At 64.0% G+C, this 57,671-nt stretch carries 48 protein-coding genes and 2 tRNA genes (2 of these 50 running past the window's edge); 38 read left to right on the forward strand and 12 right to left on the reverse strand.

Features of this window, described 5'->3' with window-relative positions; all coding sequences use genetic code 11:
* Together H6955_12265 and H6955_12270 are read left to right on the forward strand one after the other, a co-directional pair.
* On the forward strand, positions 1-186 hold the final stretch of the coding sequence (locus H6955_12265; GenBank protein ID MCP5314332.1) for an FIST C-terminal domain-containing protein. 921 nt of this gene lie to the left of the window's left edge; 186 of the gene's 1,107 nt are visible here — the last part of the coding sequence; its start codon lies beyond the left edge, outside the window; the stop codon is at positions 184-186.
* A gap of 4 nt (positions 187-190) precedes the next feature.
* Positions 191-3,490, forward strand: a complete 3,300-nt coding sequence (locus H6955_12270; protein ID MCP5314333.1) for a PAS domain-containing protein — start codon at positions 191-193, stop codon at positions 3,488-3,490.
* A gap of 62 nt (positions 3,491-3,552) precedes the next feature.
* On the opposite strand, the gene H6955_12275 is transcribed toward H6955_12270, so the two are convergent.
* On the reverse strand, positions 3,553-3,888 hold the full coding sequence (locus H6955_12275; protein MCP5314334.1) for an EscU/YscU/HrcU family type III secretion system export apparatus switch protein: 336 nt from the start codon (positions 3,886-3,888) through the stop codon (positions 3,553-3,555).
* On the reverse strand, positions 3,881-5,047 hold the full coding sequence (locus H6955_12280) for a flagellar hook-length control protein FliK (protein MCP5314335.1): 1,167 nt from the start codon (positions 5,045-5,047) through the stop codon (positions 3,881-3,883). The genes H6955_12275 and H6955_12280 overlap by 8 nt, the downstream gene beginning before the upstream one ends.
* A gap of 86 nt (positions 5,048-5,133) precedes the next feature.
* On the opposite strand from H6955_12280, the gene H6955_12285 reads away from it, so the two are divergent.
* From H6955_12285 to H6955_12300, 4 genes are all read left to right on the forward strand, one after another.
* On the forward strand, positions 5,134-5,874 hold the full coding sequence (locus H6955_12285; protein MCP5314336.1) for a pentapeptide repeat-containing protein: 741 nt from the start codon (positions 5,134-5,136) through the stop codon (positions 5,872-5,874).
* Positions 5,875-5,961: 87 nt separating this feature from the next.
* Positions 5,962-6,228, forward strand: coding sequence for a hypothetical protein (locus H6955_12290; protein ID MCP5314337.1), 267 nt, complete (start codon positions 5,962-5,964; stop codon positions 6,226-6,228).
* A 107-nt stretch (positions 6,229-6,335) separates the two neighbouring features.
* Positions 6,336-7,505, forward strand: a complete 1,170-nt coding sequence (locus H6955_12295) for a cation:proton antiporter (protein MCP5314338.1) — start codon at positions 6,336-6,338, stop codon at positions 7,503-7,505.
* Between the two features lie 66 nt (positions 7,506-7,571).
* Complete coding sequence (locus H6955_12300; protein ID MCP5314339.1) at positions 7,572-7,769, forward strand: hypothetical protein; 198 nt, start codon at positions 7,572-7,574, stop codon at positions 7,767-7,769.
* Here H6955_12300 and H6955_12305 read toward each other — a convergent pair.
* Positions 7,766-9,835 carry an EAL domain-containing protein gene (locus H6955_12305; GenBank protein ID MCP5314340.1) on the reverse strand — a complete coding sequence of 690 codons (2,070 nt, stop codon included), beginning with the start codon at positions 9,833-9,835 and terminating at the stop codon, positions 7,766-7,768. The genes H6955_12300 and H6955_12305 overlap by 4 nt on opposite strands.
* 196 nt (positions 9,836-10,031) lie before the next feature.
* On the opposite strand from H6955_12305, the gene tsaA reads away from it, so the two are divergent.
* On the forward strand, positions 10,032-10,757 hold the full coding sequence (gene tsaA, locus H6955_12310) for a tRNA (N6-threonylcarbamoyladenosine(37)-N6)-methyltransferase TrmO (GenBank protein MCP5314341.1): 726 nt from the start codon (positions 10,032-10,034) through the stop codon (positions 10,755-10,757).
* Positions 10,758-10,772: 15 nt separating this feature from the next.
* Here tsaA and H6955_12315 read toward each other — a convergent pair whose 3' ends face one another.
* Together H6955_12315 and trxA are read right to left on the reverse strand one after the other, a co-directional pair.
* Positions 10,773-11,078, reverse strand: a complete 306-nt coding sequence (locus H6955_12315) for a DUF1244 domain-containing protein (GenBank protein MCP5314342.1) — start codon at positions 11,076-11,078, stop codon at positions 10,773-10,775.
* 52 nt (positions 11,079-11,130) lie between these two features.
* The gene (trxA, locus tag H6955_12320; GenBank protein MCP5314343.1) at positions 11,131-11,991 is read right to left on the reverse strand and encodes a thioredoxin; all 861 of its coding nucleotides are present in this window, start codon (positions 11,989-11,991) and stop codon (positions 11,131-11,133) included.
* Positions 11,992-12,134: 143 nt separating this feature from the next.
* Here trxA and trxC point away from each other — a divergent pair, with 143 nt between their 5' ends.
* The 4 genes from trxC (at position 12,135) to greA (ending at position 17,704) form a co-directional block, all read left to right on the forward strand.
* Positions 12,135-12,569 (forward strand): thioredoxin TrxC, encoded by a 435-nt coding sequence (gene trxC, locus H6955_12325; GenBank protein ID MCP5314344.1) that lies wholly within the window; start codon positions 12,135-12,137, stop codon positions 12,567-12,569.
* 217 nt (positions 12,570-12,786) lie between these two features.
* Entirely contained in the window at positions 12,787-13,914 is a 1,128-nt protein-coding gene (carA, locus tag H6955_12330) for a glutamine-hydrolyzing carbamoyl-phosphate synthase small subunit (protein ID MCP5314345.1), read from the forward strand.
* A 79-nt stretch (positions 13,915-13,993) separates the two neighbouring features.
* Positions 13,994-17,203, forward strand: coding sequence for a carbamoyl-phosphate synthase large subunit (gene carB / locus H6955_12335; protein ID MCP5314346.1), 3,210 nt, complete (start codon positions 13,994-13,996; stop codon positions 17,201-17,203).
* A 24-nt stretch (positions 17,204-17,227) separates the two neighbouring features.
* Complete coding sequence (gene greA / locus H6955_12340; GenBank protein MCP5314347.1) at positions 17,228-17,704, forward strand: transcription elongation factor GreA; 477 nt, start codon at positions 17,228-17,230, stop codon at positions 17,702-17,704.
* A gap of 24 nt (positions 17,705-17,728) precedes the next feature.
* Here greA and yhbY read toward each other — a convergent pair whose 3' ends face one another.
* Positions 17,729-18,025 carry a ribosome assembly RNA-binding protein YhbY gene (gene yhbY, locus H6955_12345; protein ID MCP5314348.1) on the reverse strand — a complete coding sequence of 99 codons (297 nt, stop codon included), beginning with the start codon at positions 18,023-18,025 and terminating at the stop codon, positions 17,729-17,731.
* A 135-nt stretch (positions 18,026-18,160) separates the two neighbouring features.
* On the opposite strand from yhbY, the gene rlmE reads away from it, so the two are divergent.
* The 23 genes from rlmE (at position 18,161) to H6955_12460 (ending at position 41,754) form a co-directional block, all read left to right on the forward strand.
* Positions 18,161-18,781 carry a 23S rRNA (uridine(2552)-2'-O)-methyltransferase RlmE gene (gene rlmE, locus H6955_12350; protein MCP5314349.1) on the forward strand — a complete coding sequence of 207 codons (621 nt, stop codon included), beginning with the start codon at positions 18,161-18,163 and terminating at the stop codon, positions 18,779-18,781.
* A gap of 118 nt (positions 18,782-18,899) precedes the next feature.
* Entirely contained in the window at positions 18,900-20,816 is a 1,917-nt protein-coding gene (gene ftsH, locus H6955_12355; protein MCP5314350.1) for an ATP-dependent zinc metalloprotease FtsH, read from the forward strand.
* A 187-nt stretch (positions 20,817-21,003) separates the two neighbouring features.
* Positions 21,004-21,786: a dihydropteroate synthase gene (folP, locus tag H6955_12360; protein ID MCP5314351.1), complete on the forward strand. Its 783-nt coding sequence runs from the start codon at positions 21,004-21,006 to the stop codon at positions 21,784-21,786.
* A gap of 71 nt (positions 21,787-21,857) precedes the next feature.
* Positions 21,858-23,204 (forward strand): phosphoglucosamine mutase, encoded by a 1,347-nt coding sequence (gene glmM, locus H6955_12365; protein ID MCP5314352.1) that lies wholly within the window; start codon positions 21,858-21,860, stop codon positions 23,202-23,204.
* Positions 23,205-23,300: 96 nt separating this feature from the next.
* Positions 23,301-24,056, forward strand: coding sequence for a triose-phosphate isomerase (locus tag H6955_12370; GenBank protein MCP5314353.1), 756 nt, complete (start codon positions 23,301-23,303; stop codon positions 24,054-24,056).
* Between the two features lie 16 nt (positions 24,057-24,072).
* Positions 24,073-24,456, forward strand: a complete 384-nt coding sequence (gene secG, locus H6955_12375; protein MCP5314354.1) for a preprotein translocase subunit SecG — start codon at positions 24,073-24,075, stop codon at positions 24,454-24,456.
* Between the two features lie 23 nt (positions 24,457-24,479).
* A tRNA-Leu gene (locus H6955_12380) sits at positions 24,480-24,564 on the forward strand.
* A gap of 207 nt (positions 24,565-24,771) precedes the next feature.
* Positions 24,772-25,128 carry an NADH-quinone oxidoreductase subunit A gene (locus H6955_12385; GenBank protein MCP5314355.1) on the forward strand — a complete coding sequence of 119 codons (357 nt, stop codon included), beginning with the start codon at positions 24,772-24,774 and terminating at the stop codon, positions 25,126-25,128.
* Positions 25,119-25,595, forward strand: coding sequence for an NADH-quinone oxidoreductase subunit B (locus H6955_12390; GenBank protein MCP5314356.1), 477 nt, complete (start codon positions 25,119-25,121; stop codon positions 25,593-25,595). Before H6955_12385 ends, H6955_12390 begins: the two co-directional genes overlap by 10 nt.
* 21 nt (positions 25,596-25,616) lie before the next feature.
* On the forward strand, positions 25,617-26,321 hold the full coding sequence (locus H6955_12395) for an NADH-quinone oxidoreductase subunit C (protein ID MCP5314357.1): 705 nt from the start codon (positions 25,617-25,619) through the stop codon (positions 26,319-26,321).
* A 4-nt stretch (positions 26,322-26,325) separates the two neighbouring features.
* On the forward strand, positions 26,326-27,579 hold the full coding sequence (locus tag H6955_12400; GenBank protein ID MCP5314358.1) for an NADH-quinone oxidoreductase subunit D: 1,254 nt from the start codon (positions 26,326-26,328) through the stop codon (positions 27,577-27,579).
* The gene (locus H6955_12405; GenBank protein ID MCP5314359.1) at positions 27,576-28,106 is read left to right on the forward strand and encodes an NAD(P)H-dependent oxidoreductase subunit E; all 531 of its coding nucleotides are present in this window, start codon (positions 27,576-27,578) and stop codon (positions 28,104-28,106) included. The genes H6955_12400 and H6955_12405 overlap by 4 nt, the downstream gene beginning before the upstream one ends.
* A gap of 4 nt (positions 28,107-28,110) precedes the next feature.
* Positions 28,111-29,376, forward strand: coding sequence for an NADH-quinone oxidoreductase subunit NuoF (gene nuoF / locus H6955_12410; GenBank protein ID MCP5314360.1), 1,266 nt, complete (start codon positions 28,111-28,113; stop codon positions 29,374-29,376).
* A gap of 63 nt (positions 29,377-29,439) precedes the next feature.
* Positions 29,440-31,779: an NADH-quinone oxidoreductase subunit G gene (locus tag H6955_12415; protein ID MCP5314361.1), complete on the forward strand. Its 2,340-nt coding sequence runs from the start codon at positions 29,440-29,442 to the stop codon at positions 31,777-31,779.
* A 12-nt stretch (positions 31,780-31,791) separates the two neighbouring features.
* Positions 31,792-32,838, forward strand: coding sequence for an NADH-quinone oxidoreductase subunit NuoH (gene nuoH / locus H6955_12420; protein MCP5314362.1), 1,047 nt, complete (start codon positions 31,792-31,794; stop codon positions 32,836-32,838).
* Positions 32,839-32,848: 10 nt separating this feature from the next.
* A complete protein-coding gene (gene nuoI, locus H6955_12425) occupies positions 32,849-33,337 on the forward strand; it encodes an NADH-quinone oxidoreductase subunit NuoI (protein ID MCP5314363.1) in 489 nt (162 codons plus the stop codon).
* Between the two features lie 17 nt (positions 33,338-33,354).
* A complete protein-coding gene (locus tag H6955_12430) occupies positions 33,355-33,960 on the forward strand; it encodes an NADH-quinone oxidoreductase subunit J (GenBank protein ID MCP5314364.1) in 606 nt (201 codons plus the stop codon).
* On the forward strand, positions 33,960-34,265 hold the full coding sequence (gene nuoK / locus H6955_12435; GenBank protein MCP5314365.1) for an NADH-quinone oxidoreductase subunit NuoK: 306 nt from the start codon (positions 33,960-33,962) through the stop codon (positions 34,263-34,265). Before H6955_12430 ends, nuoK begins: the two co-directional genes overlap by 1 nt.
* 2 nt (positions 34,266-34,267) lie before the next feature.
* Positions 34,268-36,280 (forward strand): NADH-quinone oxidoreductase subunit L, encoded by a 2,013-nt coding sequence (gene nuoL, locus H6955_12440; GenBank protein MCP5314366.1) that lies wholly within the window; start codon positions 34,268-34,270, stop codon positions 36,278-36,280.
* A 50-nt stretch (positions 36,281-36,330) separates the two neighbouring features.
* On the forward strand, positions 36,331-37,845 hold the full coding sequence (locus H6955_12445; protein ID MCP5314367.1) for an NADH-quinone oxidoreductase subunit M: 1,515 nt from the start codon (positions 36,331-36,333) through the stop codon (positions 37,843-37,845).
* 28 nt (positions 37,846-37,873) lie between these two features.
* The gene (nuoN, locus tag H6955_12450; protein ID MCP5314368.1) at positions 37,874-39,313 is read left to right on the forward strand and encodes an NADH-quinone oxidoreductase subunit NuoN; all 1,440 of its coding nucleotides are present in this window, start codon (positions 37,874-37,876) and stop codon (positions 39,311-39,313) included.
* 80 nt (positions 39,314-39,393) lie between these two features.
* A tRNA-Met gene (locus H6955_12455) sits at positions 39,394-39,470 on the forward strand.
* A 640-nt stretch (positions 39,471-40,110) separates the two neighbouring features.
* Entirely contained in the window at positions 40,111-41,754 is a 1,644-nt protein-coding gene (locus H6955_12460; GenBank protein MCP5314369.1) for a CRTAC1 family protein, read from the forward strand.
* Between the two features lie 12 nt (positions 41,755-41,766).
* Here the strand turns inward: H6955_12460 and H6955_12465 are convergent, their stop codons facing one another.
* Positions 41,767-43,248, reverse strand: a complete 1,482-nt coding sequence (locus H6955_12465) for a tetratricopeptide repeat protein (protein MCP5314370.1) — start codon at positions 43,246-43,248, stop codon at positions 41,767-41,769.
* Positions 43,249-43,688: 440 nt separating this feature from the next.
* Between H6955_12465 and H6955_12470 the strand changes: the two genes are divergently transcribed.
* Complete coding sequence (locus H6955_12470) at positions 43,689-45,197, forward strand: hypothetical protein (protein ID MCP5314371.1); 1,509 nt, start codon at positions 43,689-43,691, stop codon at positions 45,195-45,197.
* A 112-nt stretch (positions 45,198-45,309) separates the two neighbouring features.
* Here the strand turns inward: H6955_12470 and H6955_12475 are convergent, their stop codons facing one another.
* A complete protein-coding gene (locus tag H6955_12475; GenBank protein MCP5314372.1) occupies positions 45,310-48,012 on the reverse strand; it encodes a hypothetical protein in 2,703 nt (900 codons plus the stop codon).
* Between the two features lie 182 nt (positions 48,013-48,194).
* Between H6955_12475 and H6955_12480 the strand changes: the two genes are divergently transcribed.
* The gene (locus H6955_12480) at positions 48,195-49,994 is read left to right on the forward strand and encodes a CRTAC1 family protein (GenBank protein ID MCP5314373.1); all 1,800 of its coding nucleotides are present in this window, start codon (positions 48,195-48,197) and stop codon (positions 49,992-49,994) included.
* Positions 49,994-53,293, forward strand: coding sequence for a VCBS repeat-containing protein (locus H6955_12485; GenBank protein ID MCP5314374.1), 3,300 nt, complete (start codon positions 49,994-49,996; stop codon positions 53,291-53,293). The genes H6955_12480 and H6955_12485 overlap by 1 nt, the downstream gene beginning before the upstream one ends.
* A 164-nt stretch (positions 53,294-53,457) precedes the next feature.
* On the opposite strand, the gene H6955_12490 is transcribed toward H6955_12485, so the two are convergent.
* Both H6955_12490 and H6955_12495 read right to left on the reverse strand, forming a co-directional pair.
* A complete protein-coding gene (locus H6955_12490) occupies positions 53,458-54,450 on the reverse strand; it encodes a nitrilase (protein ID MCP5314375.1) in 993 nt (330 codons plus the stop codon).
* A gap of 211 nt (positions 54,451-54,661) precedes the next feature.
* A complete protein-coding gene (locus H6955_12495; GenBank protein MCP5314376.1) occupies positions 54,662-55,765 on the reverse strand; it encodes a DUF3592 domain-containing protein in 1,104 nt (367 codons plus the stop codon).
* A 319-nt stretch (positions 55,766-56,084) separates the two neighbouring features.
* Here H6955_12495 and H6955_12500 point away from each other — a divergent pair, with 319 nt between their 5' ends.
* Positions 56,085-56,681, forward strand: a complete 597-nt coding sequence (locus H6955_12500; GenBank protein MCP5314377.1) for a TMEM165/GDT1 family protein — start codon at positions 56,085-56,087, stop codon at positions 56,679-56,681.
* Here the strand turns inward: H6955_12500 and H6955_12505 are convergent.
* Both H6955_12505 and H6955_12510 read right to left on the reverse strand, forming a co-directional pair.
* Positions 56,663-56,857, reverse strand: a complete 195-nt coding sequence (locus tag H6955_12505; protein MCP5314378.1) for a hypothetical protein — start codon at positions 56,855-56,857, stop codon at positions 56,663-56,665. The two genes, H6955_12500 and H6955_12505, sit on opposite strands and share 19 nt — an antisense overlap.
* A 180-nt stretch (positions 56,858-57,037) precedes the next feature.
* On the reverse strand, positions 57,038-57,671 hold the 3' portion of the coding sequence (locus H6955_12510) for an MFS transporter (GenBank protein MCP5314379.1). The gene runs 497 nt beyond the window's last position; the window shows 634 of its 1,131 coding nt (coding positions 498-1,131); its start codon lies off the right edge, out of view — the gene reads right to left on this strand; its stop codon occupies positions 57,038-57,040.

Genomic DNA, 57,671 nt, shown 5'->3' on the forward strand with positions numbered 1-57,671 from the left:
TATTCGCGCGTGTTGATGATGGGTGACGCATTCGAAGACGAGCTCAGGGCGGTATCCCGGCAGTTGCGAGGTTTTACCGATGTCACGCCGGAAGGGGTCCTGGCGCTGGGTGAGGTAGCCAATCACGGTGACCAGTACCTGGAGCTTTTCAACAAGACCTTCGTGGTCGCGTTGACCCACCGCTGAGACGATGGTCGATTCGTCTTCAAGCGTCCGTGAAGACCTGCTGCTGCTTTACGAGCTTTCGCTGAGCATCGGCCAATCGCTTGATCCCTACGCGACGTGTAAGGGCTTCCTGCGTTCATTGATGGCCAGGCGCAACCTGACCGGCGCGTCCGTGTGGTGGAGGGCGGGCGCATTCGACGACGATGGCGGCGATGGAATGACGCTGTTGGAGAGTATCCCACGCGGCGAGACGTGTCGTGACGCCTTGCCCGAAGAACATCCTCTTTGTCGGCTCGCCCGGGAGGGAAGGGCGCGAGCCTTTGCGACCGGGGATCCCGAGTTCTCCGTCTACGACATCAATATTGCACCACCGGCAGGCAGCTGGGCTTTATACCCTATGGCAGAATGCGGCCTGCTGCTCATGAGCTCGGCTGCGGATGACTTGTTCACACCGCGCATGCTGGGACAGCTCCGCGCGGTCGTCGGCAAACTGGCGACCGCGATACAGGGCGGCATCGCTCATCAGAGGCTGCAACGTTCCGAGGCGGCGCTGCGCGACAGTGCCCGCGAACTCGACGAGTCTCGCAATCTGTTGCAGACCATCATCGACGCGGTGCCGATCCGGGTGTTCTGGAAAGACCTGGAGTCACGCTATCTCGGGTGCAATCCGGCGTTTGCACGCGATGCAGGCATGCAGCGACCCGAAGACCTGATCGGCAAGGACGATTTCCACATGGGATGGGCGGAACAGGCCGAGCTGTACCGCGCCGATGACGCCAAGGTGATCCACTCGGGTCTCGAGATGATCGCCTACGAGGAACCGCAATCCACGCCGGACGGGCGAACCATCTGGCTCAGCACCTCGAAGGTACCGCTGCGCAAGCGCGATGGCAGCATTTTCGGGCTGCTGGGCATCTATGAGGACATCACGGATCGCAAGACCGCCGAGTTTGCGCTGCGTGCCAGCGAGCAGAAACTGCTGACCATCCTCGACAGTGTCGATGCGTTCATCTACCTGAAGGACAACGACGGGCGCTACCTGTTCGCGAACCGCCGTCTGCGCGAATACTGGCAGGTGGAGATGGACGAGGTCGTCGGGTTCAGCGATGAGAAGTTCCTCGGTACCGCGGGTATCGAGCGCGTGCAAGAAGACGACAGGCGCGTACTGCTGTACGGCGAGACCATCCGTGTCGAAGAATCGTTGACGAATCGCCTTACGGGTGACGCAAGGGTATATCTGACCACAAAGCTGGCGCTGCGCCGCGAGAACGGCGAGATCTATGGATTGTGTGGAATTTCAACCGACATCACGCAGCGCAAACAGGCGGAAATCGCGCTCGCCGAGAGCGAACAGCGACTGCGCACACTGGTGGAAGCGGTGCCGGATGCCATCCAGTTCAAAGACGGCGAAGGGCGTTGGTTGATCGCCAACTCGGTGTTCCTGCGACTGCTGGGTCTGCTGGGCGAGGAATGGCGCGGGTTCAACGACAACGATCTGGCCGTACGGCACCCGCGTATCGCGGGCATGCTTCAAAGACTGCAGGGCAGTGACGAACGGGCATGGGAGTCGTCTGACCCGATTCGTGCCGAAGAGTGGTTGGAACTGGAGGCGGGCGAACCGGTTTGTTTCGACCTGGTCAAGGTGCCTCTGTTCGATCCCCGGGGAGGGCGCCAGGCGATGGTCATCGTCGGGCGTGACATCACCGAGGCGAAGAGTAACGCCGCCGAACTGGAGCGGCACCGTCGCGATCTACAGGGCCTGGTCGATCAGAAAACGCGCGAGCTGCTGGAGACCGAGGCACGGGCGAGCCACATTCTGCAGTCCAGCGCCGACGGTCTGTTCGGTGTCGATCGGCAGGGGCTGGTCACTTTCGTCAACCCGGCCGCCTGTCGCATGCTCGGCTTTCGTACCGAGGAACTGGTGGGTAAAAATGCCCACGCGGTGTTCCACTACCACTGGCCGGATGGCAGGACCTATCCGGAACACGAATGCCCCATCGAGCAGGCGATGCTCAGCAACGAGGTACGGCGTACCGACGATGAGGTCTTCTGGTGCGCCGACGGCAATGCGTTACCGGTCATGTATTCGGTGCACCCCATGCAGCGCGATCAGAAGGTCATTGGGGCCGTGGTCAGCTTCGTCGACGTAAGCGTGCAACGCGCTGCCGCCCAGGCCCGCGAGCATGCCCTCGTGGCAGCGGAAAATCTGGCAAGGATGCGTAGCGAGTTCCTGGCCAACATGAGCCATGAGATTCGCACCCCGCTGCACGGAATGCTGGGGTTCGCGCAGATCGGATTGCGGCGTGCCGCCGACCCGGAACGGGTGCGAGGCGCGTTCGACAGGATCCTTGGCTCGGGAAGGATGTTGATCCGGGTGATCGACGAGATCCTCGATTTTTCCAAGATCGAGGCGGGAAAACTGCGAATCGACGCGGTCGACATGTCGCTCTATCAGATGGTCGATGACGCGGTGGAACTGGTCGAGCAGCATGCGCGCAACAAGGGAGTCGCGTTGATCATGGATGTCGCGAGGCTGCCGGAGCGCTGCGTAAGCGATCCGCTTCGGCTCGGGCAGGTCCTGCTCAACCTGCTGTCGAATGCCGTGAAGTTCACCGAACAGGGAGAGGTCTCGCTGATTGCGTTGCAGCGTGACGACCGATTGGTGTTCACCGTGAACGATACGGGAATCGGTATGCAGCCGGGACAGTTGGACCAGATCTTCGATCCCTTTGTCCAAGCGGATGGCTCGACGACGCGAAGGTTTGGAGGCACCGGTCTCGGCCTCGCGATCACGCGGCGTATTCTGGAACTGATGGGTGGCGGGATCACGGCCAGCAGCCGCCTCGGGAAGGGGAGCCGGTTTGAATTCTGGGTTCCGTTCCGCGCGGCGCCGGATAGGGTGTCGCGCGACGATCCGCCGGCGCCGACGCCTTCGGTCGATGAACAACCACTCAAGGGCGTGTCGGTGTTGATCGTCGAAGATGTCGAGGTCAACCAGCTTATCCTGGAAGACCTGCTCACTCTGGCCGGTGCACGCGTGGCCATCGCCGCAGACGGAGCGGCCGCGGTGGAGAGCGTGAGCGCCGGTGGGGAATCCGCCTACGACGTCGTTTTGATGGATATCCAGATGCCGGTCATGAACGGTTACGAGGCGGCACGCCGGATCTCGCAACAGCTACCCGGGCTGCCTATCATCGGGCAGACAGCGCACGCGTTCCCCGAAGAACGCAGGCAATGTCTGGCGGCAGGCATGGTCGACCACGTATCGAAGCCGATCGACGAACAAGCGCTCCTGTCGACGATTCTGCGCCACCTCGGGCGTTGATGTTCACCGGCCGTGCCGACATCGGCAGACCTGTCTACCGCACACTGCCAGGCCGGTGGCACTCAGGCGTCTTCAGCGATATCGGTCTGACCGGGTGGGTTGAACCCCTCCGGAACCTTGCCGGCGAGAATGTAGGCGAAAGCGATCACCTCTGCGATCGCGCGGTACAGATTCTCCGGAATCTCCTCGCCGAGCGGGATCTGCGACAACACCATCGCCAGCTCGGCGTCCGGGTAGAGCGGTACCCCGGCCTGCTGTGCGGTACGTATGATCTCCTCGGCCAGCAGTTCGCGCCCCTTGGCGACGACCCTCGGAGCGTTGTCGCCGTCATAGCGCAGTGCAATCGCGATGTCCGGCGAGCCGCCGACGACCGGTTTTTCGCGAGGCGCGTCAGGCACGTTCGTCCACCAGGGAATCCGGCAATGGAATATCCAGCAGCGGTTTGGCCGGTGCGCCGAGCACGCCCGCCAGCCGAACTACGTCCAGACCCTGGCCGGCCAACGCGTCGTGCAACTTCGGCAGGCTCGACTCGAGTCGTTGGTGGGTGGCTTCGCGCTCACACCAAAAGGTCGCTGCGACACGTTCGCCCGACAGGGCGACACGACACTGCACGCCGCCGATGGTGTCAAACTCGAAAGCCAGATTGACCGCCCACTCGGGCGTGCCGCCGTTCTCGGCGGCTGCCGGGTCGCGTTCGATGCGCATCTTCAGGTCGTCGCTGCGGTCGTGCAGATGGATCGGCAGTTCGATCTGCCACGCCTGCCGCTGGCCGTCGTCGCTGGGCAGCGCGACGCTCTGGTGCAGCTGAACTCTCGATGCGCTGCCCTCGACCAACCGGATCAGCCGACTGATCAGCGAGTCGTCGGTCGGAGCACGTGGTTGGGCACCGCTGGCCGCGGCCTCCGGCGGTGTCGGGGGCGACGGTGCGGGGCGACCCGCCAGGGGCGGTGACGGCTGGGCCGGTTCCGGGCTGCTTGCAAGCTGTGCGCGTAGCAACCCGGCCATCTGCAGAAGTTGGGTCTTGAGATCTGTGGTCTGCGGCGTGCGTCCCGAGACGAGGTGGGGTTCGTGAAATATCCCACTGCTGGCGACGGCGTGCCGCAACGTCTCCGGCGTGAGCCGGTCGAGCCGGACCCCGGATTCCCGCAGCAAGGTGACAAACCGCATGACGGCATCTGTCTGCGCCGGGGTGCGCGCCTGCGCCTGCAACGTCGTCACCGTGTGGCGGACCTCGGCTGGAGGGATCTGCCTGGCCATTGCCGAGCGCGCGACCTGTTGTTGGGTCTCCAGCGGCGTTGGAGCACGCAGTACGCGGAGTTCGGGCAGCGGCGGCCCCTTGGTCACCTCGAGACGCAACGTCGTTCCGGGTTCTGCGGTCACCTGGCTGCGTGCCAGTACCTCGGTTCCACCCAGTGCCAGTTTCAGCAGTCCCGGCTGCGGTTGTGCGAGTATCTTCGCCGGCAGCACCTGGCCGACCTGAAGCTGCTTCAGCAGACTGGGTCGGTCGCGCACCGCCGCGTCTATGAGCGGTTGCAGAATGTTGGTGATCTTGACCATCGACGCCGCGCCTGTCCTTCGTGCGCAAGTTATCGGCCATGCTGCCGATAAATCGAGCGGGAATTCAGTTCGGGATTGCAGTCACGGTGGCCGGGAGCAAGGGCAGCGGGTTGGATTGGTTCGTCAGACGCGGTTCGCTGGTGCGCGGTCCCTACAGCAGTGCGCGTGTGCGTCACCTGGTGCTCGAGGGCAGTCTCGAACTGGCTGACGAGGTGAGCCCCGACAGAACCGACTGGCAGCCCCTCGGCAGGGTTCCCGAGGTCGTGCCGTTGCAGATGCGTGCCGATGATGTCGATCTCGCGGCGCAACAAAGTGCCGCCCGCGCCAGCGAACGGCGCAGGGCCATTCGCTCTGCGATCGTCGTAGTCGTGCTCGTCAGCGCCTTGACCGCGGGCGTCATGCTGATCGGCGAGCCACCGCCAAGGGTCGAGCCCGATTGTGCGGCGGCACCTGCGGCGGGTGTGACCCTCGAAGGGTGTCATCTGTCGGGAGCACGGTTCACCGGGGTGGATCTATCCGGTGCCCGTCTCGCCAATGCGGTGCTGACCGGGGCACACCTGGATCAGGCCAACCTCGAGCACGCCGATCTGCGTTATGCGGACTTGAGCGCTGCGGATCTGTCGTACGGTCGATTGCATACCGCGACACTCAAGGGCGCCAATCTGCGTCTCGCCGACCTGACCAATGCCGATCTGTCGTCGGCCGACCTGAGTTTCGCCGACCTGAGCGGTGCGCGCCTGGGCGGGGCAAGGATCGACCGTGCCGATTTCAACGGTGCGATCTGGACGGATGGCCGTCGCTGCGAATCCGATGCCTGTCCGCCTTGACCACAGGGCTTGAGTCGCTACTGCAACGCGGCTAGACTGCTCAGCGACACCAGGACGGTGTCGCGAACGTTCAAAGGAGAGAACGATATGCCTACCTTCACGATTTCCCGTTTCTGCATCTCGGCGCTGCTGGCCGCCGCCGGCCTTGCGATGTCTGTGACCCACGCATCGGCTGCCAGCCAGTGCAAAGGTATGCTGGAGAACGCCTGCCTGGCCGATGGCGACTGCACCTGGGTGACATCGTATACCCGCAAAGATGGGCGCACCGTGTCCAGCCACTGCAAGCTGAAGTCGGGACGAAAGGGCGAACAGAGGGCAAGCGCCGCCTCGCCGAAACTCAGCAGTTCGCGCTGACGGAACGCGGTATCGAAACGTAACCGGCACCCGCCGCAAGGCGGGTGTTTTTTTGTCGATGGCTAATTGCTATCGTGCCTGAATCTTTTTCGGGACGTGGATGGGCGATGCAGCAGGATTCAATCGTCTTCACGATATTTCTGGTATTCACCGGTGCGGCATTCTTCGCAACCGCGGCGTTGTACGCGCGGCAGTCGCTGCTGGTGGCCTACATCGTCCTCGGTGCGCTGCTGGGGCCATCGGCACTCGGCCTGGTGGGCGATCCCGAACTGATTCGCAACATCTCCGAATTCGGCATCATGTTTCTGCTGTTCCTGCTCGGCCTGAATCTTCAGCCGCAGGAACTCTGGCGCATGGTCAGCAAGACGACCCAGGTCACCTTGCTCAGTTCCCTGGTTTTCTTTGTCGTTGGATTTCTGATCTCGATTGCGTTCGGCTTCACGGTGACCGAAGCGCTGCTGGTCGGCGCCGCGGCTACGTTCTCGAGCACCATTGTCGGCCTGAAACTGTTGCCGACGACGATACTGCATCACCAGCGTACCGGTGAGGTCATCATCAGTATCCTGCTGCTTCAGGACCTGTTGGCAATCGTGCTGTTGCTGGTGGTGCAGGGCGCATCGCACGGCAGCATGCCGGTGGCACACGTCGCGAAGCTGTTGGTCGCACTGCCGGCGCTGATCGGTTTTGCCTGGGTCTTCGAACGCTATGTGCTGATCGGCCTGATCCGCAAGTTCGACAAGATCCAGGAGTACATCTTTCTGATGGCGATCGGTTGGTGTCTCGGCATGGCCGAGCTCGCCGCATGGCTGGGTCTCTCCACAGAGATCGGCGCCTTCATCGCCGGCGTTGTGCTTGCCGCCAGCCCGATCGCACTGTTCATCGCCGAGAGCCTCAAGCCGATTCGCGATTTCTTCCTGGTGCTGTTCTTCTTTTCGCTTGGGGCCGGTTTCGACATCGACGTGCTCGGCGAGGTGCTGTTGCCGGCGGTGGTGCTGGCCGCGTCGATGATGGTACTCAAGCCACCGGTGTTCCGCCGGCTGCTGATGGGGATCGGCGAGTCGGAAAAGCGGTCCCACGAGGTGGGATATCGGCTGGGGCAGATGAGCGAGTTTTCGCTGCTGGTCGCGGTCCTGGCGGTTGAACACGAGGTCATCGGCGACCGTGCTTCGTTCCTGATCCAGTTGTCCACCCTGGTGACCTTTCTGGTTTCCTCCTACCTCGTCGTTTTGCGTTTTCCGACACCGATCGCGGTCAGCGATGCGCTACGACGCGACTGAGCGCGATGTAATGTGATTTTAATGTTGGCGTCCTATGCTCGGACCAGTAACAAAGGAAATACGAGCATGCATGCACAATCACCCGCGTTTTCGCCGCGGCTCACTCCCGCTGTCACGCGGCGTCTCGAGGAAGAGATTGCGGTCCTTGAAAAGCGCCTGCGGCAGATCGGCCCGGACGGCGACTGTGGCTACGAAAAGGCCCTGATCCGCTTTTTCGAGCAGCAGCTGGGGATGCGCCGCAGCCTGCTGCAATCCGCCGATTAGGCGATCGTCTTGGTCGCGTCGGCCGGCAGCCGGTCGCCGCGCGTCTCCGGCTTTTGTGGCGGGTAGAGGTCCGCACTGAAACGCAGCTCTTCGCGAAACCCGTCAACCGACAGTGGCGGGCGCCCCAGAAAACCCTGGTAACAGGTGCATTCAGCCTCCCGGAGGAACTGCAGCTGGGCCCGGGATTCCACGCCCTCGGCAACGACTTCCAGGCCTATGTGACGGGCCATCGACAGGATCGCGCGTACTATTGCCGCATCGTGCGGGTCCGTGGCGACGTCCTGGATGAAGCTGCGGTCGATCTTGATCGTGTCGATCGGCAGCAGGCGCAGATCCGCCAACGAGGAATATCCGGTACCGAAGTCATCGATCGCGAACCGGATACCCATCTTCTTCAACGCGTTCATCCGTTCCACCGAGTCGCTGGCATCCTTCATCAGCGCGGTCTCGGTGATCTCGAACTGCAGTCGGCCCGGATCGACGCCGCTGTTGGCCAGCGTATTGGCGACCCGGTCGACGAAATCGGACTGATGGAACTGTTGCTGACTGACGTTGACAGCGAGGCTGTCGGGCATGTGCAGCGCGGGGTCGGTCTGTATTTCTGACAGCAGGCGGCATGCCTCGCTGAGCACCCAGTCGTCGAGCTTGAGCATCAGGCCGCAGTTCTCGATATGCGGCATGAATTCGCTCGGTGCGATCAGTCCGGCCGTGGGATGGTGCCAGCGCAACAGAACTTCGGCGCCGAGGATATGCCCCCCGCGGATCGCGAAGAACGGTTGCAGATACAGCTGGAACTGTTGCTCGCGAAGCCCGATACGCAGTTCCTCTTCGACCCTCAGACGCGACAGTGCGGCCTCGTCCATACTGCCTTCGAAGACCTGTGCGCCGTTGCGGCCACTGCCCTTGGCGTGATACATCGCGGTATCCGCGTGCCGCAGCAGTCTGTCGACGTCGTCTCCGTCATGCGGGAAAGTGACGATACCGATACTCCCGGTCACGTACAGCGCGTGGCCGTGCAGCAGATATTCCTCGCCCAATGTCGAGCGGATCTTCTGTGCGATCTCGCGAGCCGTCGCGACGGCAACCGCGCGCTCGCGACCCAGGCCCTCGAGCAATACGACGAACTCGTCGCCGCCCAGGCGTGCGACGGTGTCTTCCTCGCGCAGTGCAGCGCGCAGGCGACGCGACACCTCTTTGAGCAGTTCGTCGCCGATCGCGTGACCCAGGGAGTCGTTGATGCGCTTGAAACGATCGAGATCGAGGAACAGCAATGCGCCGCTGAGTCCCGTGCGCCGGTGACGCGCCAGGGCGCGGCTGACGCGATCGGTGAGCAGGCTGCGGTTCGGCAGGTTGGTCAGCACGTCGTGATAGGCGAGATGTTCGATCCGCTGTGCCGCGTCGTCGCGCTCACGAATGTCGCGCGCGACGCACAACAGCAGGTTTCCGCCTTCGACCTCGATGCGCGACAGGGAGACCTCCGTCGGCACCACGCCGCCGTCGGCACCGCGACAGTCGATGCGCAACGACTGGTTACGGCCGGACTGCATCACCTCGCCGAGTAACCCGCTGAGCCGCGCCGGATCCTCCAGGTGCATGTCGACGAAGCGCAATTCCGGCAGCACGCCGTCCGGTACACCGAACAGCACCTTGGCGCGGGGATTGCAGTCCAGCAGTCGGCCACCTGTCGGGTCGACGATCAGCACGGCGTCGGCCGATTGCTCGAACACGGCCCGGAACAGCGCCAGGTCGTTGCGCAGGCGCCGGGCATAGCCGGCCAGGCGGCGCTGCCGGGCGTTCGAAGGACGGCCGGCCAAAGCGGCGCCCGCCCCGGCATCGCCCGAAGTCGGCGACTGTTCCGATAGACCGACGTTGGCGTGCCCGCGGTCCGCGAGTGGGCGCTTTGTCGCAAGCCCCCAGACGAAGGTGGCTGCACTGGCGATCAGTGCCGCGAGCAGCAAAGGTGTGAACGATATCGACGCGGGCCCTTGGGTAGCCGCGAGCAGCACCAGCTGCACGCCGAACAGTAGGGCGAAACGCGGGACCGCGGGGATCCGTGGATCAGTCACGGCCGCACGGGACCAGGGACCGGCGGTAGGGGCATGCGATGGTGATGTCCGCCTGCGTCATTGGAAGGCCTCCGGTTTGTGCAGCTATCGACCGCCGTGGCGAATGCTTTATGTCCTGCGGTCCGGCCGGCTGGCCGATGCGTGTCGTGCAGGGCATCATGCGGCGTAGCCATCAACACAGCCCCGGGGTAGAGCGATGTCCAGCGCGCCCGTCGACGGGATCGTGCTCGATCCCATCGCCATTGTCCGTTCGCCGTTCGGCGAAAAGTTCGGCATTCCGCGTCAGCCGGGACTGGCACCGCACGCGGTTGGCGAGGTGCGGCTGCTCGAACCCTATGCCGATCCGGCGATGTTGCAGGGGCTCGCGAGCTTTTCGCATATCTGGCTGCTGTTCCAGTTTCACCGCTGTGTCGCGCAGGGGTGGCGGCCGCGGGTTAGGCCGCCGCGCCTGGGTGGGAATACGGAGGTCGGGGTATGGGCCAGCCGCTCACCGTTCAGACCGAATTTCCTGGGCATGTCGGTCGTGCGCCTGCTCGAGGTGATCCCGACGCCGGCAGCGCGGTTGCGCGTGGCGGGACTGGACCTGCTGGACGGGACGCCCGTGGTCGATATCAAGCCGTATCTACCGTACGCCGATGCGGTGGCCGGCGCCAGCGCGGGTTACGCGCCGGCTGCACCGCCCGTCGAGCGCCATGTGGTGTTCCGCGAGCAGGCCGAAAACGATCTCGCCGGGGTCGCCGATCCGGTGTGGCTGCGGGCCCTGATCGTCGAGGTCCTGTCCCTGGATCCGCGCCCGGCGTACCGGCACGAAGAGCCGGCCGGACGGATCTATGGCATGTTGCTGGCGGGGTGCGATGTGCGTTGGCAGGTCGACGGCGAGACCGTCCACGTGATTGCGGTCAGCCGGCGTGCGCCTGCCTGACACCATCGCGACCGGCTATTCGGTGGTGTCGTCCGGCCCCAGTTGCTTGTAGCGCGCCAGTTGCTCGGGCGTGGCCTCCGTTTGGTGGCGAGATTTCCACTCTTCGTAGGTCATGCCGTAGATCATCTCGCGGGCGCTCGGTTCGCTGAGTTCCACACCCTGTTGGGCCGCTGCGTTGGCCATCCAGCGCGACATGCAGTTGCGGCAGAAACCGGCCAGGTTCATGAGGTCGATATTCTGCACGTCGGCACGTTTTTGCAGATGGCCGACCAGGGTGCGCCACGCGGCGGCCTCGATCTCGGTCTTTTGTTCGGGTGTCATCACTTGACTCCGCTGTCAGTCTGTTGGTGAAAAGTAGAGCAAGCGTCTCCGCTCAATGCAGCAGGGCGAACATCTTCGCCCGGTAGCGTGTCACCGCGGGGTCGTCGCCGAGCATGTCGAACAGCTGCAGCAGCGCGAGCCGGGCCGCGTCGTCGCCGTATTTGCGGTCTTTCTGCATGATCGTCAGGAGGTTGTCGAGCGCGGATTGTGCGTCGCCGGCCATGACCTGGTGGGCCGCCAGCTGGTAGCGGGCGGCGCTGTCGTCGGGCGTGGCCGCGAGATGTTCGGCGAGCCGCCCGGGCGGGTCCGCTTCGAGCGCGACACGGTCGAAGAACAGCTGTCCGCGCAACCGCTTGACCTCGTCCTTGGTCTGCTCGTCGACCGGCAACTCGTCGAGCATCCGCTCTGCCGTGTCGACGTCGCCGGCCGCCGCATGTGCCTGCGCCAGTGCGATCACCACCCGGACGTTGCCCGGATCGGCCGCGCGCGCCTCCTCCAAAAGGCTCAGTGCGCCCGCGGCATCGCCCGCCAGCAAGCGCTGTTCGGCCTGCGCGACGCTGCCGTCCGAGGCGCGCGGCAGGTACTGATCCAGGAAGGCGCGGATCTGCGGTTCCGGCAGCGCGCCCATGAACTCGTCGACCGGCTGGCCGTTCTTGAACAGCTTGACGGTCGGGATACTGCGTATGCCGAACTGTGCGGCGATCGCCTGCTGTTCCTCGGTGTTGATCTTGGCCAGGATGAAGCGGCCCTGAAATTCGTCGACCAGCTTGGCGAGCACCGGCATCAGCATCTTGCACGGCTGGCACCATTCAGCCCAGAAATCGACCAGCACTGGGACCTGGTGCGAACCCTGGAGCACGATCTGCGCGTAGTTGCTCTCGTCGATTTCAAAGATGAATGGCGATTCGGCCATGCCTGCAATTCTCCCGGTCGGTGCAACGAAAAACGCAAAATGCGGACAGCCGACGCGATTTGCAACCCCGCAGGCATGCTTGAAAATCGTGCGGACCGACTCCATGTCGATGCCAGTAGGCATTTGGGGCTTCGGAGTCGACGGTGAGTGAGTCGAAACATGTCGTTTGTCCGCACTGCGGAGGGGTCAACCGGGTTCCGGTGCAGCGTCTGGGCGAAGGCGCCCGTTGTGGTCGTTGCAAGGAGCCGCTGTTCGAGGGACGGCCACAGGAGATCGGTGGTGCCGCCTTTCAGACCCAGGTGTCGCGCAGCGATATTCCGCTGCTGGTCGACTTCTGGGCGCCCTGGTGTGCGCCGTGCCGGATGATGGCGCCGGCCTTCGAACAGGCCGCGCGTCAGCTCGAGCCGCAGATGCGCCTGCTGAAAGTGAACACCGAGGAGCAGCAGGCGCTCGGTGCGCAGTTCGGCATCCGCAGCATCCCGACCATGGTGCTGTTCGCCGGTGGCCGGGAGGTCGCCCGGATGTCCGGCGCCCTGGACGCGAATGGCATCGTCCGCTGGGCGCGTCAGCATTTGTGACGCCGGCCGCGACCGCGCCCGTTCGGGCCGAGGATTCGCGGACAGCGCGCCGCCGCGGCTGATAGAATACCGGCGGGCGTGGACAGTGGCAGGCCGCTTACCGTAGTATTGCGCACCGCAACATGGCGTTGCGGGTCCACACGAATCTATCTTTGAAGAGCCGAACCGGAAGAGATCGCCAAAGGCACGTCTCTACCGGTTGCTTGCGCGCGAACAAATGACCAGACCGGCGATACTCATACTCGAAGACGGCAGCGTGTTCCGCGGCCAGGCGATCGGCGCTGACGGGCATACGGTCGGCGAGGTGGTGTTCAACACCGCGATGACCGGATACCAGGAGATCCTGACCGACCCGTCGTACAGCCGTCAGATCGTGACCCTGACCTATCCGCACATCGGCAATACCGGGGTCAACACGGAAGACGCCGAGTCCGACGCGATCCACGCGGCCGGCCTGGTGATCCGCAACCTGCCGCTGGCGCTGAGCAATTTCCGCAGCGAGGGTTCGCTGGACGCCTACCTGCGGGAGCGTGGCGTGGTCGGCATCGCCGAGATCGACACCCGGCGGCTGACCCGGCTGTTGCGCGAGAAGGGTGCACAGAATGGCTGTCTGATGGCCGGCGAGGTCGACGAACAGCAGGCGCTGGCGCTGGCCCGCGGCTTTCCGGGCCTGAAGGGCATGGACCTGGCGAAGGAAGTGACCACCAAGACCTCGTACGTCTGGAACGAGGGGACCTGGCGCCTGGGTGAGGGCTGTGCGGCGCACGATCCGGAGGCCGCGCGTTTTCACGTGGTCGCGTACGACTACGGGATCAAGCGCAACATCCTGCGGATGCTGGTCGAGCGCGGTTGCCGGGTGACGGTGGTGCCGGCGCAGATGCCGGCCGCCGAGGTCATGGCGATGTCGCCGGACGGCGTCTTTCTGTCGAACGGTCCGGGAGATCCCGAGCCGTGCGACTACGCCATCTCGGCGATCCGCGAGATCGTTGCCAGTGGCATGCCGACCTTCGGCATCTGTCTGGGCCACCAGTTGCTCGGCCTGGCCTCGGGCGCGCGGACCGTGAAGATGAAGTTCGGCCACCACGGCGCCAATCACCCGGTGCAGGACCTCGCCACGGGCGCGGTGATGATCTCCAGCCAGAACCACGGCTTCGCAGTCGATGGCGCCAGCCTGCCGGCGAATCTGAAGGCGACCCACAAGTCGCTGTTCGACGGCTCGTTGCAGGGCATCCACCGCACCGACCGACCGGCGTTCAGTTTCCAGGGGCATCCCGAGGCAAGCCCCGGTCCGCACGATGTCGCGCCGGTGTTCGATCATTTCATCGACCTCATGGAGCAGCGTTGAACCCGGGCGAGGTTGTGCCGGTTCCCGATCCCCGTCGTGCCGGCCACCGCACCGCGCACGCCCGCGGCAGTTGAGCGATATGCCAAAAAGAACAGACATCCACAGCATACTGATCATTGGCGCCGGACCGATCGTGATCGGTCAGGCGTGCGAGTTCGACTACTCCGGTGCCCAGGCCTGCAAGGCGCTGCAGGAAGAGGGCTTCCGGGTCATCCTGGTGAACTCGAACCCGGCGACCATCATGACCGATCCGGACATGGCCGACGCCGTGTACATCGAACCGATCACCTGGCGTACGGTCGCGCGGATCATCGAAAAAGAGAAGCCCGACGCCCTGCTGCCGACCATGGGTGGCCAGACCGCGCTCAACTGCGCGCTCGACCTGGTACGCGAAGGCGTGCTTCAGGCGCATGGCGTCGAGATGATCGGGGCGACACGCGAGGCCATCGACAAGGCGGAAGACCGCGACCTGTTCCGTCAGGCGATGCGCAAGATCGGTCTGGATATGCCGCGTTCGGCGATCGCCCATTCGCTCGAGGAGGCCCATCAGGTCCAGGCCCAGATCGGGTTCCCGGCGGTGATCAGGCCCTCGTTCACGATGGGCGGTTCCGGTGGCGGAATCGCGTACAACCGTGAGGAGTTCGAGGAGATCTGCACGCGCGGTCTGGACCTCTCCCCGACCTCGGAACTGTTGATCGAGGAATCGATCGTCGGCTGGAAAGAGTTCGAGATGGAGGTCGTGCGCGACCGCCACGACAACTGCATCATCGTCTGTTCGATCGAGAACCTCGACCCGATGGGCGTGCACACAGGCGACTCGATCACGGTCGCGCCCTCGCAGACGCTGACCGACAAGGAATACCAGATCATGCGCAACGCCTCGCTGGCGGTGCTGCGTGAGATCGGCGTGGATACCGGGGGTTCGAACGTCCAGTTTGCGATCAACCCCGACGACGGGCGGATGATCATCATCGAGATGAACCCGCGTGTGTCGCGTTCGTCGGCGCTGGCCTCCAAGGCGACCGGTTTCCCGATCGCCAAGGTGGCGGCGAAACTGGCCGTCGGTTACACCCTCGACGAACTGCGCAACGAGATCACCGGTGGCGTGACGCCGGCCTCGTTCGAGCCGTCGATCGATTACGTCGTCACCAAGGTGCCGCGATTCGCGTTCGAGAAGTTTCCCCAGGCGGATGCGCGGCTGACGACGCAGATGAAATCCGTCGGCGAGGTGATGGCGATCGGGCGGACCTTCCAGGAATCGTTGCAGAAGGCGCTGCGCGGACTCGAAACCGGCAGGGTCGGACTGGACCCGGTCGTGGATCTGGCCACGGACGGTGCGCGCGACCAGGTCATTTCCGAGATACGTCAGCCCGGCGCCGATCGCCTGTGGTTTCTTGCCGATGCGTTTCGCATGGGCATGACACTCGACGAGGTGCACGAACACACCAGGATCGATCGTTGGTTCCTGGTGCAGATCGAAGACCTGGTGGCAGAGGAGTCGCGCATTCACGAACAGGGACTCGACGCACTGGACGCCGGGCGGATGCGTCAGATCAAGCGCAAGGGCTTTTCCGATCGGCGCCTTGCGGACCTTCTGGGCCTGCGCGAGGCGCAGATCCGGCAGCATCGCTACGACCTGGGTGTGCGCCCGGTCTACAAGCGCGTGGACACCTGCGCGGCGGAGTTCGCGTCGAGCACCGCCTACATGTACTCGTGCTACGAGGAAGAGTGCGAGGCGCTGCCGTCGCAACGCGAAAAGATCATGGTGCTCGGTGGAGGTCCCAACCGGATCGGGCAGGGAATCGAGTTCGACTACTGTTGCGTGCATGCGGCCTTCGCGATGCGCGAGGACGGGTTCGAGACCATCATGGTCAACTGCAATCCCGAGACCGTATCGACCGACTACGACACCTCCGACAGGCTGTACTTCGAGCCGTTGACGCTCGAGGACGTGCTCGAGATCGTGCACAAGGAGAACCCCAAGGGGATCATCGTGCAGTACGGTGGCCAGACACCGCTGAAACTGGCCGAAGACCTCGAGGCCGCCGGTGCGCCGATCATCGGCACATCCCCCGATTCGATCGACCTGGCCGAGGATCGCGAGCGTTTCCAGCAGCTGGTCGAGCGCGTAGGACTCAAGCAGCCACCCAACCGCACCGCGACCGAAGCCGAACAGGCTGTGCGTCTGGCCGCGGAGATCGGTTACCCCCTGGTGGTGCGGCCGTCCTACGTGCTTGGCGGGCGGGCCATGGAGATCGTCCACGACGAAGACGATTTGCGTCGATACATGCGCGAGGCGGTCAAGGTCTCGAACGAGTCGCCGGTGTTGCTCGATCGCTTCCTGGATGACGCGATCGAGGTGGACATCGACGCGATCTGCGACGGCCGGGACGTGCTGATCGGTGGCATCATGGAGCATATCGAACAGGCCGGCGTGCATTCCGGCGACTCGGCCTGCTCGCTGCCGCCCTATACGCTCAGCGCATCGATCCAGGACCGGATGCGCGACCAGATCCGGCGTCTCGCCCACGCGCTGAAGGTGGTCGGGCTGATGAACACCCAGTTCGCGATCAAGGGCGACGACATCTACCTGCTCGAAGTCAATCCCCGTGCGTCGCGCACCGTACCCTTCGTCTCCAAGGCGACCGGGCGGCCGCTGGCCAAGATCGCCGCGCGTTGCATGGCCGGCAGATCGCTCAGGGAACAGGGCATCGAAGGCGAGATCATCCCCAAGCACTACTACGTGAAGGAGGCGGTCTTCCCGTTCGTGAAATTCCCCGGTGTGGATACGCTGCTTGGGCCCGAGATGAAATCGACCGGTGAGGTGATGGGGGTGGGGCGCACCTTCGGCGAGGCCTATGCGAAGGCCAACGAGGGTGGCAGTGTGCTGCTACCGCGAGGCGGACGAGCGCTGCTGTCGGTGCGCGAGGCCGATCGCGCGCGCGCGGTGAACGTCGCGCGGCGGCTGGCCGAACTCGGTTTCGACATCCACGGCACACGCGGCACCTGTCGGGCGATCAGCGAGGCGGGGATAAGTTGCAGCCTCGTCAACAAGGTCAAGGAAGGCCGCCCGCATATCGTGGATATGATCAAGAACGACGAGTTCTCGCTTATCATCAATACCACCGAGGGCAAGCAGGCGATCATCGATTCGGCATCGATCAGGCGTTCAGCGCTGCAGCACAAGGTCAGCTATACGACCACGATAGCCGGTGCAGAGGCGGCGGTGATGGCGCTGCAGCAACCGGACGAGTTGAACGTCAACAGCCTGCAGGAACTCCACGGCTGAGCGCGGCCGGGTGAGGAGCGGATAATGGAAAAACATCCCATGACCCTGAAAGGCGCGGAGAAGCTGCGCGCCGAACTGAATGAACTCAAGACCGCCAAGCGGCCCGCGGTCATCGCCGCGATCGCCGAGGCGCGCGCGCATGGCGACCTCAAGGAAAACGCCGAATACCATGCGGCGCGTGAGCAGCAGGGGTTCATCGAGGGACGTATCAAGGACATCGAGTCGAAGCTTTCGCACGCCCACGTGATCGATGTCACCACGCTGGATGCGGGCGGCAAGGTGGTGTTCGGTTCCACGGTCGTGGTGCTCGATCTCAACACCAATGAAGAAAAAACCTACCAGATCGTCGGTGTCGACGAGGCCGATATCAAGCAGGGAATGATCTCGGTGACGTCTCCGGTGGCGCGCGCCCTGATCGGCAAGATCGAGGGCGACGAAGTGGCCCTGGAGGCGCCGGGCGGTACCCACGAGTTCGAGATCCTCGAGGTCCGCTACGAATGACCACCGACGAGGGACGCATGTCCCTCAGCGCGAAGGCAGTGCGATTTTCGGTTTCTTCGGATTGCGCCGAAACAGAATGAGGATCTGACCGATCGACTGGATCGGTTCTGCGCCGGTGGCATCGCAGATCTGATCGGCGATCTCGGCCCGGGTCGCGCGTTCCGCGGCAATCTTCACCTTGATCAACTCATGCGAATCCAGTGCCTGGCCGATCTCGACCAGCACGTTCTCCCGAAGACCGTGTTGTCCGACCCAGACGACCGGTTTCAGATGGTGCCCCAGCGACTTCAGGTGGCGTTTTTGCGATTCGGACAGCTTCATGATTCGGACCGGCGAGAAAATGCGGCGCCAACTATAACGGCAGCCACGGGTGTCTGCACGATGTGAATCGTGTGCGGCGATGCCCGGGTGGCATAATCCGACACAACCTCAGATTCGTCCGGTCCCCTCAACGCCATGGCCCGATCCAAGAGCAGTCACCGCTGGATGCAGCGGCATGTCAACGATGAGTACGTCAAGCGCTCCAAGCGCGAGGGCTATCGCTCGCGCGCAGCCTACAAGCTGCTGGAAATCCAGGAAAAAGATCGTGTTATCAAGCCCGGCCAGGTGGTCGTGGACCTGGGTGCGGCGCCCGGCGGCTGGTCGCAGGTCGCCGCCGAACTGGTCGGACCCAAGGGCTGCGTGATCGCACTCGACCTGTTGGAGATGGACCCGCTGCCTGGCGTGACCGTGATCCAGGGCGATTTTCGTGAAGACGAGGCACTGCGACGTCTGGACGACGTCCTGGACGGCCGCGCGATCGATGTTGTGATTTCCGATATGGCCCCCAATGTTAGCGGGGTGGCTGCAGTGGACCAGCCGCGCGCGATGTACCTGTGCGAACTCGCGCTGGAATTTTGTGAAGACCGTCTGAAACCTGGCGGTTGGTTCGTGAGCAAGGTGTTTCATGGCGAGGGATTCGATGAATGGATGCGCGCGGTGAAACAGCGATTCGGGCGTGCGGTGACGCGCAAGCCCAAGGCTTCACGATCCAATAGCCGTGAGGTTTATCTGGTAGCCGGGAACTATCATTCGTAGTAGCTTACGAAGATAACGGCGGAAATTAGGGCCTTACGGGGCTGAAAATGTTGCGTTCCCCCCGCTGTCAGTCGGGAACGACAAGCCGAACGGGCATGAGGAAACAGCCGTGAACGACATGGCCAAAAACATTGTTCTGTGGGTCATCATCGCCGTGGTGCTGATGACGGTGTTCAACAGCTTCACGGCGCCCAAGACCAATGCGCCACCGATCTCGTACTCGAAGTTCCTCGAGCAGGTCGAGAACAAGAACGTGGCCAGTGTCACGATCTACAAGGACGGCCGCATCGACGGCGTCATGACCTCGGGCAGCCGGTTCGCGACCGAGTCGCCGAGCGACCCGGGACTGGTGGGTGACCTGCTGAAGGCCGGCGTCGAGATCCGCGCGAAACCGCCGGAGCAGCCGTCGATCCTGTGGCAGATCCTGATCAACTGGTTCCCGCTGTTCATCCTGATCGGCCTGTGGATCTTCTTCATGCGCCAGATGCAGGGTGGCGGCGCCGGCCGCGGGGCCATGTCGTTCGGCAAGAGCAAGGCGCGCATGCTCACCGAAGACCAGGTCAAGGTGAACTTCGGCGATGTCGCCGGCTGCGAAGAGGCCAAGGAGGAGGTAAAGGAGCTGGTCGACTTCCTGCGCGATCCCTCGAAGTTCCAGAAGCTCGGCGGCAAGATCCCGAGCGGTGTGCTGATGGTCGGCCCGCCGGGTACCGGTAAGACGCTGCTGGCCCGCGCCATCGCCGGCGAGGCCAAGGTGCCGTTCTTCACGATCTCCGGTTCGGATTTCGTCGAGATGTTCGTCGGCGTGGGCGCCTCGCGCGTGCGCGACATGTTCGAGCAGGCGAAGAAGCACGCCCCGTGCATCATCTTCATCGATGAGATCGACGCGGTCGGTCGTCATCGCGGTGCCGGCCTCGGCGGTGGGCACGACGAGCGCGAGCAGACCCTGAACCAGTTGCTCGTCGAGATGGACGGCTTCGAAGGCAACGAGGGCGTGATCGTGATCGCCGCGACCAACCGCCCGGACGTGCTCGACCCGGCGCTGCTGCGTCCGGGCCGTTTCGACCGTCAGGTCGTGGTCGGTCTGCCGGACATCCTCGGCCGCGAACAGATCCTCAAGGTCCACATGCGCAAGGTGCCGGTCGCCGACGACGTCAAGCCGTCGCTGATCGCGCGCGGCACGCCGGGTTTCTCCGGTGCCGATCTGGCGAACCTGGTCAACGAGGCCGCGTTGTTTGCGGCGCGTGCCAACAAGCGCCTGGTCGACATGGAGGACATGGAAAAGGCCAAGGACAAGATCATGATGGGCGCCGAGCGCAAGTCGATGGCGATGAAGGAAGAGGAGAAGCGCCTGACGGCCTATCACGAGGCCGGGCACGCGATCGTCGGCCTCAAGGTGCCGTCGCACGATCCGGTCTACAAGGTATCGATCATTCCGCGCGGGCGGGCGCTCGGTGTGACCATGTTCCTGCCGGAAGAGGACCGTTACAGCCACAGCAAGGAACATCTCGAGAGCCAGATCTCGAGCCTGTTCGGCGGGCGCATCGCCGAAGAACTGATCTTCGGCGCCCAATCGGTCACGACCGGGGCCTCGAACGACATCATGCGCGCGACCGACATCGCCCGTAACATGGTGACCAAATGGGGTCTGTCCGACCGGATGGGACCCTTGGCCTACGGCGAAGACGAGGGCGAGGTGTTCCTCGGCCGTACCGTCACCCAGCACAAGGCGCTGTCCGACGATACCGCGCATGCGATCGACGAAGAGGTGCGCGCATTCATCGACCGCAACTACGAGCGTGCCTCGCGCATCCTCCAGGAGCATCTCGACAAGTTGCACGCGATGGCCGCGGCGTTGATGAAGTTCGAGACCATCGACAGCGAACAGATCCGCGACATCATGGAGGGGCGTGATCCTCGCCCGCCGGCCGGCTGGGACGATGACACCCATGCCCGCCCGGGTGGTGGTGCGGCCACCGGCGATGGCAAGGACCGCGGTGGCGAGTCGCCGATCGGTGGGCCGGCCGGGCAGCACTGAGCCCGGGCGCACCCGATGCCCATGGGCCAAGGCACCCGGGTCCGCCCAGCGGACTTTCGCGGGTGGATGGCTGTCCGCACAGCACTGCCCCCCCTGACGTTCACCCGGCGTAACCGCCGGGTGAGCGCGGTTGCCGGCCGACGTGTCGATCACTGATCTCGCGCCCGATTTCGGGTCCCCGCGCGTGATGGGTATCCTCAATGTCACGCCCGATTCGTTTTCCGACGGTGGACGCTTCGTCGATCTCGACGATGCCCTGCGCCAGGCCGAACAGATGGCCGAGCAGGGTGCAGACATCATCGACGTCGGTGGCGAGTCCACCCGGCCGGGTGCGGCAGCGGTCGGCCTCGACGAGGAAATGGCACGTGTCCTGCCCGTGATCGAACGGCTGCGCGCGGCGCTGGACCTGCCCTTGTCGATCGATACCAGCAAACCCGAGGTGATGCGCGCCGCCGTGGCGGCCGGTGCGGCGATGATCAACGACGTGTCGGCGTTGCATGCGCCCGGTGCGATCGAGGCCGCGGCAGAGACAGGCGCCGCCGTCTGCCTGATGCATATGCAGGGCGAACCGCGCACCATGCAGTCATCTCCTCAATATGACGACGTCGTCGCCGATATCCTGAAATACCTCGACGGACGTATAGCGGCCTGCGTCGCGGGCGGTGTGGCACGCGGGCGCCTGCTGGTCGATCCGGGATTTGGATTCGGCAAGACGCTGGCGCACAATCTCGCCCTGCTCGGCGGGCTGGAACGGTTTCGCGAACTCGGCTTGCCGGTGCTGGTCGGTATCTCACGCAAGTCCATGCTCGGTGCGGTGACCGGCCGCGATGTGGACGAGCGCCTCGCCGCGAGCATCGCGGCGGCCGTGATGGCCGTGGAACGCGGGGCCAGCGTGATCCGCGTGCACGACGTCGCCGCCACGGTCGATGCCCTGCGGTTGTGGTGCGCGGTGCGTGATCAGCAGGGGTGACGTCGAATACGTACGTCGCTTGACGCCGGTCGGGGTTGGGATTTCACAGGTTTCGACGGGAAGCTAATCGCATGGCGCGCAAATATTTCGGCACCGACGGCATCAGGGGACGTGTCGGCGAAGGCCCGATCAACCCGGAGTTCGTACTCAAGCTCGGTTGGGCCGCCGGTCGCGTATTGAGCAACGGTGACACCGGCAAGGTGTTGATCGGGAAGGATACGCGGATCTCCGGCTATATGTTCGAGGCGGCGCTGGAGGCCGGGTTGGCCGCAGCGGGGGTGGACATCCGCATGCTCGGTCCGATGCCGACACCCGGTATCGCCTATCTCACCCGCACCTTGCGTGCGAACGCGGGGATCGTGATCAGCGCCTCGCACAACCCGCACGAAGACAACGGCATCAAGTTCTTCGCTGCCGACGGGGGCAAGCTGCCCGATCGGGTCGAGGAGCAGATCGAGGCGGAACTCGGCAAGCCGATGACGACGGTCAGTTCGGCGCGACTCGGCAAGGCCAGGCGGATCGAGGATGCGCGCGGCCGTTACGTCGAGTTCTGCAAGAGCACGATCCCGTCGCGCCTGGATTTCCAGGGGCTCAAGGTGGTGATCGACTGTGCGCACGGCGCCACTTACCACATCGCGCCCAACGTGTTCGAAGAGATCGGCACCGAGGTGATCGTCATCGGTGCGGAACCGAACGGACTGAATATCAACGACGGATTCGGTGCGACCAAGCCGCGGGCGCTGAGCAGTTCGGTGCGCGTGAACGGCGCCGATCTCGGTATTGCGTTCGACGGCGACGGCGACCGCGTGATCATGGTCGACGAGCAGGGCGAGGTCGTCGATGGCGACGAGATCCTGTACATCATCGCCCGTTCGCGCCTCGCCAACGGTGGCCTGGTCGGCAACGTCGTCGGCACCCATATGAGCAATCTCGGCCTCGAAGTTGCGTTGCGGGGTCTGGGCGTTGGCTTCGACCGCGTCGCGGTCGGCGACCGCTACATTCTCGAGCGCCTGACGGACAATGGCTGGACGCTTGGCGGCGAGCCTTCGGGCCACATAATCTGTCGTGACCGCACCACCACAGGCGATGGCATCGTCTCGGCGTTGCAGGTGTTGGCCGAGATCAACAAGAGCGGAAAGAGCCTCGGCGAGTTGCGACGCGGCATGGAGAAATTTCCGCAGCAGCTGATCAATGTCCCGCTGGGCACCGCGCGCGCAGCGGACATCATGGCCAGCGACAGGGTCAGCGACGCGGTGCGGGCAGTCGAGTCCGACATGGGCCAAGAAGGACGGGTGCTGTTGCGGCCGTCGGGCACCGAGCCACTGATCAGGGTCATGGTCGAAGGACGTCGCGCCGACATGGTGGCCGCCAAGGCGAACAGCATCGCAGAGGCGGTGCGCGCGCAGATCCCGCACTGATCGGGGCGCATCACGGAGTCCGTTGCGGTGCGCCGGCATTGATTTGACCGGCTGGCGCCGTTAAGCTACGCCGCCTGATTTCAAGGGGAGTAGCACATGCGTCAGCCGCTGGTGGCCGGTAACTGGAAGATGAATGGATCGCGGGCCAGTATCGCGGAGTTGCTCGGCGGGCTGAAGGCCGGGATCGGTCAGGTCAAGACCGCCGAGGTTGCGGTCTGTGCGCCGGCGATCTACATCCAGGACGCGCAGACGCAGCTGACCGGTACGCCAATCAAGTGGGGCGGTCAGGACGTGTCGGTGCACGATTCCGGGGCCTACACCGGCGAGATCGCCGGGGCGATGCTGCGTGATTTCGATTGTCACTTCGTGATCATCGGCCACTCCGAGCGGCGCGCCTATCACGGCGAATCGGATCAGTTGGTCGCCGAGAAGTTTGCGGCGGCCCGCAAGGCCGGTCTGGTGCCGATTCTGTGCGTGGGCGAGACCCTCGACGAGCGCGAGCAGGGCATCACCGAGCAGGTCGTCGGGCGTCAGCTGGACGCGGTCGTCGCGCATTGCGGCATCGAGCTGGTCGGCGAGGGCGTGATCGCCTATGAGCCGGTCTGGGCGATCGGCACCGGCAAGACCGCTTCGCCGGAGCAGGCACAGGAGGTGCACGCATTCATCCGCGCGCGTCTGGCAGCGGCCAGCCCGGTGGTGGCGGATGCGACACGGGTTCTTTACGGGGGCAGCATGAATCCCAAGAATGCTGCCGAATTGATGGCGCAGGCCGATATCGACGGTGGTCTGATCGGCGGCGCCTCATTGAAGGCCGCGGATTTTCTGGCGGTCTGCGCAGCGGGTAACCGCTGATTCGAGAGGCATCGCGATGCAATCGGTACTGGTCATCGTCCATCTGTTCCTGTCGATCGGGCTGGTCGGCCTGATCCTGATCCAGCACGGCAAGGGTGCCGACATGGGCGCCGCGTTCGGTTCGGGCGCTTCGGCGACCGTGTTCGGTTCGCGCGGTGCGGGCAACTTCCTCAGCCGCACGACCGCGGTGCTGGCGACGCTGTTTTTCGTCACCAGTCTGGCGCTGGCGTACTTTGCGATGCAGAGCACCGAACCGGCGACGCTGATGGAAGGTGTCAAGACGGAGGCCGCTGCGCCTGCCGAGGCAGAGGTGCCCGCAGCGCCCGCGGCGACGGATCTGCCGGCGATTCCCGAGGCGCCGGCGGCCAGCGGCAGTGAGGTGCCGCAGGTCGAGAAGTAGGCGACCCGATCAACCGAGTTCCAGCCGAAGTGGTGAAATTGGTAGACACGCTATCTTGAGGGGGTAGTGGCGCAAGCCGTGCCGGTTCGAGTCCGGCCTTCGGCACCATTTAGGAAAACGGTATCGTCGACCGCTCGGCGATACCGTTTTTTTATGCCCGGCAAAAGCAATAATTAGCTTTGTAAAACAAAAGGATACGCCTTCCGCCTGATTTGACACTGGGGGTGTCCGGTGGCTATCCTACCGGCCCACCAAGAAAGCGGTTACTTATATACCGGTTTCGCACCGGGTCCCTCCTCCGTGAGATAGAGGCGCATGCTCGAAAATTACCTGCCTGTACTGATTTTCATCGTCATCGGCTCGGTAGTCGGCCTGGCGATGATCGGGCTGGGTTTCGTGCTTTCGCCGCACCGCCCGGACAGCGAGAAGAACTCCGCGTACGAGTGCGGATTCGAGGCGTTCGAAGACTCGCGCATGAAGTTCGATGTGCGTTACTACCTGGTCGCGATCCTGTTCATCATCTTCGACCTGGAGATCGCCTTCCTGTTTCCGTGGGCGGTCGTACTCGACCAGATTGGCCTGGTCGGATTCTGGGCGATGATGATCTTCCTCGGCATCCTGGTGGTCGGATTCATCTACGAATGGAAGAAGGGGGCGCTGGAGTGGGAGTAGAAGGCGTCTTCGAGAAGGGGTTCTTCACCACCTCGCTCGACGGGGTGATCAACTGGGCGCGCACCGGCTCGATGTGGCCGATGACGTTCGGACTCGCGTGCTGCGCCGTCGAGATGATGCACGCAGCGGCTGCGCGTTACGACATCGACCGCTTCGGCATGGTGTTCCGTCCGAGTCCACGGCAGTCCGACGTGATGATCGTCGCCGGTACGCTGGTGAACAAGATGGCGCCGGCGCTGCGCAAGGTGTACGACCAGATGGCGGAGCCGCGCTGGGTGATCTCGATGGGGTCCTGCGCCAACGGCGGTGGCTACTACCACTACTCCTATTCGGTCGTGCGTGGATGCGATCGGATCGTCCCCGTCGACGTCTATGTGCCAGGTTGTCCGCCCACTGCCGAGGCGCTGCTGTGGGGCATTCTGCAGTTGCAGAACAAGATCCGCCGCACCAATACGATTGCCCGTTAACTCCTCCGGAACCGGTTTTCAATGACGCCCGAAGAACGCCTGGACCAACTCGAGGAGGCCCTCGACGAGCACCTCGAGGATTTCGACGACTGCCAGCGGACGCGTGCGCTCGGCGAACTCACGTTGACCGTGCCGCGTGACAGCCTGCTGGACGTCATGCGCGTGTTGCGCGGGAAGCGCGCGCTGGCCTTCGAGCAGTGCATCGACGTGTGCGGCGTCGATTATTCGCATTACGGCCGCTCGGAATGGCTGACCAGCAAGGCCGCCAATTCGGGGTTCAGTCGCGGTGCCGTGCGCGAAACGCCGGAACTCGATCCCAACAACCGCTTCGCGGCCGTGTATCACCTGATGTCGGTGACCCACAACGTCAGGCTGCGGGTCAAGACCTATCTGGATGCGGACCGGCCGATCGTCGACTCGGTCGTCGGGATCTGGGCCAGTGCCCTGTGGTTCGAGCGTGAGGCGTTCGATCTGTACGGGATCATGTTCAGCGGCCACCCGGACCTGCGCCGCATCCTGACCGACTACGGCTTCATCGGTCATCCGTTCCGCAAGGATTTTCCGTTGATCGGCCAGGTCGAGATGCGCTACGACGCCGAGCAGCGGCGCGTGATCTACGAGCCGGTCGGCATCGAGCCGCGTACCCTGGTGCCGCGCGTGATCCGCGAGGACAGCCGCTACGAATCAGGCTGGAAACCGCAGCCGTCGACCGAGGAGTCCGACTGAGATCATGGCTGAGATCAGGAACTACACACTGAACTTCGGTCCCCAGCACCCGGCGGCTCACGGAGTGCTGCGCCTGGTGCTGGAGATGGACGGCGAGGTGATCGAGCGCGCCGATCCGCATGTCGGACTTCTGCATCGCGCCACCGAGAAGCTCGCGGAGAGCAAGCCGTACAACCAGTCGATCGGCTACATGGACCGCCTCGACTACGTGTCGATGATGTGCAACGAGCACGGCTATGTGCGGGCGATCGAGAAGCTGCTCGGTATCGAGGCGCCGGTGCGTGCGCAGTACATCCGCACCATGTTCGACGAGATCACGCGCATCCTGAACCACCTGATGTGGCTGGGAACGCATGCGCTGGACGTCGGCGCCATGACCATGTTCCTGTATTGCTTCCGCGAGCGCGAAGACCTGATGGACTGCTACGAAGCGGTCTCCGGCGCGCGGATGCACGCGACCTACTACCGGCCGGGCGGCGTGTACCGCGACCTCCCGGATGAGATGCCCCGCTACGATACCGGGCAGTTCTCCAGTGCTGCCGAGGCGAAGCGCCGCAACCAGGCACGCGAAGGATCGCTGCTCGATTTCATCGAGGATTTCGTCAATCGCTTTCCCGGGCTGGTCGACGAGTACGAGACGCTGCTGACCGATAACCGCATCTGGAAGCAGCGTACCGTGGGTATCGGGGTCGTGACGCCGGAACGTGCGTTGCAGCTCGGTTTCACCGGACCGATGTTGCGCGGCTCGGGCATCGCCTGGGACCTGCGCAAGAAGCAGCCCTATGCGTCCTACGACCAGGTCGATTTCGATATCCCGATCGGCAGCAACGGCGACTGCTATGACCGCTACCTGGTGCGCATGGAAGAATTCCGCCAGTCGACCCGCATCATCAAGCAGTGCATCCAGTGGCTGCGTGCGAATCCCGGCCCGGTGATGATCGACGATCACAAGATCTCACCGCCGATGCGTGCCGAGATGAAAGACGACATGGAGGCGTTGATTCATCACTTCAAGCTGTTCACCGAGGGCTACTGCCCGCCGCCCGGCGAGGCCTATGCGGCGGTCGAGGCACCGAAGGGCGAGTTCGGCTGCTACATCGTTTCCGACGGCGCCAACAAGCCGTATCGCCTGAAGATCCGTGCGCCGGGATTCCCGCACCTCGCGGCGATGGACGAGATGGTGCGCGGTCACATGCTGGCGGATGTCGTGGCGATTATCGGCACCATGGATATCGTATTCGGAGAGATCGACCGATGAGCATGCGCAGCGAACCCATGGTGCGCGTCCAGAAATGTGACGACAAATCCGCGCTGTTCACGCCCGAGATCCGGGAGCAGATCGACGCGTGGGTCGCCAAGTACCCGGATGGCTGGCAGCAGTCCGCCTGCATGGCGGCGCTGATGATCGTACAGGACATGCACGGCGGGCACCTCACGACGGAATTGATGGACCAGGTCGCCGACTATCTCGATATGCCGCCGATCGCCGTCTACGAGGTGGCCAGCTTCTATTCGATGTACGAGCACAAGCCGGTCGGCAGGCACAAGATCTGCCTGTGCACCAACGTGTCGTGCATGATCAACGGGTCCGACAACATCCTCGAACACCTCAGCAACCGCCTCGGTATCGGGTTTGGCGAGGTGACCAGCGACGGTCGCTTCAGCCTCAAGGAAGTGGAGTGCCTGGGTGCCTGCGGAGGCGCGCCGATGATGCAGATCGGGCATACCTACTACGAGAATCTGACCCCGGAGTTGGTGGATCAGATCCTGGACGGCCTGGAGTAGCGCGATGACCAACGAAGTCTGCTTCCGGACCCTGCACAAGGATCGCCCCTGGCGGCTGGAGACTTACCAGTCGGAGGGCGGCTACGAGGCGCTGCGCAAGATCCTGAACGACAAGACGCCCCAGGAAGAGATCATCGAGACGGTCAAGCAGTCCGGGCTACGCGGCCGGGGCGGCGCCGGTTTCCCGACGGGCCTCAAGTGGAGCTTCATCAACCGAACGGCCCCGGGCGACAAGTACGTCGTATGCAACTCGGACGAGGGGGAGCCGGGCACCTTCAAGGATCGCGACATCCTGCGTTACAACCCGCATGCCCTGATCGAAGGCATGATCATCTGTGGTTACGCGATCGGTGCGGTCGCCGGATACAACTACATCCGCGGCGAGTTCTGGGAGCCCTACGAGCGCTTCGAAGAGGCACTGGCGGAGGCACGCGAGGCGGGCCTGCTCGGCGAAGACATCCTGGGGTCGGGTTTCGACTTCGACATCCACACCCACCTCGGTGCGGGCGCCTATATCTGTGGAGAAGAGACCGCGTTGCTCGAATCGCTCGAGGGCAAGAAGGGCCAGCCGAGGTACAAGCCGCCATTCCCGGCGATGTTTGGGCTGTACGGCCGGCCGACGGTGATCAACAACACCGAAACGCTGGCCTCGGTGCCGGACATCATTCGCCAGGGTGCCGACTGGTTCCGCGACATCGGTGTCGCGAACAGCGGCGGTCCTAAGCTGTTTTCGATCTCCGGGAACGTCGCGCGGCCGGGCAACTACGAGATACCGATGGGTACGCCGTTCGCCGAGCTGCTCGAGATGGCCGGCGGTATGCGTGACGGGCGCCCGTGCAAGGCGGTGATTCCGGGCGGTTCGTCCGCGCCGGTGCTGCCGGGCGAGATCATGATGGACCTGACGATGGACTACGACAGTATCGCCCAGGCCGGTTCGATGCTGGGGTCGGGTGCGGTGATCGTTATGGACGACACCAATTGCATGGTGAAGGTGCTCGACCGGATCTCCTATTTCTATTACGAGGAATCGTGCGGCCAGTGCACGCCCTGTCGCGAGGGCACGGGCTGGATGCACCGGGTCGTGCACCGGATCGAGACCGGCAAGGGACGTCCGGAAGATCTCGATCTGCTGGATGACGTCGCGAAGAAGATCATGGGTCGCACGATCTGCGCACTCGGCGATGCCGCAGCGATGCCGGTCGCCGGATTCATCAAGCATTTCCGCGACGAGTTTCAGTATCACATCGACCACAAGAAGTGCATGGTGTGATGTGGTCATGTGGATTGCGACGGACGGGTCGCGTCGGTGTGATGTCGGATTGAAATAACGCAGATGACAGAAGATCAAGCCATCACGATTGAAGTCGACGGTCAAAAGCTCGAGGCGCGTCCCGGGCAGATGCTGATCGAGGTGACGGACGCGGCCGGTATCGGTGTACCGCGGTTCTGTTACCACAAGCACCTGTCGGTCGCGGCGAACTGCCGTATGTGCCTGGTCGAGGTCGAAAAGGCGCCCAAGCCGCTGCCGGCCTGCGCGACGCCGGTGATGGACGGCATGAAGGTGTACACGCGTTCGCCGCTGGCGCGCGAGGCGCAAAAGGGAACCATGGAGTTCCTGCTGATCAACCATCCGCTGGATTGTCCGATCTGCGACCAGGGCGGCGAGTGCGAGCTGCAGGACGTCGCGATGGGCTACGGCGCCGACGTGTCGCGCTACAGCGAACGCAAGCGCGTGGTCAGGGACGAAAACATCGGCCCGCTGATCGCCACCGATATGACGCGCTGCATCCACTGCACTCGCTGCGTGCGGTTCGGTGGCGAGATTGCCGGCCTGCGCGAGCTTGGTGCGACCGGGCGCGGCGAACATATGCGCATCGGCGTCTATATCGAGCACAGCGTGGGTTCGGAACTCTCGGGCAACGTCATCGATCTGTGTCCGGTCGGCGCGCTGACGGCCAAGCCGTCGCGTTTCAATGCGCGCGCCTGGGAATTGACCGAACACGACGGCATCGCGGCGCACGACGGTGTTGGCAGCAACCTGCACATCCACGTCCGGCGCGACCGCGTGATGCGCGTCGTGCCGCGTGAAAACGAGTCGTTGAACCAGACCTGGATCTCTGATCGCGACCGTTTCAGCTATCAGGGACTGTACAGTGAAGACCGGCTGTTGCGCCCGATGGTGCGCGAGAACGGCAAGCTGCGCGAAGTGGACTGGCAGCAGGCGCTGCAGGCCGCGGCCAAGGCGATCAAAGCGGTGCCCGCGGAACGGCTGGGTGCGCTGGTCTCTCCGAATGCGACGCTCGAGGAACAGTACCTGAGCGCGAAACTGATCCGCGGCCTGGGTGGCGCGAATATCGACCACCGTCTGCGCCAGAGCGACTTCCGCGGCGATCATGCGGATCCGGCGTTGCCGTGGCTGGGACAGAGCATGGCGGATATCGCCGCCAACCAGGCGACCCTGCTGGTCGGCTCCTGGCTGCGCAAGGACCAGCCGATGCTCAACCATCGCGTCCGGCAGTCGGTCCTCGACGGTGCGCAGGTGATGGCGATCAACCCGCTGGCGCATGATTTCAACTACGACCTCGACGTCGACATCGTCTGTGCGCCCTCGGGCATGGTCAACGAGCTCGCCGGCGTCGCCGCGGCGCTCGGTGCCGACACTCTGGGTGTCGATGTGCAGCCGGACCAGGCCCACCAGGCGATCGCCGATGCGCTGAAGTCCGCCGAGCGCGGCCAGGTGTTGCTCGGCACGGGCGCGCTGATGCACCCGGATTTCTCGGTGCTGCGCGGGCTGGCGGCGAACCTTACGGCGGCCGCGGGCGTATCGCTCGGCTTCGTCGGCTTCGGCAGCAACGACTGTGGCGCCTGGATGGCCGGTGCGGTACCGCATCGCCTGCCCGGCGGCGCACCGGCAGAGGCGTCCGGAAAAAATGCACAGGCGATGCTGGCGGAGCCGCTCGACCTGTACCTGACCGTCGGCATCGAACCGGAGAGGGACGTCGCCGACCCCCAGGCGATGCTGGCGGCGATGACGTCGGCCAAGGTCGTCGCGCTGACCAGTCATCTGTCGCCGTGGCTCAAGGAGCACGCCGACGTCCTGCTGCCGATCGGTGCCTTCGCCGAGACCTCGGGCAGCCGGGTGAACGCCGAGGGTGCGGTACAGAGTTTCCGCGGTGTCGCGACGCCGCCGGGCGACGGGCGGCCCGGATGGAAGGTGCTGCGCGTGCTCGGCAACCTGACCGATGTCGACGGGTTCGATTTCGAGGATTCGGTCGCGGTGCGCGACGAGGCGACTTCGCTGTGTGCCGCGCTCGCACCCGACAACACCTGTGGTGCCCTGCAGGGCGTGCGCAGCGAGAGCGCCGCGTCTGCCTGGGAGCGGATCGGTGGTGTGCCGATGTATTCGAGCGATGTGCTGGTGCGGCGCGCCCATGCCTTGCAGCTCACGCCCGATGCCTGGGGTGAAGGGCTGCGCATGAACGCCACCGCCGCGCAGGGTCTGGGTCTCGACGGTGGCGCCGCGGTCAGGGTATCGCAGGACGGCATGAACGCCGAGTTCGCCGTGCGCATCGACGAAGCGGTGCCGGACGGGTGTATCTGGTTGCCGAGCGCGGTCCCGGGTGCGGAGGCGTTGGGCACCGGTTTTGGTCCCGTCACGGTGGAGAAGGTCTGACAGATGGAAACCGTGCTAGAGCTGTGGACTGCACTGCCGGTCGTGATCCAGATCGTGATCAAGATCGTCGCGATCATGTTGCCGCTGATGATCCTAGTGGCCTACTACACCTACGCCGAGCGCAAGATCATCGGTTACATGCAGGTGCGCATGGGGCCGAACCGGGTCGGTTTCTTCGGCATGCGTCTCTGGGGCCTCGGCCAGCCGATCGCGGATGCGGTCAAGCTGATGTTCAAGGAGATCGTGATCCCGTCCGGGGCGAACAAGCTGCTGTTCCTGATCGCACCGATGCTGTCGATAGGCCCGGCATTGGCCGCCTGGGCGGTGTTTCCGTTCGATGCCGGGATCGTGCTGGCCGACGTCAACGCGGGCCTGCTGTATATCCTCGCGATGACCTCGCTCGGCGTCTACGGCGTGATCATCGCCGGTTGGGCGTCGAACTCGAAATATGCGTTTCTCGGATCGATTCGCTCCGCGGCGCAGATTGTGTCCTACGAGATCGCGATGGGTTTTGCGCTGGTCGGCGTGCTGGTGGCCGCGGGCAGCCTGAATCTCGGCGAGATCGTCGCCGCCCAGCAGGGTGGCCTGCTGCACTGGTTCTGGTTGCCGCTGCTGCCGCTGTTCCTGGTCTACTTCATCTCCGGTGTGGCCGAGACCAACCGTGCGCCGTTCGACGTCGCCGAAGGCGAATCGGAGATCGTCGCGGGTTTCCACGTCGAGTATTCGGGCATGGCGTTCGCGGTGTTCTTCCTCGCCGAATACGCGAACATGATCCTGATCTCGGGACTGAGCGCGTTGCTGTTCCTCGGCGGCTGGATGTCGCCGCTGCCGGACAGCCTCTCCGAAGGGGTGTTCCTGCTCGACGATGGCTTCCACTGGCTGCTGTTGAAGACCTTCCTGTTCATGTTCCTGTTCCTGTGGTTCCGGGCGACCTTCCCGCGCTACCGCTACGACCAGATCATGCGCCTCGGATGGAAGGTGTTCATTCCGATAACGATCGTCTGGATCGTGGTGGTCGCGGTCATGAAAGTGACCCGGATGCCGTGGTGGTTCAACTGAGGTCGAAACGATGAAGGCGATCACCAACTACATCCGCAGCCTGTTTCTGTTCGAGCTCCTGAAGGGCCTGAGCGTCACCGGCAGCTATTTCTTCGGGCGCAAGTTCACCCTGCAGTACCCGGAGCAGAAGGCCCCCGTATCGCCACGTTTTCGCGGTCTGCACGCGCTGCGGCGCTACCCGAACGGCGAGGAGCGCTGCATTGCCTGCAAGCTCTGTGAGGCGGTTTGTCCGGCGCTGGCGATCACGATCGAGGCCGAGCCCCGCGAGGACGGATCGAGACGCACCACGCGCTACGACATCGACCTGTTCAAATGCATCTATTGCGGGTTCTGTGAAGAGTCGTGTCCCGTCGATTCGATCGTCGAGACGCGTATCTACGAGTACCACTTCGAAAACCGCGGCGAGCAGATAATGACCAAGCAGCGGCTGCTCGAGATCGGCGACAAGTACGAACAGCAGTTGGCAGCCGACCGGGCTGCACAGGCGCGAGTGCGCTGACGCGGAGACATACCGGTATGGGTTTCGAGAAGTTTCTGTTTTATGTGTTCGCGGCGATCCTGGTGTTCGCCGCGGTAATGGTGATCACGCGTCGCAACCCCGTGCATTCGGCGTTGTTCCTCGTGTTGGCGTTTTTCAACAGCGCCGGCCTGTGGATGCTGGCCGACGCGGAGTTCCTCGCGATCGCGCTGGTGCTGGTCTACGTCGGCGCGGTGATGGTGTTGTTCCTGTTCGTCGTGATGATGCTGGATATCAACCTCGCCGAACTGCGCGCCGGTTTCGTGCGTAACCTACCGGTCGCCGTGCTGGTCGCGGTGCTGATGGTCGTCGAGCTGATCATGGTGGTCGGGCCGCAACGCTTTGGTCTCGATGCAGTCGCTGCGCCGGCCGCGCATCCCGCGGAATACAGCAACACCGAGGAACTCGGTATCGCGTTGTTCACCGAGTATCTGTATGCGTTCGAGATCGCCGCGGTGATCCTGCTGGTCGGCATCGTTGCGGCCATCGGGTTGACCATGCGCAAGAGGCCCGAGACCAAGTACCAGGAGCCGTCGCGGCAGGTCGCGGTCAAGGCGAAGGACCGCTTGCGCATTGTGAAAATGGACGCCGAGGAGAAGGCCTGATGATCGCACTGTCGGATTACCTGGTGGTCGGCGCGATCCTGTTCTCGTTGAGCGTGGCCGGCATCTTCCTGAACCGCAAGAACGTGATACTGCTGCTGATGTGCATCGAGCTGATGCTGTTGGCGGTCAACATTAACTTCATCGGTTTTTCGCACTTCCTCGGCGATACGGCCGGGCAGGTGTTCGTGTTTTTCATTCTGACCGTGGCGGCCGCCGAGGCCGCGATCGGCCTGGCGATCCTGGTGGTGTTGTTCCGTAGCCGGCACACCATCAATGTCGCCGATCTGGATACCTTGAAGGGCTAGAGATGGAAGCGATCTTACTGACCATCGTTCTGGCGCCGCTGGCTGGTGCCATCGTCGCCGGCCTGCTGCGCAACCAGGTCGGTCGCGCGGGGGCGCATTGGGTCACCATCCTGGGCGTCGCCACCTCGTGCGCCCTGTCGCTGTACGTGCTCTGGCAGTTCGCGTTCAACGCGGCACCGGTCTACAACGAGACGGTTTATACCTGGATGGTCAGCGACGGTCTGCGCATGGAGATCGGTTTCCTGATCGACGGGCTCACCGCGATGATGATGGCGGTCGTGACCTTTGTGTCGCTGATGGTGCATATCTACACCATCGGCTACATGGCCCACGAGGACGGCTATCAGCGCTTCTTCAGCTATATCGCACTGTTCACCTTCTCGATGCTGATGCTGGTGATGGCGAACAACTTCCTGCAGTTGTTCTTCGGCTGGGAGGCGGTCGGCCTGGTGTCCTACCTGCTGATCGGCTTCTATTTCAAACGAGAGACCGCGATCTTCGCGAACATGAAGGCCTTCCTGGTCAACCGGGTAGGCGATTTCGGTTTCATTCTGGGTATCGCCGCAGTCGCGATGTATTTCGGCAGCCTCGATTACCGCGAGGTGTTCGACAAGGCGCCGCAGTTTGCCAATGCATCGATCAGTATCGTCGGAGACAGCAGTTGGTCGCTGATGACGGTGATCTGCATCCTGCTGTTCATCGGCGCGATGGGCAAGTCGGCGCAGGTGCCGCTGCACGTGTGGCTCCCGGATTCGATGGAAGGTCCGACGCCGATCTCCGCGCTGATCCATGCCGCGACGATGGTCACCGCCGGTATCTTCATGGTCGCGCGCATGTCGCCGCTGTACGAGCTGTCCGAAACGGCGTTGACGTTCGTGCTGGTGATCGGTGCCACGACGGCGTTTTTCATGGGCCTGATCGGTATCGTGCAGAACGACATCAAGCGCGTGGTCGCCTATTCGACGCTTTCGCAGCTGGGCTACATGATCGCGGCGCTCGGCGCCTCGGCGTACGCCGCTGGCCTGTTCCACCTGATGACGCATGCGTTCTTCAAGGCGCTGCTCTTCCTGGCCGCCGGCTCCGTGATCATCGGCATGCACCACGACCAGGACATCCGCAACATGGGTGGTGTGCGCAAGTACATGCCGATCACCCACTGGACCGCGCTGCTCGGCTCGCTGGCGCTGATCGGGTTTCCCGGCTTTTCGGGCTTCTTCTCGAAAGACGCGATCATCGCGGCGGTGCATCATTCTCAGATCGCCGGCGCCGGCTATGCGCACCTGCTGCTGACCGCGGGCGTGTTCGTGACGGCCCTGTATAGCTTCCGGATGTATTTCCTGGTGTTCCATGGCGAGGGCCCCCGTCACTTCCAATCGCACCACGATGGGCACGACGAGCACGGTGGCGCCGAGGCCCAGGAGCATCACGAAGAACTGGAAGAGCCGACACCGCACGAGTCGCCGTGGGTGGTCACGGTGCCGCTGATCCTGTTGGCGATCCCGTCGGTCGTGATCGGTTGGCTGACCGTTGGTCCGATGCTGTTCGGCGACTACTTCGACGGCGTGCTGACGGTCGCGGCGGTGCACGACACCCTGGGCCAGATCGATTTCCACGGCTCGGCCGGATTCGTGCTGCACGGCATGATGGAACTGCCGTTCTGGCTGGCGATGGCCGGGCTGGTCACGGCATGGTTCATCTATACGCGTCGGCCGGCGATCGCACGCGACCTGGCGATCCGCTTCGACTGGGCGCACTTCGTGCTCGATCGCAAGTACGGTTTCGATGAATTCAACCAGGCGGTGTTCGCCGGTGGCAGCAAGCTGATCGGCAAGTTCCTGTGGCTGGTCGGCGATCGGGCCATGATCGACGGCCTGGCCGTGAATGGCTCGGCGCATTCGGTCGGCAGGGTCGCGGCGGTCGTGCGCCACCTGCAGAGCGGCATGCTGTATCACTACGCGATGGCGATCATCGTCGGCCTGTTGTTGTTGCTCGGCTGGTTTGTGTTGCGCGGCTGACAGGCGGAGAGCCGAAGGCGCCTGGTAATGGAACGAGAGACGAAAGAATCATGACTGCAGATTGGCCGATACTCAGCGCAACGATCTGGTTGCCGATCCTCGGTGGGGCGATCGTGCTCGGCAGCGGTGATCGTGCGCCCAACGTATCGCGGTGGCTGGCGCTGATCTTCGCGTTGCTGACGTTCCTGGTCAGCATCCCGCTGTTCACCGGTTTCGATGCCTCGACCGCGCAGATGCAGTTCGTCGAGCGGTCCGAGTGGGTCCCGGCCTTCAATACCTATTACTATCTCGGCGTCGACGGCATATCGATGCCGCTGATCCTGCTGACCACCTTCATCACCGTGCTGGTGATCATTGCCGGTTGGGAGGTGATCCAGTACAAGCCCTCCCAGTACATGGCGGCGTTCCTGATCATGGAGGGCGTGATGGTCGGGGTGTTCGCCTCGCTCGACGCGATGCTGTTCTACGTGTTCTGGGAGGCCATGCTGATCCCGATGTTCATCATCATCGGCGTCTGGGGCGGGCCGAACCGGGTCTACGCAACGATCAAGTTCTTCCTGTACACCTTCCTCGGCTCGGTGTTCATGCTGGTCGCATTGATCTACATGTACTTCAAGTCCGGGTCGATGGAGATCCTGGCGTTTCACTCGCTGAAGCTGGGCCTGACCGAGCAGGTGCTGATCTTCGTCGCCTTCCTGCTCGCGTTTGCCGTCAAGGTGCCGATGTGGCCGGTGCATACCTGGCTGCCGGATGCGCACGTCGAGGCCCCGACCGGCGGCTCGGTGATCCTGGCGGCGATCATGCTGAAGATCGGCGGTTACGGTTTCCTGCGCTTCAGCCTGCCGATCACGCCGGACGCAAGCAACGAACTCGACTGGCTGATCATCGCGATGTCGTTGATCGCCGTGGTCTATATCGGCTTCGTCGCGCTGGTTCAGCAGGACATGAAGAAGCTGATCGCGTACTCGTCGATCGCGCACATGGGTTTTGTGACCCTGGGTTTCTTCATTGCATTCACGATCATGGCGCGCAGCGAGGCCAGCGGTGGCATCGCGCTGGGCATGCAGGGCGGCATGGTGCAGATGGTCTCGCACGGATTCATCTCGGCGGCGCTGTTCCTGTGTGTCGGGGTCCTGTATGACCGCCTGCACAGCCGCCAGATCGACGACTACGGCGGTGTGGTCAACGTGATGCCCTGGTTCGCGGCATTCATGGTGTTCTTCGCGATGGCGAACGCCGGTCTCCCGGGTACCTCCGGTTTCGTCGGCGAGTTCATGGTGATCCTCGCGAGTTTCCGCGCGGACTTCTGGTTTGCGTTCCTTGCCGCGACGACCCTGATCATCGGCGCGGCCTATACGCTGTGGATGGTGAAGCGCGTCGTCTACGGCGAGATCGGTTCCGCGAAGGTGGCCGCCCTGCAGGACATCAACAAGCGTGAAGCGGTCGTGCTGACCTCGCTGGCGGTGGCCGTGCTCGTGCTGGGCATCTGGCCGGCGCCGCTGATCGAGGTGATGGATGTCTCCATCGAGAACCTGGTGAAACACATCGCCGTGACGAAACTTTGAGCCGCCTCCGGATACATCGGTAACCCGCATGGAATACAACCTCGTTACATTGCAGCCCGTATTGCCGGAGATCTTTCTGCTGACGGCGGCGTGCGTGATCCTCGTTGTGGATCTGTTTCTCAGCGATCGCACGCGCCTGCTGACCTACGGCCTGTCGTTGGCCGCACTGATCGGCGGCATCGCGCTGACCCAGTATGCGGCCGGTCCGGAGCGGCAGGTGATCCTGGACGGCAGTTTCGTGCGCGACCCGATGGCGGACGTGCTGAAGACCGGCCTGTTGCTGGTCACGCTGTTCGCGTTCGTCTATGCCAAGGACTATCTGCGCGCGCTGGGTATCCTGCGTGGCGAGTATTTCGTGCTCGGCCTGTTCGCGGTGCTCGGGATGATGGTGATGATCTCCGCGAACAGCTTCCTGGTTGTCTACCTCGGTCTCGAACTGTTGGCGCTCTGCCTGTACGCACTGGTCGCGTTTCACCGCGATTCGAAAAAGGGTGCCGAGGCCGCGATGAAGTACTTCGTGCTGGGCGCGCTGGCCTCCGGGATGCTGTTGTACGGGATTTCGATGGTCTACGGTGCGACCGGCCAGATCGTGTTCCCTGACGTCGCGGCGGCGATCGCCGCCGGCACGGCCGACCAGACGGTGCTGGTGTTCGGCCTGGTGTTCATCGTGATCGGCGTCTCGTTCAAGTTCGGCGCCGTGCCTTTCCATATGTGGGTACCGGATGTCTATCACGGCGCACCGACTGCGGTGACCCTGTTCCTCGGCAGCGCGCCGAAGATTGCCGCGTTCGCGCTCGCAATGCGCCTGTTGGTCGACGGTATGGGAGGGCTGCTTGTCCAGTGGCAGGACATGCTGACGATCCTCGCGGTGCTCTCGCTGGCGCTTGGCAACCTGGTCGCGGTCGCCCAGACCAACCTGAAGCGCATGCTCGCGTACTCGACGATCTCGCATGTCGGCTTCATTTTCCTGGGCCTGCTGGCCGGTACCGACAAGGGCTTTTCGGCGGCGATGTTCTACGCGATCGTCTACGCGCTGACCGCTGCAGGTGGCTTCGGCGTGGTGACGATGTTGAGCCGCAACGGGTTCGATGCCGAGAACATCCATGACCTGAAAGGGCTCAACGAACGCAGCCCCTGGCTCGCGTTCATGATGATGCTGATCCTGTTCTCGATGGCCGGCGTACCGCCGACGGTCGGTTTCTTCGCGAAGCTGTTCGTGCTGGACGCCGTGATCAGCATCGACATGGTCTGGCTGGCCGCGGTTGCGGTGTTCTTCTCGATCATCGGGGCCTTCTATTACATCCGCGCGGTCAAGGTGATGTACTTCGACAAGCCGATCGACAACACACCGCTGGTCTCGTCGATGGACACCCAGGTGATGGTGTCGGTGAACGGCCTCGCGATGCTGGCGTTTGGCCTGTTCCCGGCGGCGTTGATGAACGCCTGCCGGGCCGCCTTCGGCGCCTGAAAAGTCGGGGTGTACTGAACAAAAACGCCCTTTCTGCTGTTGTTTGCGAACGGCCGATTATGTAAAATTCGAACACCAGATGCGGGGTGGAGCAGTCTGGCAGCTCGTCGGGCTCATAACCCGAAGGTCGTAGGTTCAAATCCTGCCCCCGCTACCAAATTCGCGATACAGATCAACGGCCTGGAACGATGCTTCCCGGCCGTTTTTCTTTGCCTGCGCTGTCGGCGCGTGGCTGCGTCGCACCGACGTGGTTGGCAGCCCCGGCTCGCGCCATGATGCCGGAGTGCCGATGGGTCCGACGTGAAGCGGCCGATACGATGCTCCGGCGCTGCATGCCTTCACGCGACCTTCACCGGCAGGGCTGCTGCCTTCACCTGGACACCCATGCTAGTGTCGATGGCGTTGCACGCATCTTTTCGGTGTTAATCACTCGGAAACGTGTTCTCCACTGTCCCTGGGCCGCGTCTCCGGTTTCAGGTAGCGAGTCGGCCATTGGATCTGCACGGGCGTGTTGTTGGCCATAGCTGTCGCAAGCAGGGGGCGAGTCCCTCCGGAGTCCTGTGAAGCGGAATTGGAAACCGATGACCCGTTCGGTTCGACATATGACGGGTGTCTTCTCACTCGCCGCGTGCGCTCTGATCTTTGTTCATGGGTGCAGCGATTCGCCTGCGCCCGCACCTGTCTCTCCGCAGGGCGAGGCGGGTGCCGACAGGCAGGTCGCGAAGGACGCCAGCGAGCGTGCGTCGAAGCACAGTGTTGACGACGGAGACGGGCATCGGCTCCCGCGATCGACGGATGTGGCAGATGCTGCCGGATCGCCCGCCCATGGAGCCTGGTTCAGCGAGATCACCGGGGAGATCGGGCTTGCGGAAAAGGGTGAAACCTGGCCGGCCGGACACTACCTGACCCCTGAGATCACCGCCGGTGGCGTGGCGCTGTTCGACTACGACAACGACGGCGACCTGGATCTCTACCAGGTCCGGCATCCGCCGCCGGCACCGATGCCCGGGGCCTTCACGCAGGCGGCGCCCAATCGCCTGTTCGAACAAACGGCGAACGGCAGGTTCGTGGAGGTGGAGGGGGCCGCGGGTCTCGACGATCCCGGCTACGGGCACGGCGTCGCGCTGGGCGACTTCGACAACGACGGCGATGTCGACGTGTTCGTCACCAACTACGGGCCCGATCAGTTCTACATCAACGACGGTGGAGGCCGCTTTACGCGTGTAACCGACAGCGTAGGGATCAGCGGCGATGAATGGAGCAGCGCCGCGACCTTCGTCGACTATGATCGCGATGGCGATCTCGATCTGTTCGTGGTGCATTTCGCGACCTTCGATCCGGCGAAGCGATGCCCGGTGGGTGATGCCATCGAGCCCGATTATTGTGGCCCGCACACCTTTCCCGGTCTGCGCGACACCCTGTGGCGCAACAATGGCGACGGCTCCTTCAGCGACGTGAGCGAGGCGGCCGGTATCGACTTGCCGGCACGCGGCTGGGGCGTGATCGCGGCCGATTTCACCGGCGACGGTTGGGCGGATCTGTATGTCGCCAACGACGAGGAGCCGAACCAGCTCTGGGTCAACAACCAGGACGGCACCTTTCTCGACGAGGCGGTGTTGCGAGGTGTCGCGTTCAACAGCCATGGTCGCGTCGAGGCCAGCATGGGTGTCACCGTTGCCGACCTCAACGAGGATGGCGTGCTGGACCTGTTCATGACCCACGTGACCAGCGAGACCAACACGCTTTACCAGAGCGGCGGCGCAGGTGCCGATGCCATGTACTTCGATCGATCCGCCGCGGCGGGCATGTCGGGCGTGGATCTGCCGCATACGGGTTGGGGCTGTGCCCTGTTGGATCTCGATCACGATGGGGATGCGGATCTCGCGGTCGCGAACGGCCGCGTGGCGAAGGGACTGACGCATCCGCAGGCGGATCTCGGCGCCTACTGGGGCCGATACGCCGAGGCCAATCTGTTGTTCCGCAACGACGGCGACGGTCGATTCACCGATATCCGTGATTCGGGCGGTGCCTTCACACGGCACCTGGAGGTCACGCGCGCGCTCGCGGTCGGCGACATCGACAGTGACGGCGATCTCGATGTGGTCACCGCCAACGTCGACAATCATCTGCGTGTCTTTCGTAACGATGCACCGCGCGCGGGCACGCACTGGGTGATGATCCGGGCGATGACGGGCAAGCGCGATGCGCTCGGCGCGGAGATCCGGCTGACGGTCGACGGTCGACCACGGTCGGGCGTCGCGCTCTCGTCGTACAGCTATCTCGCCGGCAATGATCCGCGCGTCCATTTCGGGCTGGGTGGGCACGACAGCATCGATGCCATCGAGGTGCGCTGGCCCAGTGGGCGCCGCGAAGCATTCGACGGGGGCGTCGCCGATCGCGTGATCACGCTTTACGAAGGCGCCGGCCGACCGATGGAATAGCCGACCGGGTCGTTACCGATCCGATGTGGCGGGTAGCCGCTGACGGTACGCCTGTCGCTTCACGTAGACCGGCACCCGCCCGGACAGGTCTTTTGCAAGTTCGGCCTGCCCGGTCTGCTCCGCCCACTGCATGGCCTGCCGCTGGGTGGTCTGCGCTTCGTCGAATCGGCCCAGCTCTGCGTAGCCGGCGGCCAGCGTGTCGAGAAACAGCGGTATCTCCTCGTGATTGGCGTCGTGGGCCTGCTGCGCCAGCCGCACGGCCTCCGCACCATCACGTACGCCGGGATCCGGGTGTGTCGCCAGCAACCACGCCAGGTCGTTCAGCGGCGCGCGCCAGTCAGGTCGCAGGCTGAGTGCCTCGCGGAACGACGCGATCGCCTGGTGCGGGTGGTTCAGCTTCGCGTGGATCCGACCCATCTGATAGTGGGCCTCCGCATTGTCGGGCTTCGCGTGCACAACCGCAGAGAGTTGCGCCAATGCCAATTCGAAGCGGCCGGCGTCCGCCATCATGACCCCGAGTTCATACTTTGCGGCGCTGTGGTTCGGGTCGTGACGCAGTGCCTCGGTGAAGCTGGCGACCGCCGCGCGCTGCGTGCCCAGCTTCCGCAGCGCCAGTCCCTTGTGGTAGTGCGCCTCCGGGTAATTGCGCTTCAGGCGGATGGCCTCGTCGAACTGCGCGATCGCCTCGTCCAGTCTGCGCTGCCGGAAATAGGCCTTTCCCAGGTGGAAGTGGGCGTCGGCATAGGACGGCTCAAGGGCGATCGCCTTCTGAAAATGCTCGATAGCCTCGTCCAGCCGCCATTGTGAAGCCAGGGTCACGCCGAGGTTGTACTGCGCATCGCTGTGCTCACTGTTCAGTTCGACGGCATGGCGGAAGCTCTGTTCCGCGTCCGCGAGTCGGCCCAGCCGGGTCAGCACCACGCCATAGTCGTTGTGTGCATCGGCGTTTTCCGGCTGCATCCGCACCGTCTCGGCATAGAGTGCCGATGCCTCCATCAGCATGTTCCGTTGCAGCAGCGTCGACCCCAGGTCCTTGCGGGCGCCGATCAGGTCGGGTTTGAGTTGAATGGCCTGATTCAACTGCTCGATCCCTTGGGCGACGCCGCCCGCGTGCAGCAGCACGATGCCGAACCTGTGTCGTAGCCCGGCGTTCTCGGGGTATTGATTGACCAGATACTGCAGGTGGTCGATCGCCTCTTTCACCCGGCCCTGATCCTGCAAGAGTGTCGCCAGGGTCAGTCGTGCCTGTGCGTTGCCGGGGTCGTCTTGAAGGATCTGATGCAAGGTCTTCTCCGCCTCGACGACTGCGCCGGCCTCGACCTGTTCGAGTACCAGCCGATGCGTCGGCGTGACGACGCCAGGGGCCGCCACCTCGTTGCCCGGCAGGATGGTCGCGGCGAACGCCTGTGGTGTCGTGACGAAGGGCCACCCTACGGGTAGCGACAGCAGCGTCAGGGCGTGGAGAAGGCGCGTGCTCGACTTCACCGTGCGCATCGTGATTCCTCGGGTGGGTAAGCAGTCGGGTGGACAGGTTGCCAGTGCATCGATGCACGGGGCAACGCCGATTCATGGGCTGCGAAAGTGATGCTCACTGGCTCGCTGATGAGGACCGTGCATTAGCGTATCGCCATCTATTAACCTAGTGCGACTGTTAGGTATTTTTACAGTTTCAGTCGAACGTGCCATGCACAGGCCCCGGCGGTACGCTCAACTTACTGTTATTGGGAGCAAATCGGCAAATGGAGCGCATCTTGCTTGGCAACCCCGACGTGCCGGACCGACAGACCCTGCCAGTGCCGCAGGCGAGTCCGGCGAGTTGCATGTCGAGAACCGTGAACCTGGTGCTTCGGTCGTTACACCGCTGAGCGACCGTTCGCCTAAACGATCACCGCCGTGGCCGATAGGACGCCACCCGAATGACAAGGAGATGGATAGTGAAGTCCAAACAACATCGGTCCAATCTGCTTGGGTCGTACCGCTGGCATGCCGCGACGTCTCTGGCGGGCCTCCTGTTGGCGGCCACACCGGCCGGGGCTGTCGATTTCAACTGGCAACTGGCGGCACCGGCCGTGGGCAACTGGAGCAACGGAGCGCATTGGAACCCGGCCGGTCCACCGTCGGGCGGCGGGGGCAATCACGCGTTGATCAACAACGGCGGCACGGCCGTGATCAGCTCGGATATCGGGGATATCCAGGATATCTTCGTCGGCGTCGGGGTCGGTACCTCCGGTACGCTGAGTCAGACGGGCGGAAACACCTTCCAGGGGACGGGCAGTTGGATGTTCGTCGGCCAGGACGGCGGCACGGGCGTCTACAACCTGAGCGGCGGAACCCAGGACAAGGGACGGTTGTACATCGGTCGTGGCAACGGCGGCGACGGCACGCTGAATCTCAGTGGCACGGGCACGGTCGACAACGAGATGCTGATCGTCGGCGAAGGAGGCGGCAGCACTGGCCACGTATCCGTGACGGGCAACGGAAGTGTCTCGGCTAGCAGCGAGATCTGGTTTGGAAACGCGGGCGGCGTCGCCACGGCCGACATCACGTCGGGCGCAGTCGAATCCGAGGAGTGGATTGCGATCGGTCGCGATAGCGGCACGGGCACGGTCAACCTGTCCGGCACGGGCCGGCTGGCCAAGATCGGTGCGGATGACAAGTTCATCACCCTCGGCGCGCTGGGTGCCGGTGGCGGCGGTACGCTGAACATCGCCGACAGTGCCGTGCTCGAAAGCGATACCGGGCTGGTGTTGTCGGAGACGGCCGGTCGTTATGGTGTCGTGAACCAGACCGGCGGCACCGTGACACTGCATGACTTCGTAAACCCCTTGTATGGCAAGTCCCTGCATGTCGACTATGCCGGCGGCGGACTGGGCGAATATCACCTCGCCGGCGGCACGCTGAATGCAGAGACGATCGATGCGACCACGGGTGTGTTCGACATGACCGGCGGTGTGCTGAGCGCGATCACGTTCGAGGGTGACCTGGTACAGAACGGCGGCACGACATCGCCGGGTTCGTCCCCCGGCATCATGACGGTGATGGGCAACTACGCACTCAACAGCGGCTCGCTGCTGATCGAGCTGATGGGCCTGACGGCGGGGACGGGATACGACCAGCTGGTCGTCACCGGTGATGTGAGCCTGGCCGGCAGCCTGGACCTGTTGCTCGGTTTCATCCCCAGCATCAACGACATGTTCACCATCATCGACAACCAGGGGCCGAACGCGGTCATCGGGAGCTTCCTCGAGGGCGTGTCGCTCACCGTGGGCGGGTTCGATTTCAGCATCGACTACCAGGGTGGTGACGGTAACGACGTGGTACTGACCGTTGTTGGTATCGCCAGCGAGATCGCTGAACCCAGTGCCGTGCTGTTGCTACCCATCGGCATCGCTGCTCTCGCCGCCAGGGTGCGACGGCGGCGGGCCGCACCGGTCCGTCGCTGACAGCGCGCACCGGGTCAGGCGCACGGGGCCGGCTGGGTGTCATCGCCCGCCGGTCCGCGGTCATGATCAGAGCCGAGCCCATCCCATCGTAGGCGGGCAACCCAACGAAGCGTCAAGGCCTGGCGAGGCGATAGATCGCAACCGCTTCGGCGGCGTGATCGGCCGCCGGATTGCGGCTGCGGTGCAGTGCGACCACGCGTTCCCGCGCGTTGTCGTCGGGACGGAAGCGCTCGTACAGGCGGGCATGTCGTGCGGCCTGCTCGTGTTCGCCGAGCAGTTGCAGAATCTGGTCGAGGTTGTAGTGCGCAGTCAGGTTCTCCGGGTCGAACTGCAGGGTGCGGCGGAAGCTGCCCGCGGCCTCGCGCAGTAGTGCATCCCGCGCCTGCTGGCGCTGCGGGCCGCGTTCCATCTTGGCGCGTTCGAACAAGGCGCTGCCCAGCGCGTTGATGACGCGGTAGTCCTTACTGAAATCCATGCCGCGCTCCCGCGTGCCGCGGAAGTCGTTTTCCAGTACGCGTCGGTAGGCCCCGATCGCCTCGTCGAGGAAGCCGTTCTGTTCGTTCACCTGGCCGGTCAGCAAGGTGACCAGCCAGGGACGGGCGGGCGGATCGGCGGACAGGCTGCGGCGCAGGGCGTCGGCGGCCTCTTCGAGCCGGCCCTCTTTCAGGTAGACCCGCGCCAAGTTGATCGGGCCGTCGGCGCGGCCGGTCGACTCGACCTGCAGAAAGGCCGCTTCGGCCTGGCGCAGTTCGCCCAGGCGCCCCTTGCGCAACAGGCCGATGCCATAGTCGTTCCAGCGTTCCCATGCCGGAATCTTCGGCGTGGCGGTGGGATCTGCGTCCTGTCCATGCGCGGTGGGAAAGCGGACATGGTCGCTGGCCAGCAGGGTCGCGGGCAGGTCGTTGCGCTCGAACCTCTCGTCCTGGATGAACTGCAGGTACCGTGTATCGAACTTGCGATAGTGCACCCGCACCTCGACATCGACCGGGCCGCTGATGTCGCTCGGCAGATCCAACGCATAGTGCACCACGTCGGCGGCACCGGGCGGGATCTGGTGGTTGTACAGGGGCGTGAGGATATCCTGGGCGTTGCGTCGGTCCACGCGCTCGCCCCTGTGGTCGAGCACATAGGCATTGAGAAAGTAGGCCCAGGGATCGACGCGCCCGATCCCATCCATCGCGCCGCTATGGCCGATGACACGCTGGCCCTGGCGCGCGATCACCTCGATCCAGACCTGGTTGGAGTCCGCCGTGCCCTCGGTGAACAGGTGGCCCATGCCGACGGTGCGTACGACGACCTCGAGCAGGTACCGCCGACCGGGCTCGAGAATCGGCAGCTCGGGTCGCAGCGGCGCCGTCAACTCGCCACTGATCGCGCCGTCGCGCTTGATCCCGAACAGGTCCACGCGCAAGGCACGCTGCATGAACTTTGTGTGGGCCTGATTGACCCATTCCGGCGCTCCGCGCCAATGCGGCAACGCGGTGTTCGCGCCGGGGAACAGGTGATTGTGGACCGTGAGTTTGCCGCTGTCGTCGAAATGGTTCGCGGCAAAGTCGTCCGAGGGCTGCAGCGGCATATGGCACTGGGCGCACCGGCCGACCGCCTGCGGCGGATAGTAGAAGCTCGATGCCCCCTGGCCCGAGACGCCCGACAGAGCAAACGAATCGAAATGATTCTGCCCCCGCAGCCACTTGTAGCCGTTGAGGCTCTCCGGCAGATGGACCTTGTGGCAGCCTGAGCAGAATGCGGCGCTGCGGTGCACGGGTTTTAGGAAGGTCTGTTTGTGAAACGCCGGTTTGGCCTTGATCAGTTGACGGTTGAGCCATTGCAGCACGGCATGGTCAGTGTCGACGAAGGGGTAGTGCTGGGGCGGTGTGACCGTGTAGTCGGCATTGCCGCGTGGGCTGTTGACCGCGGTGATTGCGTGACACACAGTGCACGTCAGTCCGGCCTGCGCGGTGCGATCCAGATCCGGGTCGAAGTCGGCGCGGTCGAAGCGACCCGACAACAGCGGCACCAGGTCGTGGCAGCCTGCGCACAGGCGTGCCTGGCCGTGGTCGCCGTCGCGCTCGCGCACCACCTGCATGGTCTCCAGGACGCTGGCCCGATACGCGGGATTGTTGAACGAGCTGAAACGATGCGCGCTCTCGGACCACTGCGCGTGCACGTCGGCATGACATTCCTTGCAGTAGGCATCCATCATCAGACTGTCCGGCGCGATGCGCTGCACACCTGCTATCTGCAGCAGTGCCGGCGCAAAGGGGCGCTGCGCGTCGGCAACGGGGTCCTCCCCTGGCGGTTGCCGTTGCGTTAGTACCGTCAGGGTCGCCGCCAGGACAGTGCCCGCGGCCAGACCCCAACCGAGCCCCCGACGCCACTTGAACGATCGGCCCGCGCTACGGTGCAGTATGAATGCCCCGACGACGAACAGGCCGCCGAGCGCGTGCAACCAGTACAGCGACGCACGCGCCAGGGGATCGCGCAGGTGGAAGAAGTCGAAGCGGATCAGCAGCACACCGCTCAGGAGCAGGCAAAGCCCCAGGGCATACACGCCCAGGCCGAGGTGCACCGCACGGCGGTTTGGATTATTCCAGGCCTTGCGCAGATGGAGTGTGCCGAATGTCAGCGCGGGCAGCAGCAGAACGAGCCCGAGCAGCAGGTGGGCGAGAAACATCCACTGGTAGAACAGGTCCTGGAACAGACGCCCGGCCGACCATTCCAGCCAGGTGACCGTCGCCAGGTAGAGACCGTTCAGAGCGAGCAGGCCGAACAGGACCAGTACCATCGCAAGCAGCCGGTGCAGGCCGGGCCCCATCGCCGGAGACGGGCGGCGCTCGCTGGTCGTCGAAGGGCGGACGCTGTCTTGAGTCTTCTGCAAAGCCTGCTGCGTGGACGTGGTTGGCGGCGGTCTCCGTAGTATCGGGGCTCATTCCCGGCCTGTCGATCAACTCCGGGAATGGAAAGGTACAATGTCGGGATGTCGGAGCCTGCGCCCTAATGTCAAAGGCCGTCGTCGGGAAGGCCGGCTGGACACTCATCGGCCTGCTCATCGCCGTGGTTGCGGTGTTGGGCTGGGTGGGGCTCGCGCACTCGCCCGTCGAGAAAAAGGCGATCGTGCCACCGGTCAGCGTCGACAGCAGCCTGGAGCCGCAGCCGCCAGCGGTCAGCTTCACCGACATCACGGCCCAGGCGGGGATCGGGTTCGTGCATCACAGCGGCGCCGCCGGTGATCGCCTGTTGCCCGAGACGATGGGTAGCGGCGCGGCCTTCTTCGATCTCGACAACGATGGCGACCAGGATCTGCTGCTGATCGATTCCGGGCGTCTGCGTGGCCACCCGGCAGACGCGCCGGTCGTCCCGAGTCTGCATCTCTATCGCAACGACGGCAGCGGCCACTTCACGGACGTCAGTGCGGAGGCGGCGCCTGCCGATGCCTTCTACGGCATGGGTGTGGCGCTCGGCGACTACGATCAGGACGGCTGGACCGACGTCTTTGTCACCGCGGTCGGCGAGAACCGGCTGTACCGCAACCAGCAGGGTCGGCTCGAAGACGTCACCGCCGCGGCCGGGGTGGCCGGCGACCCGTACGACTGGAGTACCGGCGCGAGTTTCGTCGATGTCGATCAGGACGGTGACCTGGACCTGTTCGTCGCCAACTACATCACCTGGTCTCTCGAGATAGACCGCAAGGTCAATTTCCAGATCACCGGCATCGGTCGAGCGTACGGGCCGCCCAATGCATTCGCCGGCAGCGACGCCTATCTGTACCGCAATCTGGGCGATGGGCGTTTCGAGGATGTCTCGGCGAGCAGCGGGATTCGTGTCGCCCACCCGCAGAGCGGGGAACCCATGGCCAAGGCCCTCGCCGTGCTGCCGCTGGATATCGATCGCGACGGTGCCATGGACCTGTTCGTCGCCAACGACACGGTGCAGAATTTTCTTTTCCGCAACCGGGGCCAGGGGCGCTTCGAAGAGGTTGGTACCGAATCCGGTGTGGCGTTCGACCGTAACGGTGCCGCAACCGGTGCGATGGGTGTCGACAGCGCACACATCTTCGACGATCCGGACCAGGCGATCGCGATCGGCAATTTCGCCAACGAGATGAGTTCGCTGTACGTCACTAGCAGCGGCCGCCTGCCGTTGTCGGATCAGGCGATCATCTCGGGAATAGGGGCGGCCTCGCGCGCTGCGCTGACCTTCGGATTGTTTTTCTTCGACTACGACCTGGATGGCCGCCTCGACCTGCTGCAGGTCAACGGTCACCTGGAGCCCGAGATCAATCAAGTCCAGGCCAGCCAGTCACATGCGCAGGCCGCGCAGCTGTTCTGGAACTGCGGGACCGCCTGCAGGACACCGTTCGTCCCCGTCAGCGCAGCGTCGATGGGTGATCTCGCGCGACCGATCGTGGGCCGAGGTGCGACCTATGCGGACATCGACGCCGATGGCGACCTCGATGTGCTGATCACCCAGAACAACGGGCCACCAAGGCTGCTGCGCAACGACCAGGCGATCGGACACCATTGGCTACGCGTGGCGCTGCAGGGCAGCGCGCCCAACCGCGAGGCGATCGGCGCGGAGTTGATGCTGACGCTGGGCGACCGGCAGCTGCGGCGACGCGTGATGCCGAGTCGCAGTTATCTTTCGCAGGTCGAGCTGCCGGTCACGTTCGGTCTTGGCGCTGCGCAACAGGTCACATCACTTGCGATCGTCTGGCCCGACGGCACGCGCCAGGAAGTCGTGGATCCTGCGCTGGACGAGGTCCTGCTGGTGCGACAGCGCGAGGAGAAAGCCAACTGATGCGGATCCATCGCCTCGCGATCTTGCTGATCGTGTCGCTCGCGTTGAGCATCGCGGCCTGCGAGAAGGGACCGCCCCCCGGCGCCATTGGCGCGACCGTGGTGGCGGAAAACAATCGCGGCGTCGGTTTGATGGGACAGTTTCGCTACGCCGAGGCACGCGAAGTTTTCGCACACCTGGTCGATGCCAGTCCCGAGCTGTCGACGCTGCAGATCAACATGGCCATCGCCACGCTCAATCGACAGCAGCCCGGCGACGAGCGCCGTGCGCTCGAACGGATAGAGGCATTGCTGGCGAAGCAACCCGACGATCTGAACGCGCACTATGTCGCCGGGTTGCTGCGGCTGTATCTGGGGGACCTCGAACAGGCCCGGATGCATTTTCGGCATGTCGTGGATGCCGACCCGGAAGATGCCTATGCGGGCTATTATCTGGCGCAGTGCGAGGCACAGCTCGGGGATCAGGCACAGGCGCTGCAGCGCTACCAGCGTGTGATGCAGCAAGACCCCTATCTGCGCAGTGCCTACTATGGTGCATTCCAGGCCTCGAGACAGCTGGGTCGACATGAGGAGGCACGCGCGCTGTTGGACGATTATCAGCGGCTCGCCAACAATCCGCGCTCGCAGCTGGCCGAGTTCAAGTACACCCGCATGGGTCCGCGGGCCGAGGCGCAGATACTCGGCGGACGCGTCGAGCAGGCCATGACACTGCCCGTCGGAGAGCTCTTCGCCGCGCCGCTCGACCAACCCCTGCCATCAGACGACACCGCAACGACGTCCGCGAGGCCGTTCGGCATCACGCCGGTCGACCTCGATGGTGAGGCCATCCTGATCACCCATCGTTCGCTGCCCGGGGTCACGCTGTTGAGACGCCAGCCCGACGGCAGCTTCAACGTAGACGGCGACCTGGCCTTCGTTGACGCGGATCGGGTGAACGCCGCGCTCTGGGGCGACTTCGACAACGACGGCCTGGTCGACCTGTACCTCTGCCGCCAGGGGCCGAATCAACTCTGGCGCCAGGTATCCCCGGGCCAGTGGATGGATGCGACCGACAGCGCCGCAGCCGCCGGTGGCGACCGCGATACCGTCGACGGTGCCTTTTTCGACGCCGACCACGACGGCGACCTGGACCTGTTCCTCGTCAACGTCGACGGTGACAACGAACTCCTCAACAACAATCTGGACGGCAGCTTCCGCGCCCTGGCCGGCGAGCAGGGGCTCACCGGCGCCGGCGCCGCGGGCAGGCAGGTGCTGCCCCTGGATCTCGATGGCGACCGCGATCTGGATATCATCGTGCTCAATGCCGACGCACCGCACGAGATCTATCTGAACGATCGACTCTGGCACTACCGCGACACCGGGGGACAGGCGGCATTCCGCAACAGCCCGGCGCTCGCCGGTCTGGCACTCGACCTCGACAACGACGGTGTCATCGACGTGGTGACCGTCGATGACAGTGGTCGTGTTCTCGGCTGGTCCGTCGATGACACGGGTGCCCTGAACCCTCGGGTGTTATGGCAGGGAGAGCCCGTGACGGGCTGGGCCCAGCTGGCCGCCAGTGATCTTGATGGAGACGGTGTGCAGGATCTGTTGCTGGCGAACGCACTCGGATGGTGGGCCCTGCGGGTGAATGTCGACGGTACGCTGGAACCGGCATTCGTGCATCGAGCCGAGATGCCCCTGCGTGGGACGACCCTGGTGCTCGGACAACCGGCACAGGGCATGGGCGTACTCGCGATCGAAGGCGATCGGCTTCGCCGCTGGTCACCGGGCACGGGACGTCACAAATTCCTGGCATTGACCTTCAGCGGCCGTGACGAACAAGCGGAATCCATGCGGTCCAACAGTTCCGGGATCGGCACCCGTGTCGCGGTCCGGCGCGGCGCACATTGGACGCTGTTGACCACCCTGCGCAACCAATCGGGACCGGGCCAGGGGCTGCAGCCACTGGCCGTCGGCCTCGGCGGCGCGGGGCAGGCCGACTTCGTGGCGATCGACTGGTCCGACGGCGTATTCCAGAGTGAACTCGCGTTGGGCGAGGGCAAGATCCACGACGTAAAGGAGACGCAACGCCAGCTTTCCAGCTGCCCGGTGCTGTTCGCGTGGAACGGTGAGCAATACGACTTCGTCAGCGATCTGTTGGGCGTGGGGGGCATCGGGTATGCGATCGGTCCGGGCGAGTATGCGGAACCGCGACCCTGGGAGAACTTCCTGTTGCCGGCGGGCCTGCTGCAACAGCGCGACGGCCATTACTCCCTGAAGATCGGCGAACCGATGGAGGAGGCGGCCTATCTCGATTCACTGGCCATCGCCGTCTATGACCTGCCGCCCGGCTGGCACCTGGTATTGGACGAACGCATGGGCATCGCCGATCCGCAGCCCACCGGCAGTCCGTTTTTCTATCGCCGTGAGGTCGTGCCGGTCGAGGCCCGCAACCAGGCCGGCGACATGCTCGACCGCATCGCGCGTGCCGACGGCAGTGCTGCCGAGGTCGGCCCGTTGGATCGGCGTTTTATCGGCCGCCTGGGCCAGGAGCACGTGCTGACGCTGCGCTTCGATGAACCCCTGGATGCCTATCCCGGCAGGCCGCTGCTGTTGATCGACGGTTGGGTCGAGTATCCCTATTCACAGACGATGTTCGCGGCCTGGCAGGCCAAAGCCGGATTCGAGGCGCCGACGCTGGAGGCGCAGGACGGTGCCGGTGCCTGGCATCGCGTGCTCGACCAGTTCGGTTATCCGGCCGGCATGCCGCGGCGCATGTCGGTGCCCCTCGACGGATTGCCGAGCGGGACGCGGGCACTACGGCTGCGCACCAATATGGAGGTCTATTGGGACCGGATCAGCGTGGCCTTTGCAGAGCCGTTGCCCGCGGTGCGTACCCGGCGCCTGTCACCGGTCACGGCCCGTGTCGCCTACAGTGGGTTCGCGCTGCGCACGACCGGGGAACAACGGTTGCCAGACTACGACTATCGGCGACGCAGTCCTTTCTGGGACACGCGACATCAGGCGGGTTACTACACGCGATTCGGAGCGGCGCTGGAGTTGCTGAGCGATACGGACGAAGCGGTCGCGATCATAGGTCCCGGCGAAGAGGTGCAGGCCGAGTTTGCCGCGCCGCCGCCGGCCCCGGCCGGTTGGACGCGAGCACTGGTGCTGGAGGCACGTGGCTGGGCCAAAGACATGGACCTGTTCACCCGTGACGGCGAGACGGTCGCGCCCCTGCCGACCGCCGGTCGGCCCGGTCCGCAGCGCGCCGCGTTGCACGCGCGCTTCAATACGCGTTACCGGGCCGGCTATTGAGTCGCGGCGCGGTATTGCGCCGGACTGCCCAGGGTGGCGCGGGGTGTTCAGCGGCCTGTCGGACCTGATCATCGGCGGAGAGCGACGGAAGCCAATCACGCGCATTGGTCGACCCGGTCGGGTCGCGTCGATCCCTGATCCGCGGGCGTCGGGTCAGAGGCCGGTTAGCGCCGGCTGCGTCTACGCGCGGCGTGGATGCGGGCCTCGATCGTGGATCTGCTCAGCGGTTGGTCGCTGCCGGCCGGGGACAGGTATTCGCCGCCCAGGTAAGGGTGGATGCTGCTGCGCAGATGTGACTGCATGTCGTGGCCGATGCGTCGGTCGCGTTCCGCGCGCAGTCGTGCGATGTCGATCGGCGCGACCACCACTTTCTCCCCGGGACCCGCATCGGCCTGCGCCAGGATGCGGCCGTCGTAGTCGGTGATCATGCTGCTGCCCGGCCAGCTGAACGGCGGGTAGTTTTCGAGCCTGGCGCCCTGATTCGCGGCGACCACGTAGGTGGTGTTCTCGAGCGCCCGTGTTCGATTGATCAGCGTCCACCAGTCCATCGGTTCTGTCGATCCCCAGGGGTCCATATAGGCGGAGACACGAATGATCACCTCGGCGCCGTTGAACGCGATCTGGCGGATGGTCTCGGGAAACAACCAGTCGTAGCAGATCGCCACGCCAAGCCTGCCCAGTTCCGTGTCGACGACCGGGAACGGTTCTTCACGATAGCCCGCGATGTCGTGCGGGCTGGTATGGATCTCCCAGGGGATCCAGGTGTTGACCTTGCGGTACTTGGCCAACACGCCTTCGGGCCCGATCAACGCGGTGGTGTTGAAGACCAGGCCCGGATACTTCGTGTCGGTCTCGAGAAAGGTACCGCTCTGGATGTAGCAGCCGAATCTTTGGCAGAGCTTGCGGTATTCCTCGGTATGTTCATTGGGTATTGGCACTGCGAGCCTGTCGTGCAGTTGCGCTACGTTGTCGTAGACGGGTGCCGCATGCGCGAACTCCGGAAACACGAGCAGCCGTACGTCGAAAAAAGGTTCATAGCCAACGATGGTCTGCACCGCCAGCTCACACATCCTGCGCGTGCGCTCGCCGATCTCTTCGCGCGTCGTGGGGCAGGGGAAGTCGGTCTGACAGGCGGCGGCATAGTACAGGTCGGGCATGTGGGCGTCCTTTGGGTGCTCGTCGATCGGTCAGTCGAGGATTGTGACGGAAAACCGGGTTGTTTTTGCGGGGTGTCGTGTGACTGTGCACGGCATCGTCGTGCGCACCAAGATTTGGGAGGCTGACAACTCGCCCGCGAGTGGTCGATGGAAAGGCGGCTTTGTCGGAAACACCGAAGAACGGGACCGATCGGCCGTGGCATCCGGGGTGTCACCGTCGCCGCAGACCGAACCGGACCAGCGCCCCCGCCGCCAGCAGGTAAAGCAGCGAAAAGACGATCGTAGAGATACCGAAGTCGCGCACGACGACCACCCAGCCCGGGTCTTCCGGGTCGAAGTAGCACTCCGTCGTTGTCCCTGCCCGGTAGTCTTCGAGCAGCCCCATGTCCCCGGCGGCCGACGACGCATGGCGAAAGCCTGTCGAGACGATGGACTTGTCCGGCCCATCGTAGCGGAGCGTCAACAGCGGCGTAAAAAAACGCGCCGTACTGCGGGCGTTGCTCGTTCTGCCACCACTCACATTGCTGCTGGAGGTCGTCGTATCGACGGCGTAGCGGACGTCGAGCACCTCGCAGGTTGTCGCTTGCCAGCTGACCCAGGGTTCCAGTGCGTTCCAGATCTGTGAGACGGCGAAGAAAAGCAGCAACACACCGCCAAAAAGGGACAGGCCTTTCAGGACCCCGACATTGCCGCGGTTGCGCATATAGCGGTAAAGGCCCAGCTGCAAGACCACGAACAGCAGGAAGAAGAACATCACGGCGCCGTACTGATGGAAGAAACCGACGCCGCTGCCGTCCGGATACCGCGGTGTTTCCCGCAGGTGGGCCACCTCGATGGGGCCGTCCACCCCAAGTGCGGTGGCATCCACTTCGAGGTAGACATCGCCGGAGACATCCCAACTGACGAGAAAGCGGAACGACACGCGTCCGATTGCACCCGACGGCAGTAAGCGCGTCGGCCAGACGATGGTCCTTTGCTGTTCCGGCTTTTCCGGTTGCGCGAAGCCTACGCCCTGGTCCCCAGCGACGAAATGCGCCACCTCGCCCAATAATGCCTTGATCGCCACCTGCTGATCCGTGGCGGTACCGTTCGCCACCGTGATGATCGCGTCGTGCACACGACCGTAGACCAGCGGCTGCGGGGTGACCTCGAATGTCAGGTCGAGTTTTTCACTGGACGGTGCCCGCCCCGAAACGATCCAGTCCGCATCGTCACCGGAACGGGCGGACAGCACGGCTGGCGCCAGCATCGACAGGCACAACAATACCGTGCACCCATTGATCCATCGTGTCCGTCGCACTCGATGTTTCTGCATGGCGATCTCCCGGCTTTCGCGATCTCAGGCGCAAGATGTCGCCGGGCATGATGCGGACCCGGAGGACTAGCTCCGCATGATCCGCCTTGGCCGACGTGTCACGCAAGGCGCGCGTTCGCGCGTCGAACCTCGGTGACTGGATGGCTCGGGGCCAGGCGAAGATGCAGCCAGGCCTCAATGCCTGCCGACTATTCGGCCACGCTCCCCGGACGTCCCGCGGGAGCAAAACTCTTCTACGATGCGCCACTATGCGGTGCCCGTGGATGCGCCGGGATTTCCTGGCATCCTTTTGCCCATTTCGTCCAGAGTCGGTGCCCCAGTGGATCTGAGCGTCGTCCTTTCCTCTTTTTCGTTGTTGTTCCTCGCCGAAATGGGCGACAAGACGCAGTTGATGGCGATGACGCTCGCCCACCGTTACCGCGTTGCACCGGTCGTCGCCGGCACCTTCCTCGCTTTTCTGCTGCTAAACCTGCTGGCCGTATTGGTGGGTGAGGGGCTGTCGCGCTACGTGCCGCGCGAGGTAGTGTTGATTGCGGCGGGCCTGCTGTTTCTACTGTTCGCATACCGGTCCTGGGTCAATGGCGATGACGAGGACGGCACGCTGGATAAGACCGACCAACGCGCTGCCTGGCTTACCAGCTTCGTGTTGATCTTCGTCGCCGAACTCGGCGACAAGACGCAGCTGGCGATGGTGGCGTTGGCGGCGCAGTCCGGCGAACTGTGGTCGGTCTTCGTTGGCGGCACCCTGGCACTGTGGTCGGTGTCACTGCTCGGGATCCTGATCGGGAGGACACTGTTGCGTCGGATATCCAGGATCTGGGTACACCGCGCGGCCGCGTTGCTGTTTCTCGCGTTTGGGGTGCTGGCGATCGGGCAGGTATTGTTGGGCCTTACGGGTCAGCTTTCGGACAACTGATGGTAGGCCAGGGTGGCCAGGCCGAGCAGGGTCTTCTTGTCCAGTTCACCGCTGAGCGCATAACCGGACCGGCCATCGATCCAGTAGGAGACACCGATGCCGTCTTCGAACGCATACCGAAAACCGGCTTCGGCAGCAGCGGCTTCCTGCACTTCGCGCTGGACGTAGAGCGTCACGCGCCGGGCATCGTGGGCAACGCAAGAAGGCCCGCCGCAATCCCGGGAACGATTGTCGCCACTCGCATTCCCCGGTATTGCGATGCGAGCCGATCAGTCCCGATTTCAGGCCGCACCGTCCCCGGATCCATTGCGATCGGCTGCGTATCCATTCGGCAGCTCGGCTGAATGCAACCGCGTCTACACGTACCCGTTTGCCCAGAGTCGTCGCATCGCCCAGAGGCCAAACAGGGGGCCTGGAAGCAATATCCACGCGACAGATGCGTCATGTAGGGCCCAGCTGCGCGTGACGAGTTCTATCGATACCACACTGATCGCGAAACCGATGCTGTTCATGAACGCCAATGCGCCGCCCACGCTCGCCTTGGAACAGGCAGCGGCGGCCAGTGCCGAGAACTGTGGCGAGTCGGCGACCACGAAAAAGCCCCAGACGAACAGCCCGCCGATGACCAGGCCGTAGGCCTGATCGTGCAGCCATGGATAGATCAGGCACATCCCCGCTGAGCCCGCCAGCGCGACGATCGCGACCCTGGCACTGCCGTGACGACGACTGACGATGCCGCCGAGGACACAACCGGCACCGCCGGCAAGGAATACGAAACCAGCGGCGAGGTAGGTGATGTCGGCATCGATTCCCCGCCCGACATCGGCGACGAAAAACGGCACGATGGCCCAGAACGCGTACAGTTCCCACATGTGCCCGAAGTAGCCGAGCGCGGCGCTCCGAAACCGGGGTTCACGAAGCGCATCGAACACGGCACCCCAACGCAACTGGCGGTGTTGTCCGTGATGGGGTCCGTCACCAAGCAAGACG

The organism is Chromatiaceae bacterium, from assembly GCA_024235395.1.
In the GTDB taxonomy this organism is placed as follows: Bacteria; Pseudomonadota; Gammaproteobacteria; order Chromatiales; family Chromatiaceae; genus Thiosocius.

Excerpts from the sequence above, each read along its gene's own strand:
- H6955_12270 (MCP5314333.1), top strand. The coding sequence starts at position 191 with ATGGTCGATTCGTCTTCAAGCGTCCGTGAAGACCTGCTGCTGCTTTAC.
- H6955_12280 (MCP5314335.1), bottom strand. The coding sequence starts at position 5,047 with ATGGTCAAGATCACCAACATTCTGCAACCGCTCATAGACGCGGCGGTG.
- H6955_12290 (MCP5314337.1), top strand. The coding sequence starts at position 5,962 with ATGCCTACCTTCACGATTTCCCGTTTCTGCATCTCGGCGCTGCTGGCC.
- H6955_12295 (MCP5314338.1), top strand. The coding sequence starts at position 6,336 with ATGCAGCAGGATTCAATCGTCTTCACGATATTTCTGGTATTCACCGGT.
- H6955_12300 (MCP5314339.1), top strand. The coding sequence starts at position 7,572 with ATGCATGCACAATCACCCGCGTTTTCGCCGCGGCTCACTCCCGCTGTC.
- tsaA (MCP5314341.1), top strand. The coding sequence starts at position 10,032 with ATGTCCAGCGCGCCCGTCGACGGGATCGTGCTCGATCCCATCGCCATT.
- H6955_12315 (MCP5314342.1), bottom strand. The coding sequence starts at position 11,078 with ATGACACCCGAACAAAAGACCGAGATCGAGGCCGCCGCGTGGCGCACC.
- trxA (MCP5314343.1), bottom strand. The coding sequence starts at position 11,991 with ATGGCCGAATCGCCATTCATCTTTGAAATCGACGAGAGCAACTACGCG.
- carA (MCP5314345.1), top strand. The coding sequence starts at position 12,787 with ATGACCAGACCGGCGATACTCATACTCGAAGACGGCAGCGTGTTCCGC.
- carB (MCP5314346.1), top strand. The coding sequence starts at position 13,994 with ATGCCAAAAAGAACAGACATCCACAGCATACTGATCATTGGCGCCGGA.
- greA (MCP5314347.1), top strand. The coding sequence starts at position 17,228 with ATGGAAAAACATCCCATGACCCTGAAAGGCGCGGAGAAGCTGCGCGCC.
- yhbY (MCP5314348.1), bottom strand. The coding sequence starts at position 18,025 with ATGAAGCTGTCCGAATCGCAAAAACGCCACCTGAAGTCGCTGGGGCAC.
- rlmE (MCP5314349.1), top strand. The coding sequence starts at position 18,161 with ATGGCCCGATCCAAGAGCAGTCACCGCTGGATGCAGCGGCATGTCAAC.
- ftsH (MCP5314350.1), top strand. The coding sequence starts at position 18,900 with ATGGCCAAAAACATTGTTCTGTGGGTCATCATCGCCGTGGTGCTGATG.
- folP (MCP5314351.1), top strand. The coding sequence starts at position 21,004 with ATGGGTATCCTCAATGTCACGCCCGATTCGTTTTCCGACGGTGGACGC.
- glmM (MCP5314352.1), top strand. The coding sequence starts at position 21,858 with ATGGCGCGCAAATATTTCGGCACCGACGGCATCAGGGGACGTGTCGGC.
- H6955_12370 (MCP5314353.1), top strand. The coding sequence starts at position 23,301 with ATGCGTCAGCCGCTGGTGGCCGGTAACTGGAAGATGAATGGATCGCGG.
- secG (MCP5314354.1), top strand. The coding sequence starts at position 24,073 with ATGCAATCGGTACTGGTCATCGTCCATCTGTTCCTGTCGATCGGGCTG.
- H6955_12385 (MCP5314355.1), top strand. The coding sequence starts at position 24,772 with ATGCTCGAAAATTACCTGCCTGTACTGATTTTCATCGTCATCGGCTCG.
- H6955_12395 (MCP5314357.1), top strand. The coding sequence starts at position 25,617 with ATGACGCCCGAAGAACGCCTGGACCAACTCGAGGAGGCCCTCGACGAG.
- H6955_12400 (MCP5314358.1), top strand. The coding sequence starts at position 26,326 with ATGGCTGAGATCAGGAACTACACACTGAACTTCGGTCCCCAGCACCCG.
- H6955_12405 (MCP5314359.1), top strand. The coding sequence starts at position 27,576 with ATGAGCATGCGCAGCGAACCCATGGTGCGCGTCCAGAAATGTGACGAC.
- nuoF (MCP5314360.1), top strand. The coding sequence starts at position 28,111 with ATGACCAACGAAGTCTGCTTCCGGACCCTGCACAAGGATCGCCCCTGG.
- H6955_12415 (MCP5314361.1), top strand. The coding sequence starts at position 29,440 with ATGACAGAAGATCAAGCCATCACGATTGAAGTCGACGGTCAAAAGCTC.
- nuoI (MCP5314363.1), top strand. The coding sequence starts at position 32,849 with ATGAAGGCGATCACCAACTACATCCGCAGCCTGTTTCTGTTCGAGCTC.
- H6955_12430 (MCP5314364.1), top strand. The coding sequence starts at position 33,355 with ATGGGTTTCGAGAAGTTTCTGTTTTATGTGTTCGCGGCGATCCTGGTG.
- nuoK (MCP5314365.1), top strand. The coding sequence starts at position 33,960 with ATGATCGCACTGTCGGATTACCTGGTGGTCGGCGCGATCCTGTTCTCG.
- nuoL (MCP5314366.1), top strand. The coding sequence starts at position 34,268 with ATGGAAGCGATCTTACTGACCATCGTTCTGGCGCCGCTGGCTGGTGCC.
- H6955_12445 (MCP5314367.1), top strand. The coding sequence starts at position 36,331 with ATGACTGCAGATTGGCCGATACTCAGCGCAACGATCTGGTTGCCGATC.
- nuoN (MCP5314368.1), top strand. The coding sequence starts at position 37,874 with ATGGAATACAACCTCGTTACATTGCAGCCCGTATTGCCGGAGATCTTT.
- H6955_12465 (MCP5314370.1), bottom strand. The coding sequence starts at position 43,248 with ATGCGCACGGTGAAGTCGAGCACGCGCCTTCTCCACGCCCTGACGCTG.
- H6955_12475 (MCP5314372.1), bottom strand. The coding sequence starts at position 48,012 with ATGGGGCCCGGCCTGCACCGGCTGCTTGCGATGGTACTGGTCCTGTTC.
- H6955_12480 (MCP5314373.1), top strand. The coding sequence starts at position 48,195 with ATGTCAAAGGCCGTCGTCGGGAAGGCCGGCTGGACACTCATCGGCCTG.
- H6955_12485 (MCP5314374.1), top strand. The coding sequence starts at position 49,994 with ATGCGGATCCATCGCCTCGCGATCTTGCTGATCGTGTCGCTCGCGTTG.
- H6955_12490 (MCP5314375.1), bottom strand. The coding sequence starts at position 54,450 with ATGCCCGACCTGTACTATGCCGCCGCCTGTCAGACCGACTTCCCCTGC.
- H6955_12495 (MCP5314376.1), bottom strand. The coding sequence starts at position 55,765 with ATGCAGAAACATCGAGTGCGACGGACACGATGGATCAATGGGTGCACG.